Source organism: Spirosoma sp. SC4-14 (assembly GCF_037201965.1).
Classification (GTDB): Bacteria; Bacteroidota; Bacteroidia; order Cytophagales; family Spirosomataceae; genus Spirosoma.
In genome coordinates this window covers 4228845-4286515 of the sequence record NZ_CP147518.1, presented here as the reverse complement: position 1 = coordinate 4286515, position 57671 = coordinate 4228845, and the positions used below count along the sequence as shown (strand labels likewise).

Sequence of the window (57671 nt, the reverse complement as noted above, 5' to 3'; positions counted from 1 at the left end):
TCGACTCGTGGAACTTTAGCGCGTGGGGTAAACCCAAATAGGGTTTTTTGTTAAATATATATTAAAATATATTGTTGAATATTTTTTTGTTTAAAGGATTAAGCATAGATTTGAACGCCGTAAAAACTAGATGAGTACTAAAAAAACTTCGTTAAAGGATATAGCTCAAAAGGCAGGGGTTTCAACTGCTTTAGTGTCGTATGTTCTGAATGGAAAAGAAAAAGAGAGTCGGGTTGGTCAGGAAATCGCCATCAAAATCAGGCAGATTGCCGCCGAACTGAACTACCAGCCCAATCATCTGGCCAAGAGCCTTCGGAGTGGAAAAACGCATACCATCGGCTTAATCATTGCCGATATTTCGAACCCGTTTTTTGCCAATATCGCCCGGGTTGTTGAAGATGAAGCAAAACGAAACGGATATACAGTCATTATTGGGAGTTCGGACGAAAATGCCGACAAATCGCGCGATCTGCTCAATGTGTTGATCAACAGGCAGGTTGATGGATTTATTATCGTATCGGCCGAAAACTCGGAGTCGCAGATTCAGTATCTGAACGATAAAAACATACCCTTTGTATTGCTGGACCGGTATTTCCCGGAAATACAGACCGATTTTGTCTCGACCGACCATTATAAGGCATCCTATGAGGCTGGTTTGCATCTGGTAAAGAATGGCTACCAGCGGGTGGGAATGATTGCCTACGAATCGAAGATGTACCATATGCAGGAGCGGATACGTGGGTATCAGGATGCGCTGCGCGATGCACTGCCTGGTTTTCAGAAATCGTGGCTGAAGCGGGTTCGGATGAATAACATCGAAAAGGGGGTAAAAGCCGCTATTGACGAAATGCTGGCGGGGAGCCAACCCGTCGATTCGATCCTGTTTGCGACCTATAGCCTGGCCCTTGGCGGTCTGAAGTATGTGAATGAGCTGGGCGTAAAAGTGCCAACAGACCTGGCTATTGTGAGCTTTGGGCAGGCTGAGGTCTTCGAATTATACTATTGTCCGGTTACGTACCTGCGGCAACCTATTGTGTTGCTGGGGCAAACGGCAGTTGAATTATTGGTAAAGAAGCTGAAAAATAACCTGAACGAACCTGCGCAAATTCTGATGAAAGCTGAACTTGTTGAACGAGCGTCTTCGAAGGCAAAGACAACCGTTTCTATATAAATTTACTCAATAGCTTAATCGTTTAAGCTGACTATTCCTGATCTATTGTATGCAACGACGAAATTTCCTTAAATCTGCTTTAGTTGGTTCTGCCGCCGTATGGACCGGTTTGCCGTTACAGGTTGTTGAAGCTGCGCCCAAACTGAAAATCACCAAAATTCGCTACTACAGTGCACCCGGCTACAATAAGCCACTTTTTAACCAGGCTCGGGGCATTGTGGAAATCCAGACGGATGGGGGTATTGTCGGAATTGGCGAAGGAGGTTCGAAAGATATGATCGAGCAGTGTGCCCAGATGATCATTGGCGAAGACCCGTTCCGTATTGAACACCTCTGGCAAACTGTATATCGGGGTATGTTTTATCCACCCGGCCGCGAGAAATTACACGCACTGGGGGCTTTGGAAATGGCGCTCTGGGACATTAAAGGCAAAGCACTGGGTGTGCCGGTTTATGAGTTGCTGGGTGGTGCCACGCGGGATTATGTCGAGTGCTACGCAACGGGATTCCGGGCGTCGAAAGCCAAAACTGAAGAAGAACGCGCCCGCGATTGCATTGAAGCAGGGTTGCGGGCCTATCGCATCGGCCCCACTGGCGGCAATGGCGAAACGCCCTTCGATTTCTACGAAAATGCCAAAAAAACAATCGAGTTATGCAAACGAATGGATGCTGCTGTTGGCGGAGGTGGCAAATGGGCCATCGACCTCCATACCCGTTTCGATACCACCGAAGGCGTAAAAATTTGTAAAGCCATTGAGAACCTGGAGCCCTATTTTGTTGAAGACATCATTCGCTCCGAAAATCCTGATGTCTATAAAACGGTGCGTCAAATGACAACGGTACCCATTGCCGTGGGCGAGCAATTTGGCGATCGTTGGGATAGTAATATGCTAATCGAGCAGCATCTGATCGATTACACCCGGTTTACACTTCCCAACACAGGTGGTATTTCCGAATTCAAAAAACTGGCTTCCATGTGCGAAACGCACTATGTAGGCATGATTCCGCATTTTACCGGTCCACTGTCTACGGCCACACTGGTGCATGTGTTAGGGTCGAGCAGTCCAATGCGCTGTCTGATGGAACTGGCCGGTGGCGAACCCGAACGGCCGGCTTACTTCAATGAGGATTTTATAAACTTCAAAAACGGTAAACTATATCTGAATCCAGAACCGGGGCTAGGCGTAAAATTCGATCCGAAAAAAGCCACGTTTGTGATGGAAGTAACAGCCAAAACGCCCTTCCCGCATCCAGTGCTGCGTAGTCCCGACGGCGCTATTCATAACTGGTAAGTATCCCCATTCTCCTCAATACAACCTGAAAAAGAAACGAATGACTATGAAGTCGATTTTAACTATCGGTTAACATAGTTATTTAAAGAGCCTAGAAAAACAGTGGAGTAACCTGTCCTGGAACGTGCGAAACCGTAATGCTGCGCTTCGACTGACTGGGTATCGGGTCTCTCAAAGTGGATGATTTTACTCTTTTCCTTTAACCTTAATATCTCTACTACACATGAACAAAGCTCTCATTCTTTTTCTGCTGCTCTATGGCAGTAGTATTGGGTATGCCCAAACGAGTCGAATAACCGGCAAAGTGACCGGACCCGACAAGGAAGGACTTCCGGGCGTGAACGTACTCGTTGGCGGCACGTCGGTTGGAACGGTAACGGATGCGACGGGTAATTACGCAATTAATGCGCCTGCCAGTGGCTCGCTGGTATTTTCGTATATCAGTTATGTATCGCAGACAGTGGCAATCAATAATCGATCGGTGGTGAATGTGCAACTGGCCGAAGATGCTAAAGCAATCGACGAAGTGGTTGTAACGGCCCTGGGCATCAAGCGGGAAGCCAAAACGCTGGGCTATGCGACAGCCACCGTAAATGCCGACCAGATATCGGTGAACCGAACGCCAAATTTTGTGAGTGGTTTGCAGGGTAAAATGGCCGGGGTAAACATCACAACGATGGGCACCGGGCCCGGCGGAACGGCCAAAATCCGGATTCGGGGTCAGTCGTCGTTCAGTGGACAAAACAACCCGCTCATTGTGGTGAATGGCGTACCAATCGACAACTCCAACTATTCGCTGGGGGGCGATTATGGGTCGAGGTCTGCCAACAGTTCGGATGGTGGCGATGGCTTGAGCAGTATTAATCCCGATGATATTGAAACCATGACCGTGCTGAAAGGCGCTACGGCGGCCGCTCTCTATGGGTCGCGGGCTAAAGATGGGGTGGTGATGATTACGACCAAAAGCCGCGGAGCAGGCAAAGGGTTTGGGGTTACCTACAACACCAATTTTACGACCGACACACCCCTGGATTTTACCGATTTTCAGTACGAATACGGACAGGGCGAAGGTGGCAAACGACCCACTACAGCCAACCCGACATCGGGCGTTTGGAGCTTTGGTGAAAAATTTCAGCCGGGGATGACCCAGGTACTGTTCGATAACGAAACGTGGCCCTACGAACCCGTTTTCAATCGGGTGAAAAAATTCTACCGGGTCGGCACCAACTTCACCAACACCGTAACCGTATCGAACAATGGTGAAAATGGTGGTTTCAGCCTATCCTTCGGTAATACCGATAACCGGGGCATCATGGAGAACAATACCTTCAACCGGAAAGTGATCAACCTGGGGTTCTCGCAGAACATCAGCCGCCGACTGACCGCTACGGGAAATATAAACTACTCCAAAGAAAACAACATTAACCCGCCCCAGCTCAATACGCAGGATTTTTCGGTATCGACGGTGGTGTTCACCCTGGCTAACTCCATGCCCTTCGAAGCCCTCCGCGAAAACCAGACGCTGCCCAATGGCGATGAGTTTGTGTTCTCGCGGTTTCTGGTACGTAACAACCCATACTATTCCATGAGCCATCACTTCGAAAATATTCGTCGCGACCGGCTGTTTGGCAACATTGCACTTCGGTATCAGTTTACCGACTGGCTCTATTTACAGGGCCGGATTGCACAGGACTACTATGTTCGTAATCAGGATTATAACATCCCGAATGGGTATGCGCCTATTGCCAAAGCTCCCGTTGGCTATGTGAATGGGTCGTATACGCAGGATGTGCGGCAGAATACCGAGCGAAACATCGACTTTATTCTGGGCGGTAACCGAACCTTTGGGAAAATTGGCGTGGACATAACCCTGGGGGGCAACGCGCGCTATGCTCGTAATGACTATAACAGCGTTACGGTGCAGGATTTTGTGACACCTGGTTTGTATACAGTGGCCAACGGCCGGATCAAAAATCCGATTTATAGCCTGGCGGAGAAGAAAATTAACTCGCTGTTCGGCGCTGCCACGATTTCCTATCGCGATTATCTGTTTCTCAACATGACCGCCCGCAACGACTGGTTCTCCACATTGGCGCCCTCGAACCGGAGTATTCTATATCCATCCGTAACCGGAAGTTTTGTGTTTTCGCAGGCTTTTGAGCGCCTACCTTCCTGGCTGTCGTTCGGAAAATTCAGGGCTGCTTATGCGCAGGTAGGTTCCGATAACGTCGATCCGTATTCTAATGCGCTCTATTATTCGGTCGATAACAATTCGTTTCCTAACCCATCGGGGCAACTGGTGCCGGTGGGTGGAATTAATGCCTCGGTGGTTCCGAACAAAAATCTGCGGCCCCTCCGCATTCAGGAAGCCGAGTTTGGGGTAGAACTGAAATTGTTTGACAACAAGATCGGCTTCGACTTCACCTATTATCACAAAACCACCGACGACCAGATTCTGGCGGCCCAGATTTCGGATGCGTCGTCGTTTACGAGCAAACTCATCAACGTGGGCCGTAGTATGAATCAGGGACTCGAAATGTTACTGACCTTTTCGCCCGTTGTGAAGCCTGTTTTCCGCTGGGATGTTAGCGCTAACGTTTCATACAATACCTCCAAAGTGCTTCGACTCGGTTTGTCGCCCAACGATACCGTAATCACTGTTAGCAGTGGGGGCGGTCGCACTCTGAATCAGGTTGTTGGTAAACCCATTGGGCAATTATACACCTTCACCTACCTGCGCGATGCCCAGGGACGGCAGGTTTTCGATGCAAACAGCGGCATGCCGCTTCGGAACAACACGCTGGTGAATGTAGGGAATGCGCTGCCGAAATATTTTGGGGGCATCACCAACACGTTTACCTACCAGGGGTTGGCGCTGTCGTTCCTGATCGATTTCAAACTGGGTCATAAAATGATTGCGGGCCGGAATATTAACTATATGCGCCACGGGCTCTCAAAGCGGACACTACCGGGGCGGGATGTGGGCTATGTGATCGGCAATGGGGTGAACCCGAACGGCGAAATCAACCAGACAAAGGCCGCTGTTCAACCCTTCTACGAATCAATTAATCCGCTGGGTATCAACGAAGATTTTGTGTTCAATGCTGGATTCTGGAAACTACGTCAGGTTACCCTGGGCTACGATTTCAGCAAGCTATTACCAGCCAAACTATTCATAAAAGGACTAAAACTGAATGCCGTAGCCAACAATGTATTGGTGTTGAAAAAATGGACCGAAAACATGGACCCCGAAGAAGCCCTGGTTTCGTCGGACAACGCCGTTGGGCTGGATTTCTGGCCTGGGTTGCCACCTACCCGCAGCATGGGCTTTAACCTGAATGTTCGGTTTTAAGAGAAGTGTATGGTTTATGGTATACGAAACAAAAAACATCATGAAAGCGAAACTAAACTATATATTTTCTCTGCTGCTGATGGGTTATGTGCTTGTTGGCTGCGATCAGGGCTTTACGGAAGTCAATACCAATAAAGTCGATCCAACGTCGCTGGCTCCGTCGATGGTGCTCAACAAGGCGATCATCAGTACCAACTACCTCGACGGTTTTGGCACGCTGGGGATGCTGACCTACAATTTCGGGATCGTACAGCAGATTATTACGCCTTATGGTAGCTCGCTGTCGGGGGCCAATTACGATCAGATCAACAATAGCAATACGCCCCTGGTCTGGACCAATTTCTACCGGAACGTGCTCAAGCAACTCGTGGCGGTTCTGGGGCAAACCAAAGATGATCCGCAACAGGTCAATACCTACAATGCGGCTCGGATCTGGAAAGCGTATGTTTTTATGATTCTGACCGATACCTACGGCGATGTGCCTTATTTTCAGGCTGGACAGGGCTATACGGCTGAGATTATTACGCCCAAATATGATCCGCAGCAGGAGATTTACAAGGATATTCTGAAAGAACTGGAAGAGGCCGCTACGGCATTGACTACTGATCTGCCGCCGGTCACGACCGACATTCTGTATGGGGGCGATGTAGCGAAATGGAGAAAACTGGCCTATTCCTTCATGTTGCGGGCGGGTATGCGGCTCACGAAAGTTGATCCGGCGATGGCCGAGACCTACGTGAAAAAAGCCGTAGCAGGGGGTGTGCTTCAATCCAATGCCGACAATTCAATTCTCCGCCATACGTCGACCTATAACAACTTCATTGCCAACCATCTGGCAGCTCGTGAGAAGACCAACTTCTATCTGGCAGCACCTTTCGTGAATTATCTGAAAGAGAACAACGACCCGCGCTTACCCATTTTTGCCGTACGTTATGTAGGCGCTACCGGTGGCCAGGAACAGGTTTCGGCTCGGGCATCGTCAGACCCGAAAGTACAAATCGGTATGCCAATGGGCTACAACGACGTAACGATCACGTCGGTATTGGCCCAGAATGGTGTGGCCAGTTTGTGGGATTTCTCGCAGGTGAACCTGAATACGGTGCTGAAGCTGGATGCTCCCGAATTCCACGTTACCTACGCCCAGACCCTGTTTCTTCTGGCCGAAGCAGCTGTTCGCGGGTGGGTGTCCGGATCGGAGGCCGACTATTTCCAGAAAGGTATCCGGGCAAATCTGGAACAGATGGCTTCATACGGTTCTGTCATTCCGGAAGCAACCATCAAGGCCTATCTGGAGGCCCATCCGCTGGTCGACAGTAAGGCACTGGAGCAAATCAATACGCAATACTGGGTGGCCAGCTTTCTGGATGGAACCGAAGCCTTTGCCAATTTCCGGCGCAGCGGCTATCCGGCATTGGCAAAAAATCCGTATCCTGGCTCTGAAGTGAAGGGCGATTTCATTCGGCGATTGCCCTATCCCGATAGTGAAATTGTGGTCAACTCGGCTAGTCTGAACGAAGCGATAGGACGACAGGGCCCCAATACGCTCGATACAAGAATATGGTGGGATAAGAAATAGTATTTCTTCGACAGGATATACGGGGTAGCAGCATGCTTTATCTAACATAACAAGTCTGTTATTCTGTATATCTCGTCAGTTTCATAGTAAAACCCTTATTGCCTTATGAATAAAGTTGATTACAACCGCCGGGAAACCCTGAAAATGCTGGGCTTTGGCTCTTCGGCCAGCCTGCTCGGCTTGATGGGGTCTGCTTCAACCGCTCAGGCCCGCGAAGAAAAAACAACCCCTCGCTATGCTGTTGGGGCTGCTCCTGTCAAAATTAAAGCCGTTCGGGCCATTGCTACGGCTCCGCAGGGGTCGAATCTGATTGTTGTTAAGGTCGAAACCTCTGAACCCGGACTCTATGGACTGGGTTGTGCTACCTTCACGCAGCGGGCCGTTGCTGTGGTGGCTGCCATCAATTCTTACCTCAACGACTTTTGTGTAGGTAAAGACGTCGACAATATCGAAGACATCTGGCAGTCGGCCTATGTTAGTTCCTACTGGCGGAATGGACCCGTGTTGAACAATGCCCTTTCTGGACTTGATCAGGCACTTTGGGATATTAAAGGCAAACGGGCTGGCATGCCGGTCTATCAACTATTGGGGGGTAAAGTTCGCTTTGCCATTCCCTGCTACACCCATGCGGGGGGAAACACTCCAGAAGCAGCCGCCGAAAGTGTGCAGAAGTTTATGGATCAGGGCTTTAAATACATCCGCATTCAGCAAGGGGGGTATGGAGCCGTGGGGGCCACCGCCGATAAACCAGATTTTAAAGCTGCCGGATTTGGGGGGGAGACCGACAACTACATGAACGTATCCCTATACCTGAAGTCGGTGCCGAAAATGTTCGATGTGGTGCGTAAGGCATGTGGGGAAGAGATCGAACTGCTACACGACATTCATGAGCGGGTGCAGCCGATGGAAGCCATCAATATGATCAAGAAACTGGAAGATTATCGCCCGTTCTTCATCGAAGACCCTTTCTCGCCCGAAAACATGAAGTGGTTTGCGCAACTCCGCCAGACAACGAGCGTGCCCATCGCAATGGGCGAGTTGTTCAACAACATCAATGAATTTAAGGAGCCAATGGTGAACCAGTGGTTCGATTATATACGGATTCACGTCTCGCAGATTGGTGGGATAACGCCCGCCATGAAAGTAGCCCGGCTAGGGGAGTGGTTCAACGTCCGCACGGCCTGGCACGGACCGGGCGATGTGTCGCCGGTAGGTCATGCGGCTCACGCACATATCGACCTGGCTGTCTGGAATTTTGGGATTCAGGAGGCCGTCGCTTTTTCAGAAAAGACGCAGGCCGTGTTTAGCGGATGCCCAACCATGAACAAAGGGTATATGTCGGTAAACGAGGTGCCGGGTTTGGGCGTAGACATCAACGAAAAAGAAGCCGCCAAGTATCCCATCAGTACCAAGTCGAACTGGCAGGTCCGCAAAATGGACGGAACCATCATCAGGCCGTAGGAGGGTTTACGGTTGCGCTGCACTAGAAGGGTGTATACTGATAAGCAGCGCAACCGTAAACCATAAACTAGTTTTGCTTAATCGATTAAAGGGATTTTCCTAAACCGTATAACAATGAAATCATCAGGTAAAAAAACGGGAATATCGCGCCGGTCGGCCATCCAGTCGGTGTTGGGTGTTGCCGGAATGAGTTCTATGATTTTGCCACAGGCATCGTATGGAGCCGATCCTGGCCGCTTTGCCGACTACAGCAAGGTCAAGATTACTAAGCTTGAAACCTTTCTGGTGAAACCACGCTGGATTTTCCTGAAAATCCATACCGATACCGGCATCTACGGCCTGGGGGAGCCATTGCTCGAAGGCCGGGCTTTGACGATTCAGACGGCTATCAAGGAAATTGAACCCTATCTGATTGGGAAAGACCCGCGCCAGGTTGTCCATCACTGGCAGGCCATTTACCGCCATGCTTTTTACCGCGGTGGACCCATTCTGACGAGTGCACTGAGTGGCATTGATCATGCGCTTTGGGACATCAAAGGCAAGCTGCTCAATGTGCCCGTGTATGAACTGCTGGGCGGACCCACGCGCGACCGGGTTCGGATCTACGGTCGGGCGAGCAATGCCGAAGACATGAAAAAACGGAAAGCCGAAGGCTATACGGTGATTAAAACCGGAGTTGCTCATAAGACCCCCGCCAACATTGTCGAAAACCCGCAATTCATCAAGTATGCTGTCGACAACTTTGCTTCGTTGCGCGAAGCGGGTGGCCCCGATATGGACATTGCCATCGACTTTCATGGCAACATTTCGCCACAGACTGCCAAGGTGCTCATAAAGCAGTTGGAGCCCTTTCAGCCCATGTTTGTTGAGGAGCCCTGTCAGGCGCAAAACGTCGATGTTATGGCCGACATTGCGCGGGGAACTCATTTGCCCATTGCGGCTGGCGAGCGGATTTTTACGAAGTGGGGCTTCCGCGAATTGCTCGAAAAACGCGCCGTTAGCATTGTTCAGCCCGATCTGTGCCATGCCGGTGGCATTACCGAAGGCCGTATCATTGCCGGAATGGCCGAAGCCTATTATGTACCCGTTGCTCCGCACAACCCCATGGGCCCTATTTCGCTGGCCGTAGGGCTGAATCTGGCCGCCAGTGTGCCCAATTTTCTGGTTCAGGAGCAGGTTACGCTGGGCGATGGCTACCTCAAAAATCCCTTCAAACTTCAGAAAGACGGTACGGTCCTGATTCCGAAAGGCCCTGGTCTGGGGGTAGAGCTCGACGAAGCGCTCATGAAAGACAAAATTGGCCACGACTGGAAGAATCCTGAATCCTATAATGCACTCGATGGCTCCGTAGTCGACTGGTAATCAGCTTGCAAAATAGTGGCCTTTAGGTCAGAACGATAAAATCTTTTCCATAAACCCTATTCGAACCTTTAAACACAGTTAACCAAATTTTTGATTGCTCAATGAAATCCTTACCATGAAAAAAAGTCTAAAAGTTTTCCTGCTTCTGCTGTTTCTGAGCCAGGGTTTTGCCTTTGCTCAGAATGCCAGAATAACTGGTAAAGTAACCGGTCCAGACAATCAGGGATTGCCTGGTGTAAACGTTCAGGTGAGTGGTACCACCCTCGGTACATCGACGGATGTAAATGGCACATTTTCGCTGAATGCGCCCGGTAATGCCTCGCTGGTGTTTTCCAATATCGGATATGTTAGCCAGACGATTCCCATTAATGGCCAGTCTGTCGTTAATGTGCAGTTGGCAGAAGATCAGAAAACGTTGAATGAAGTGGTCGTTGTGGGGTATGGTACACAGCGAAAGACCGACGTGACGGGCTCACTGACGTCTATTTCTACAAAAGAATTTGCCCAGCAGCCGGTCAACCGACTCGACCAGGTGTTGCAGGGCCGAGCTGCGGGGGTGCAGGTTTCGCAGACAAACGGAGCGCCGGGGGGCGATGCCCGGATTCGGATTCGGGGTGCTAACTCTGTATTGGGAAATAATAACCCGCTGTACATTGTCGATGGCTACGTTGGTGCCGATTTTAACTACGTAAACCCGAATGATATCGAAACGATCCAGGTCTTGAAAGACGCTGCGTCGACGTCGATTTACGGTAGTCGCGGTGCAAACGGGGTCGTTATCATTACAACCAAGAAAGGAGCGAGAGGACTTAAAGTGACCTATGAAGGCCAGGGAAGCGTGTCGGAACTCATTAAGCGATACGATGTTTTGCCCGCTGGCGAATTTGCCGAAATTGTGAATGCACGGGCTACGGCGACGGGAACAACGCCACCTTTTACGGCTGATCAGGTTGCGCAATTCAAACAAAACGGTGGTACCGACTGGCAGAGTCTGGTTTTTCGGACCGGTAGCGGTCAGCAGCATCAGGTAACGGTTTCGGGCGGTGGCGATAAAACAACATTCCTGATTTCGGGCAACTACCTCAACCAGAACGGTATCGTAAACAACAGTGGTTTCAGACGCTATATTCTGCGCACCAACATCAACACGCGGGTCAATGACAAATTATCGTTTCGGCTGAACCTGTGGGGAACCCAGAATAAAAACCATAACACCGTCGACGGGGGCGCTATTGTTCAGGCACTGGCCTGGGCACCCACAACACCTGCCTATGGGGCCGACGGTCAGCCGACCTTTACAGACCCGATTGGTTCCGTATATCGCAATCCGTTAGATTATCTCTACGATCAGTCCATCGACGTAACTCGCGCCAATCTGAACGTAAATGGTGGGTTGAACTATAAACTTCCCGTTAAGGGATTGACGCTCGACCTGACTTATGCGATCAACTACGGCGATATTCAGAATCTGAATTTTACGGGCAAGCGGCTCTCGAACAATGTGCCGAATGCCAGCCGTTCATCCTACGAACAGGTTACGTTGCAAAACACCAACAACCTGAATTATGATGTAAAAATTGGCGATCACTCGATCAATGCGGTTGCGGTGCTGGAAACGCAGCAGTATACCGAGCGGAACTTTACGGCGAGTGCATCGGGTCTTCGTTTCCCACAACTGGGTTACGATAACATCGGCGGTAATGCGGCTGCTTCGGTCGCTTCGGCCTATCAGAAATGGACACTGCTTTCGTTGCTGGGTCGGGTAAACTACGGCTATAAAGACAAATATCTGGTATCGGCTGCGGTTCGGCGGGATGGTTCGTCAAAATTCAGCAAAGCGAACCGATACAGTGTTTTCCCGTCGGTAGCGCTCGGCTGGCGGTTGTCGGAGGAAGAATTTATCAAAAAGCTCAACGTGTTCAGCAATCTGAAACTGCGGGGTAGCTGGGGTATGACAGGTAGCCAGGCTATCAACCCCTACGCAACCTTGTCGACCTATGGCACTACCTTCGAGGCTTTCAACAACACTGCCGCCACGGCCGGGGTTATTCTGGGCAATCCCGGTAATTCGAACCTGAAATGGGAAACAACCCGTCAGGTCGATGTGGGGCTGGAAATGGAGTTCCTGAATGGGCGCATTCATGTGGAAGCGGATTATTTCAAGAAAAATACCACCGATCTGTTGCTGAATGTGGCTATACCAGCTTACGCAGGGGGGGGCACACAAACCAGAAACGTGGGCGAAGTCGAAAACACAGGCTTTGAGTTTTCGCTCGGTGGCGTACCCATCGACAAAGGTGGCTTCCGCTGGGAGTCGAATCTGAATGTGTCGACCCTGAAAAATCAGGTGATTAGCCTGGGTGGTTTGCCACGGCTGGGCACCGGTACGGGTGTTGGCGGAGGGATGTCGACAACGTACGAGTATATGCTGATGCCTGGTCAGTCGCTGGGTTCGTATTGGGGGCTGAAATACCTCGGTACCTTCAAACCAAACGAAGCCGATCTGGCAGCTCAGTTCGGGCGGGTTCCCGGCGATCCGCACTATCAGGACCTGAACGGCGACAACTCCATTACCACCGACGACTTCCAGATTATTGGCCGGGCGTTTCCGCGTGTAACGGGCGGCTGGAACAACACCATGTCGTATAAAGGCTTTACGCTGAATGTGTTCTTCAATGCCGTGTTTGGTGTCGATAAACTCAACTACACGCGGGCGGCTGCCATGTCGGGGGCGGGCGATGCACGTCAGTTCATTCTGTCGGAAATCCGCAACTACTACCGGCCCGGCAACGAAACCTCCGATGTGCCAGCGTTTACGAAAACCTATCAGCCGTTTACACAGTCGAGCCGGTTCCTGGAGAATGGCAGCTTCGTTCGCCTGAAAAACGTTAGCCTGTCATACAATATTCCTTCGAGTCTGCTTAAGAACAAAGCCAACATTCGGGTGTTTGCCAGTGCAACCAACCTGCTGACCTTTACGAAATATAGCGGTCCTGACCCCGAATCGTCGCGGGTTGGCTCATCGACCGACACGGCTATTGGGATTGATTATGGTTCGTATCCTAACTCGAAAACCTACACACTTGGCCTGAATCTGGGATTCTGACGGTTTATAGTTGCTACGACTATTGGCACACAACCTGCTTTGGTAGCGCAACGATAGACTATAGACGATAAACCAGAAGAAAACTTTCGACAAAATATGAAACTTTCATGCAGGCATAAATTCCCCAAGGCATGAATACTCGGTTTCTAAACGTCCCCTTTGGGGGTTGGGGGCTCTTTTTATTCACATGAAAAAATTACTCATACTAGGACTTGTAGCTATGCTGGGGGCAAGCTGCAAAAGTTATCTGGACGAAGACACTACCGGGTTACTCTACGGCCCAAATGTATTGTCGACCCAGGATGGTTTAGAATCGGCACTGACGGGTGCCTATCGCGGTCTGGGAGCGCAGTGGACTTACGGGTTTCTCCATCCGTCGGCCAATGCGGCCGTGCTGGGTGGCGATGACGTGACGACGCACCCGGCCAGTAACAAAGCCGACTGGCGCGAGTTCGATCAGTTTAACGTATCGACAACAAACCAGCGGTCGGGAGCGGTGTACAATGGCTGCTACAAAGCTATTCAGGGCGCGAACAACGTGATCAATAATTACCAGAAAACCACGGGAACCAAAGCTACCATCGACATTATTGCTGGTGAAGCCTATTTCATTCGCGGTTTTTCATATTACTGGTTAACTCGTTTCTACGGCAGTATTCCGGTGGTGATGTCGGGCGAATATTCCGATACCTTGCTGACAATCAAGAAGTCGACGCCCGAACAGGTGTATAACCTGATTGTGTCGGATCTGAAGAAAGCCGAAACCATGTTGCCCGATACCCGTCGCGATCCGGGTCGGCCCAATGCGGGTTCTGCCAAAGCATTTCTGGCCGATGTGTACCTGACGATGGCGGGCTGGCCGCTGAAACAGACCGACAAATACGATCTGGCAGCAGCCAAAGCAAAAGAAGTGATCGACAACAGCGGTAAGTATGGTTTTTCGCTGATGCCTACGTTTGCGGCAGTCTTCGCCAACGACCCGGCGGTGGCTATCATTCCCGAATCGGTCTACCAGATCAGTGGGTTTACGGGCGGTAGCGGAACCGCCAATGCGACGTATGGCAACACGGCCATGCCGGGTGAAGAAGGTGGCTGGGACGATATGTTTGCCGAGCTTTATTTCTTCCGCGATTTTCCTGAAGGACCACGGAAGGATGTGACATTTCGAACAGAATTTGGCTTAGGAACCACAAAAATCCCCTGGCAGAACAGCCTGACCAAACATCCGTACTACCAGAAATGGTACATCAAAGGCAATATCGTAACGTCCAGTATTTCGTTGCCATCGGTTATGATGCGCTATGCACACGTGCTGACCATCTATGCCGAAGCCAAGGCCCGTGGTACGGGTGGACCCGATCAGGCAGCTTATGATGCGCTCAACCAGATTCGGTTACGCGGACGAGCCAGTGGTACCAAATCAATCTCACCAACTGATGGGCTGACGGCTACGCAGTTTGCCGACGAAGTAGTGCAGGAGCGCGCATGGGAATTTGCCTGCGAACGGACCCGCTGGTTCGATCTGGTACGGCTCGAACGGGTAGAAGCGGCCAATGCCAACAAGAGCCCCGACGATCTGCAACCCATCAAAGCGATTACGAAGGCGAACTACTGGTTCCCATTGCCTTATTCGGATACGTCGATTAACCCGAACCTGAATTAGTAACACAGACCACGCTGTTGCTTTCCCTTGTTGTGCCAGCCCTGGTTGGCTGGCACAACTAAACAAACACATACGATTGTGAAACAGCTAATCATCGCTACGCTGGCAACGCTCGGATTGGGTGCTACCACCATGCCTCTGGCCGAATGGCCGCAGGCCGAACTCTCAAATGGGCTCGTTCAGACTACCTTGTATCTGCCCGATGAGCAAACGGGCTACTATCAGGGAACCCGCTTCGACTGGGCAGGGGCCTTCAAAAACCTGACCTACAAGGGGCATAATTTTATTGAGCAATGGTTCGAAAACTACGACCCGAAGCTCCACGATGCCATCAATGGGCCTGCCGAAGAGTTTGTGCCGCTTAATTATGCCGAGGCTAAAGCGGGCGAGACCTTCGTGAAAATTGGCGTAGGATCGCTTCGGAAACCCGATGATAAACCCTATGCATTTGCCCGGAATTATGAAGTGGCTGATTATGGCAAACGAAAAATTAAAAAGCATAAAGACCGGATCGAGTTCATACATGAGCTGACCAACCCAAATGGCTACGGCTATGTGTATCGGAAAACGGTGCGGCTCACGAAAGGAAAGCCGGAACTTGTGCTGGAACACCGTCTGAAAAATACCGGCAAACGCCCGATTCAAACCAGCACGTACGACCATAATTTTTTCATCATCGACAATCAGCCAACTGGCCCAACGGTGAATGTGCAGTTTCCGTTCGACGTGAAAGCGGAGGGCAGAGGCTTTGGAAGCCTGATTCAGCCAGAAGGTAGTCGGTTGGTTTATGCCCGCAACCTGGAAAAAAAAGAGCAGGTCTTCAGCGCCGGATTGCAGGGGCTAACCGCATCGGCCAATGATTACGACATCCGAATTGAAAATATGAAAACGGGCGCGGGTATACACATCAAAGGCGATAAACCGCTGGAGAAACTGGTATACTGGGCCTGTGCTACAACCTCCTGCCCAGAGCCCTACATCCGTCTGGAAGCCGCCCCTGGCCAGGAAATCCGCTGGACAATTACGTATGAGTTTTATGAGAAATGAAGGTGGTATACCGTATACCATAAATCGTATACCGTAATCCCAATACCAACCATGAACCTACTCCTGAAATCCTTCCTTGGCCTTTTGGTGCTGGGGAGCTATGTGCCGCTCAACTGGCAGGAGCCGGTGGAGCAGCTCCGAAAAACGGGCGACGACTGGCCTGCCTATGGCGGTAATAATGCCGGAAATCGGTATTCGCCACTGACGCAGATCAACCTGAACACGGTAAAAAACCTGCAACTGGCCTGGTCGTACGATACCGGCGACAACCATGATCCATCTCAACGCGGTATGGATATTCAATGTCAGCCCATTGTTGTGGATGGTATTTTGTATGGCACATCGCCCCGGCTGAAACTCTTCGCCGTCGATGCGGCAACGGGTAAACAGCGGTGGCAGTTCAATCCGTTTGCCGATCCCGATAAGCGCCCCCGGTTCCATCCTTTGCGGGGTGTTGTCTATTGGGAAGATAGCGACCGTAGCCACGGAACCGACAAGCGAATCCTGTACACCGTTGGCTCGACATTGTACGCGATCAATGCCGAAACCGGCAAACCCGTTGACAGTTTCGGAAAGAATGGCGAAGTCGATTTGCACGAAGGGCTTGGCGATGTCGAAACGCTGGGCTACGATGTGATGAAGTATTCCATTCGGGTCACGACACCGGGTGTCATCTACAAAGACCTACTCATAACGGGTTCGGCGCTAAACGAAGGGGGGGATGCTCCTCCGGGTTATATCCGGGCGTTTAACGTGCGTACGGGTAAACTGGCCTGGGTTTTCCACACGATTCCATTGCCCGGCGAATATGGCTACGAAACCTGGTCGAAAGATTCGTATCGGAAACTGGGGGGCGCCAACTGCTGGGCGGGTATGGTGCTGGATGAAAAACGGGGCGTCGTATATGCCGGTACAGGATCGCCATCGGTCGATTTTTACGGCGGTGCCCGCAATGGACAGAATCTGTTTGCCAACTGTGTTATTGCACTGAATGCCGAAACCGGCAAACGAATCTGGCATTTCCAGACGGTTCATCACGATCTGTGGGACCGCGATCTGCCTTGTCCCCCCAACCTGATTACCGTTAAGCATAACGGAAAGATGGTCGATGCCGTAGCGCAGGCTACTAAAGATGGCTATGTTTTTGTTTTTGATCGCGATACCGGCAAACCGCTTTTCCCGGTCAAAGAAGTACCGGTGCCCACGTCTCCGGCACTACCCGGCGAAAAACCCTGGCCCACGCAACCAGTACCCACGAAACCCGCGCCCTTTGTTCGGCAGGAACTGACCGAGGCTGAAATCACCACCCGCACACCCGAAGCGCACGCCTATGTGCTGGATCGGTACAAAAACAGCCGACATGGTAGTAAATACATGCCACCCAGCGAAGAAGGCACGCTGTTTTATGGCTTCGGTGGTGGAGCCGAATGGGGAGGTAATGCGGCCGATCCCGACGGGATTTTATACCAGAATGCCAATACGATGCTCTGGTGGCTCAAGATGCGCGACATCCGCAAGCCGCAGAATGGCATGGCCATGACGCGGGGAGGGACGCTATTTAACACAAACTGCGCCGTATGCCATGGCAACAGTGGTAAAAGCAGCACTGTCGCCAATACCGCTCAGGCCTATCCCGATCTGAGCGATGTGGGTAAACGAATGAATCGGGAGCAAATTAGTTCGATCATGACAACGGGGCGCGGGCGGATGCCATCCTTCGCCCACTTGTCGAAAGACGACCGGGACGCCATCATTAATTTCCTGCTGAAAGTCGACAGTAAACCGGCCGGTCAGCCCGACCAGCATAGCTCCGTGGTGACGGGCTCCGTAACCGAAGGTGCTGATTTTCCGTATCTTCCGCCCTACATGAACAATGGTAATACGCAGTTTCGTGATCAGGATAATTATCCGGCCATTAAACCACCCTGGGGCACACTCAACGCCATCAATCTGAATACGGGCGAATATCTCTGGCAGGTACCATTGGGCGAATACCCTGAGCTTAGCAAAAAAGGCATCCCGCCAACGGGCACCGAAAACCACGGAGGCCCCATTGTTACGGCGGGCGGGCTGGTTTTCATTGCTGCCACGTATGATGAAAAACTTCGGGCTTTCGATAAAAAAACGGGTAAAATCGTATGGGAATATAAACTGCCTGCGGGTGGTTTTGCTACCCCGATTACCTATATGGTCAATGGGAGGCAGTATGTGGTTATTGCCGCAGGAGGCACCCGCTATGGACTAAAACCCGGCGGCTCCTATGTCGCTTTTGCACTGCCGTAAACAGTTTGAAACTATACCTTTTATGAGAAACTATGTAATAGGATGTGATTGGGGAACAAGCTCGTTCAGGCTCCGCCTGATTCATGTGCCTGATCTCCGGCTGGTCGGTGAAATTACATCGCAGGAAGGAGTGGCCAGCACGTTCACAGCCTGGAAAGCGAAGGGCGAAAACCCGGATATGTCCCGCGAGCACTTTTTTCGACAGCAACTGACCCGGCAGGTCGATGTTCTGGCCCAGAATACCGGCGTTGACCTGCGTTCGGTTTCTATTGTTATTTCGGGTATGGCATCCTCTTCAATTGGTATGGATGAGGTTCCGTATGCCACACTGCCCTTTCCGGTCGATGGGAGCCGGGCCAGTATCCGGCGGCTGGAAATGCAGACCGATTTTCCGAACGATATTTTTTTGATTTCGGGCGTGCGAACAAGCCATGATGTGATGCGTGGCGAAGAAACGCAGTTGATCGGGCTGCTGGCATTGCTGGATACGGAGCATCATGGCGTCGAAAATGCAATTCTGATTTTCCCCGGCACGCACTCCAAACACATTTATATCCGCCATCAACAGGTTATCGATTTTCAGACATTCATGACCGGCGAAGTCTTCAACCTGATGTCGCAGTATAGCATTCTGAAAGATTCGCTCGAATCGATTGGCTTCACTTCGTTTTCAGATAGCGAACTAGAAGGGTTCAGGCTTGGGGTTCGGGAGTCGGATTCGGCATCAACCCTTAACAGTCTGTTTCGGGTCCGAACCAACCAACTGTTTGGCCTGCTCACGAAAACACAGAATTTTTTGTACCTGAGTGGCTTGCTAATCGGATCGGAGCTGAAATCGCTCTTTGGGCAAAAAGACTGGCCACTGATTCTATGCAGTGGTACCAACCTCTATGAATTGTATAAACTAGCGGTCGAAGAACTAGGCCTAACGGGCAGGACAACCACCATTTCTGCCGAACTTGTCGATAAGGCTACTATTGCCGGACAGGTGAAAATTGTTCAAAACCAACTATTATCCTTATCTAAATGAATACAACCGAACGTGCATTTTCGTGGGAGTTATTTAATAAAGCACCATTGGTCGGTATTATTCGTGGCCTGTTGGCCGATGAAGTTAGTCAGATTTTGCCTCTCTATCGGGACGCTGGTCTGACAACCATTGAAATCACAATGAACACCGCTGGCGCCGAAGCCATCATTGCCGATGCGTTGACGGCACATAGTAACGGCTTAAATATTGGTGCCGGAACGGTTTGTACGAAAGATGAGCTGGAAAAGGCGCTGGATGCCGGAGCCCAGTTTATTGTTACCCCCATCATCAACAAGAAAGTGATTAAAGCCTGCGTTAAGCGGGGCATTCCTATTTTTCCGGGCGCTTATACGCCTACCGAAGCCTATATGGCGTGGTCGCTCGGAGCGTCGATGGTGAAGATTTTTCCGGCTACTTCGCTGGGACCTTCCTATATCAAGGAACTGAAAGCTCCTCTGAATCAATTGAAAGTGATGCCTACGGGCGGAATCAGTCTGGACAATATGAGCGCCTATCTGAAGGCCGGTGCCGATGGCCTTGGCGTTGGAAGTCAGTTGCTCGATAAAACGCTGATTGCCCAGAAAAAATGGCCGGAGCTGAAAGCACACTTTGCCAATTTCCTGGCGGCTTATCAGTCGGTCATTGGTCGCTAAACCCCCGATCCATCGAAGGTTTTAAACTTTTTGAACGATAGCCGCTGAAATAGCCCTCAGCGGACAAGTACATTTATAAAAATAGATGTACTCAGCTTTTGCCCTGAACCACTCTTAACGAACCTGCATAATGCTAAGCGGAAAAATCAAAAATTATCGATGGTTGATTGTCGTTCTGTTATTCACGGCCACAACAATCAACTACCTCGATCGGCAAATTATAGGGTTGCTGAAACCCATACTGGAGAAAGAATTTAGCTGGACGGAAACCGATTTTGCGCATATTGTTATGGCCTTTACGGCGGCTTATGCCGTTGGATTACTCCTCTTTGGCTGGATTATTGATCGAATCGGGACCAAAGCCGGATACTCGGTAACAATCATAATCTGGAGTATTGCCGGCATGCTTCATGCTGTGGCCCGTAGTGTGTTTGGCTTTAGCCTGGCCAGGATTGGGTTGGGCATTGGCGAAGCAGGTAATTATCCTGCTGCCGTAAAAACAGTGGCCGAATGGTTTCCGAAGAAAGAACGCGGGCTGGCAACCGGACTCTTCAATGCCGGAACCAGCATTGGGGTTGTAGTTGCCGTTTTGGTTGTTCCATGGATATTGACTACCTACGGCTGGCACGAAGTCTTCTGGATAACGGGAGCGCTAGGGTTTGTGTGGCTACTTGTATGGCTACTGTTTTATGAGGTGCCAGCGAAGCAGTCGCGACTGACGACCGACGAATACACCTACATTACGTCGGGTCAGGAAACCGCGGCCGAGGCTGCCAACGACAAGGCCCCCATCAAATGGTTTACGTTATTTACCTACCCCCAGACCTGGGCCATGATTGTGGGCAAAGGACTAATCGACCCGATCTACTGGTTTTTTCTGTTCTGGCTTCCTTCTTATTTCTCATCGACGTTTAATCTGGACCTGAAAAAACCAAGTCTGGAACTGATGCTCATTTATACTGCCACTACCTTAGGGAGCATTGGGGGAGGCTATCTGTCGTCGCGGCTCATCAAAAGTGGCTGGCCCACGCTGAAAGCTCGGAAAACTGTGCTCTTTGCGTTTGCCGTAATCGAAGTGTCGATTATGCTGGCACAGTACATTACAGATGTATGGGTAGCTGTTGGCTTGTTAAGCCTGGCGGTTGCCATACATCAGGCCTGGGCTACCAACGTCTTTACACTGGCATCGGACCTGTTCCCGAAAAAAGCCGTGAGCTCGGTAGTCGGCATTGCGGGCACGGCCGGAGCGTTGGGCGGCATCCTGTTTCCAATGCTGGTGGGAAGCCTGCTCGACGACTATAAGGCTGCGGGAAATCTGTCGGGTGGCTACAACGTCATTTTCACCATTTGCGCCTTTACCTACCTCATTGCCTGGACTATTATCCACCTGCTGACCCGAAAGGTTAAAAGTGAATTAGTGATTGAATGATTGAATTGTTGAAGATTAAGCCTCTTTTTCTTCTTCAACAGTTCAATCATTCAATCCTTTCAGCCAGGCGAGGTTAAACCGGTAGTGCTGACTGCTGCTGACGAGGTGAATCAGGTTGTCGGGTGTTTGCGTGATGGCCAGATAGCCTTTGGGTTCGGCATGAGTTGAATCCATTTCGAACGCTCCGGTCCAGGCACCACCGTTCAGATACCGATACTGGCCATCGGTTAGCAGTTTCTTGACTGGCCAGGTTTTGCCATCGTCGAACGATAGAGCTGCATACATGCCATAGCCGGTGAATCGTTTCCCCGATGCATCCGTAAATTCCATACCTTTTTTGCGAAGGTTAACTTCGTCGGGATGGTGTGTAAACGAAATCAGGAGCAAAGGGCCTTCGTTGAGCCGATACAGAACCAGCCGCTGGCCGCTCCACACGGGCGGAAATTCAGATGCCTGATAGGTCCAGGTTTTTCCCATATCGTGCGAAATACTCATGGGCATACGAGGGGTTCCGTCGGGGCTAGGCAGATCGTCCTTACGGCCAAGCGCCAGCAGGCTGCCATCATTCAATTGCACGATTCCAGCATGGATTCCGGCAATCAGACCGCCCATAGCACCGTTTTTGTAGTCTGGTTTTTGCGGATCGGTGTAGGGATTAACCCAGGTTTTACCTTTGTCTTTACTAATATGAATGGCCGTTCCGCCCGTTGGCCCCGGATCGGCGTCACCTGCCTGAATGAGCCAGCCTTCACGGGTTTGCAACAGCCCTGCAATAACCTGATTGCGTTTAGTATGCTCGGGATCGGCAAAGTGCGGGGCTGTCCAGGTGGCACCATTGTCGTGGCTTTCGCGAACGGTCATGGCCAGGTTCTGCCAGTCGCCGTCGGTTTCTACCCCGTTCAGATGATAGATGGTTCCTTGGCCATCGTGCAGGAGCGACGTGCCGGTCATGTTGCGGTCGGGCACGTTGAAAAACTCTGACGGTTGGTCCCAGGTCTGCTGACCGGCCCGCAATCGACTCGCCAGAATGGTCATTTCGCGGCCCGACTCCTGATTGGTGGAGAACCAGGCGGCCAGCAGATCGCCATTGGCACACCAGGTAATGGCCGGGCAATGGTTGTGGGTAAAAAACGGAACGCCTGATGAGCATTCGGGTTTGTTTACATACCGGATCGGTTCCAGAAAAACAGGCTTCGTAGCCGAAACAGGTTTCCAGGTAAATGGTTTCTGCAAAACCTGCTGCATCACTGCCGTTGGGGCTTCGGCGGGTAGGGGGGCTGTAGGGAGAGGCTCGGCCTGAACAACCCGAAACCCGACCAGCCAGCTTTTGTCGGACGGAATCATTGCCATTCGGTTGGCCGAGCGAAGGTAGCGGACGGGCGTTCCATGACTACCGCCCCGCGTTACCCGATACAGACCACTCGCGCGCCCTACAGGATCGGTTTGGTTACCTGCCTTGTAGGTTCCATACCAGTCGGAGCACCATTCTTCAACATTGCCGTGCATATCGTGCAGGCCAAATTCGTTGGCGGGTGTCTGGCCTGTCTGTAGCGAAACGACCACTGGATTACGATCGGTTTGCTGGCTTTTCTGGTATTCGGCAGGGAGTTTGCCTCCGGTTGCGTAGTCGGACAGGTTGCGGGCTCGACAGGCATATTCCCATTCGGCTTCGGTGGGCAAACGGTATGTCTTACCTTCTTTTCTGGAAAGCCAGTTACAGAACGCAACTGCATTATCGTAGTTGACGAACACAACAGCTTCGTCGTCGGCTTTCGAGAAACCCATCTTTCCCCGAAGTGCTTTGTGCGATGGGTCGAAGGCTTCGTATTGGGCGTTGGTTACTTCTGTTGCGCCCATCAGAAAGGGTTTGCTGATGGTTACGCGGTGAATAGGCTGTTCGTCGGCATCTTCGCCATCGCGTTCGGAACCCATATAGAAGGACCCTGACGGAAGGGTTATGAGTCGAATACCAACCGAATTGATGGTCTGGGCGAATGAAACGGATGAGGTTAAGGTAAAGAAGAGGATGAATCGTTTGATCACGGCTGATTGAGCGTTCAGATGAATTAAGCTGCGAATTTCTACAAATCAGTTAAAAAACGCGATCTGGCCGGTGAATTACTGTTCTAAAGAAAATAACCTTGTGAAGGTTATGCCAATTGCCAGAGCATGACGTCTTTGCTCATGCCTTTCAGATGGGTGGCTCCAACCCGGCGTGGACTGATATTGATTGTTGATAGTTCGTCCATCACCTCCTGACTAACCAGAATCTGTGAATTGTATTCTTTATTGAGTTGTTCTATGCGCGATGCCTGGATAACTACAGTGCCGGTAATGTTATATTGCTGGCGGGTTTCGGTACCGATATTGCCCACCACAGCATCGCCCGTCTGAATGCCAATGCCAACCGTTGTTGGTTCAATTGTGCCGTTCTGACTGGCACTTGCCACCGCGTCCAGAATGGCCAGACCGGCTTCTACGGCTCGTTCGGCGGGGTTGTCGAGTGGGAGCGGAGCACCAAAGGTAGCCATGCAGCCGTCGCCCAGAAACTGATTGACAATGCCGCCATAGTTCCGAATAACCGTTGCAACCGTATCGAAAAAGGCACTTTGGTAAGCAATCACTTCATCGGGGGTGTGTGTATCGGCAAATTGGGTGAAATTACGGATGTCGAGAAACAGAATAGCGACCTTGCGGTGACTGGCTTCAAGTGCGCCTTTCTGCGCCAGAATGGCTTCTACCACCTCGGGCGATACCTGTTGGCCGAACAGCGTGCGGATTTGCTCGTTCATTTCGGTTCGCTCGATAGACAGTTCGATACTTAGTCGAATTTGCCGGGCAACGTAGCCCGCACCCGCGCCGGTCAGCAACATAATCAGTGCTTTAAGGGCATACGGGAACGTTTGGGTCATGTAGAAGCTAAACTCGTTAGCCGATGTCGTAACGGGTTCCAGCAGGTATAAACTCAGGCCATAGAATTCGAGCCCGGCCAGTGCGCCTGTCCAGAGTGCTACAACTACACTCAGCCGAAGTGTCGACAGGGTGATGAACACAAAATAGAGATAGGCGATGGGCGACAGCAGCATCAGAATGGGGTGGTCGAACGACCGGCTGACCATGTAAAGGGCTGCGGTAAGCACCGTGATTTCTACCGTTGCGTTTCCAAATTTTGCGAAGTAAGAGAGCGCTGAACCCGGAAACCGGCGGCTAATGAGCCCCAGGGTTCGCCAGACCAGAAGTTCATACACCAACATACCGCCCATGTAGACCGCAACCTGAATGGAAATATGTTTGTATTCACCGGCTTCGCCAATGGGCAGTCCTGAAAACGGAACGGTGATACCATACAGCAAAAAGCCAGAGGCAAACAGAAGGGCTAGTACGGCCGCTCGTTGTCGCTCGCGCCGAAAACTTTCTTGCTCAAATTCCTGCTGAAAGTAGGTGAGGACTGGCCGTTGATAATGATGCTTAAACATAAGCTGTATATTTTTTTCATGGGATGATGAACTGTATGAGATCGTTCAGGGAAAGAATAAGAGAACTTCATAGCCCGAAAAACAGGGTTATGTTGCCTACCTCCTGCGATGGCACACCTTTGAAGGTAGGTGATATGAACTTTTCGCTAACCGACAGGCCAAGCCTATTGCGTGTCAGTACGGCACCTACTTCCAACTGAGCCACCGACCGGTTAAGCAACTTGTTATTGAGCACATAATAGGCACGACTACGGGTGAAAAAGCCTCCCTGTAGGGTCGAATCGTCCAATAATAAGCGGAGAGTAGGGCGCATAAAGGCATAGAGCTGACGTTTCCGGTAACTTGGTGACCGATTGCCAGCCGGCCGTTCGAAGTTAGTGAAATAATTGCCCAGAAGTCCTGCTCTAACCATTAGCCCGGCGTTAATATTGTTACTTAGGGTGCCAACATTAGCACTCATCATCCCCAGAGCCTGCAACCCGGCCGACGGTTGAAACAACTGTTTTTCGTACTGAATCAGGTAGTTTACCAATAAGTCGGTTGGTAACTGATAGCGCCAGCCCTGAGGTTCATCGAAGCCAAGTTGACGGTGAACCCAAATCTGAAGCTCTTCGCCTAAAGCGGCTCGGCCGAGTACGCCCAATCCCAGTTCGGTAATTAACCGTTGTTTTCGGACTGAATCGGCAGACGTCAGGCCGTGCGTGGCATACAGAACTGCCGTGTAGGGGCGATCATTTCTAATAACGCTTTTCTGTTTTATGTTAGTTGGCGTATACATCAAATGCGTCAGGCCAACGCTATACATATTGTTGGCACTGGCGGCTATGGGTATCAGCAAGGCGCTAAGGAGCCGGGGTTTTGTGTTTTTGGTGTAAAGGATGTCGATTTTGGTGCCATTGGTATATTCCCGATCGCTGATCTTTCCCTGGGTATTAAGACCATCGTTGTCTTCGCTGATACGAATGAGTTGCAATCTGTTGCGTTGCGCCTGCGCTGGTAAACAGAGAAGAAGTGCCAGCCATAAGCACGCTAAGCGATTCATGAAACGAACAATTGGGGGCAAGCCAAATACTTTTACCACGGCTGGTTCTAAGCAGTTAAACGCGCCTACAAAGTAGTAGGTTTGTGAAAATCAGCCAATAGTTTTCCGAAAAAATGCTAGTATGCCTGTCGCTGCAAGTTCAGAAAACATCAGCGACAGGCATAATCGATAACTATGTTGGAGCGCTTGATCAATCGAATTTTACTTCTGCCAGCAAATAATTTTTGAGCTGACCCACCGTTTGCAGAGAAAACCAGTCCTCGTCGGGAATTCGAATACCAAAAGTAGTTTCTACCCGTATTAGTAGGTCCGTGACGTCCAGCGAATCGAGGCCAAGATCACGGATAAAGTTTGCCTGATCGGTTAAGGCTGTGAGGCTGATACCCATACCATTGAGTATCTCCTGTAAACGATTGTTAATCTCTGCTAGTGTCATGATGTGTTGAGCGATTAATTGGTTTACAATTTATGATTGCTCCGCCTGTCAGCATACATCCTTCTCGTGCGGAGCAACCATAAACGATAAACCGTAACCATAAACTATCTACACTGCCGCTTCGGCCAGTGTTTCAACGGCTTTTTCTTTACGGAAACGATTTTTGAACCATTCCTGAATGCGGTCGACAAGGTAATACATCATAGGAACCAGATAGATGGTAAGTACCATCGAACTGCTCAGCCCCCCAATCAGTACCCAGGCCAGCGAGTTTTTCCATTCGGCACCTGCACCGCTGGCCGTAGCAATGGGAATCATACCAATGACCATTGCAATGGTCGTCATCAGAATCGGACGGAGCCGTTCTTCGCCAGCGTGCAGAATGGCCTGCCGGAATGGAACTCCCTGGGCTTTCTGCTGATTGGCAAAGTCAACGATCAGAATGGCGTTTTTCACCACCAGACCAATCAGCATCAGCATACCCAACATAGCGAAAATGCCAATGTTCGATGAGCTAAGGGCCAGGGCCAGTAAAGCTCCAATCACAGCAACAGGTACTGAGAATAGCACCACAAACGGATATACGAAGCTGTCGTAGAGCAGGACCATGATGAAATACACGAGCATCAACCCGGCGAGCATGGCAATACCCAGTGAACCAAACCCTTCGCTCTGATTTTTGGCATCGCCCCCCCAGCTAACCGTAACACCGGCCGGAAGTGGGTTTTTGGCCAGATCGGCCTGAATCACGCTTGTCAGTGTGCCCGAACCCGTTCCGAGTGTGTTGGCCGTTACGGTTACTGACGACCGGCGGTTTTTGCGTTCCAGCAGCGATGGACCATTGCTTAGCGTAACGTTGGCAAACTCGGCCAGTCGAACCGATCGGTTGGCTGCTGGGCTGAAAAAGTTAATATTTTTTACGTCGTCGGGGTTTTTCCGATCAAATGCGTCGAGCATTACCCGAATGTCGTAATCTTCGCCACCATCCCGAAATTTCGAATCGTCGTTACCGGCAAAGGCATTTTGCAGCGTACCGCCCACCGTCTGGATGTTAAGGCCCAGCTTGGCCATTTTTTCGCGATCAATGTCGACCCGAACTTCTGGATTGCCCGACTCGACCGAAACGTTCACGTCGTTGGCACCCGGTGTTTTCCGAATCCGGTTGGCCAGTTCTTCGGCGGCTGCCAGATTCTGGGTTACGTCGTCGCCACTGAGGAAAATCTCGATCGGTGCCGAACCCGAATTAACCATACCTACCACCGAGGAACTGAATTCTACGGCCGGAAAATTATGTTCGAGTTCCTGCCGTACATCGATCATGTACTGCTCGGTAAGTTTATGGCCCGGACGTTCGCTGGCGTCGGCCAGTTGAACCGTTAATTCTGTACGGTTGGTTTCGCCCTGACCAGTGCTGTTCATGCCTGTGCTGGCACCACCAACGTTGGCGAAAATGCTCTCGACTTCCGGCTTTTTGCGCAGGTAGTTTTCGATGCTGCGAGCCGTCAGGTTGTTTTGCTGCAGCGATGCACTCTTATCCAGCTTCATCGTAAGCAGGAATTTACCCTGATCGCCCTGTGCCACAAACTCCGAACCAATAATGCCCAGACTCATTACCCAGCCCGTGAAAACGAAAATGGCGAGCAGAATACCGGTGAAAGCCAGTTTGTGCCCCAGCACCCAGGCCAGACTCCGGTGATAGCCATTTGTCAGTGCCGTCAGTCCTTTCTCGAACCAGAGCAGGAACGCCTGGAAAGGGTTCTTTGGGTTCAGATGTTCCAGTTTGGCCAGCATAGATGTTAGCCAGGGTGTCAGGGTAAAGCTAACCAGCAAACTAACCATGGTAGCGAAGGCAACGGTGAGCGAAAACTGGCGCAGCAAATCGGCAATAACGGAACTAACAAAAGTGATGGGTACGAAAACAACCACAATCACAAGGGTGATGGCTACGGCCGCAAAACCGATTTCGCTAACACCGTCGAGCGTGGCGCGCCAGCGGTTTTTGCCCATTTCGAGGTGTCGCTGAATGTTTTCGAGAACCACAATGGAGTCGTCGACCAGAATCCCGATTACCAGCGAAAGGGCCAGTAGTGTCATCAGATTCAGCGAGTAGCCCATCACGAACATGAACAGGAAGGCCGAGATCAGCGAGGCCGGTACAGACACCATGACGATGAATGCATTTCGGAAGCTATGCAGGAACAGAAGCATAACCACCGCTACCAGGCCTACGGCCAGAATCAGGTCGTGCGTTACGGCTTCTACCGATGCCAGCGTAAATACACTGCTGTCGTAAGCAATGGCGAATTTAACGTTGTCTTTGGCATTATCTTTCTCAATCTGGGCCAGCTTTTCCTGAACCGAGTGGCTAATGTCAACGGCGTTGGCGTCTGACTGTTTTTTAATGAAGAGGCCAATTCCATCCCGGCCATTGTAGCGGCTGATGCTGGTTGGTTCCGTCAACCCATCGGTTACGGTGGCTACATCACCCACTCGAATGGGGCTACCATCTTTGGGTGTTGCAATGACCAGTTTCCGAATATCGTCCAGCGACGAAAATTTACCCGCCAGCCGCAGGGTCATGTTTTCGCGGGTGTTTTTCACTTTTCCCGTAGGAAAATCGAGGTTGGCCTGATTGATTGCCTGCGATACCTGAAGTAAGGATAGACCATAATAATTTAGCTTGTCGTCGTTGACATTAACGCGGATTTCGCGCTTGTCGCCACCAACCATCATAATTTCGGCTACGCCTTTTATCTGCTGAAGCTGTGGTAGATACCGGTCTTCTACTTCCTGATAAAACACTTCGGTAGGAAGGTTCGAGGTGGCCAGCAACTGCATGATGGGCTGATCGCTGGGCGAAATTTTTGTCAGAGATGGTTGTTCGGCGTCGTCGGGCAGATCGCTGACCATTTTGTCGATTTCGCGTTGTGCGTCTTCCAGCGCAGCATCAATGTTGGTGCCGGGTTTAAATTGCACCACCACGACCGACGCATTTTCGAAGGAATTGGCTTTCACATCGTCGAGGTTATCGAGCCCCGAAACCGCATCCTCAATTTTCTTGCTGACTTCCGTTTCCACTTCTGATGGGGCAGCCCCCGGATAGGCCGTTGTGATGGTTACCATAGGCACCGAAAACTCGGGCAACAGTTCGTAGCTCAGAAAGCGGTATGAAAATAGGCCACCAATTGTCAGTATCGCAAACAGTACGATAATGAGTGAGGGGCGTTTTATGATCGTTTCAACGAATTTCATATTTGTAAATGATTGAAATGTTGAGTTGTTGAATGATTGAATTAGGCTCCGCCGTTGCGACGGTTCGCCGTTGCGACGGTCCGCCGTGCGGTTGAGTAGCGAGTTGGTATTTACTCGCACGGTATATCCTCAAAAGGCGGAGCCTAATTCAATCATTCAATTTATTGTGCCACTACAGCCGTGCCGTTTTGTAGATTGATCTGACCACTTGTAACGACCCGGTCGCCTGCTTTGAGGCCGTCCGTTATTTCATAATAATCGTTGGTCGTTGCACCGATTTTAACCGACTTTAGAATCGATTTGCCGTCTTCGATTACATAAACCTGAGGCTGCTTTTCGGAGCCGATGATCGCCTGCCGAGGAACGGTTAGGGTTTGCCCTTTCACCTGACTGGTGTTGGCAATGGTGCCGTACATACCAGCCCGCAGCAGATTTTTCCCCGAATTATTGACGGTGATTTCAACCGGATAATTGTGAGCGGCATCGCCCTGAGCACCAATCAGCGTAACACGACCTGTAAACTGAGCATCAGGATAAACTTCGGTCGAAATGGCCAGCGACTGACCAACGCGGAAATGATTTATGGCTTTTTCGGGTACATCGACTACCAGCTTCACCGACGAAATATCGGTAACCTTGGCAATGGGCGATCCGATGGATACGACCGAGCCTTTTTCAACCATTTTTTCGGTAACGATACCCGAAAAGGGTGCCGTAATGGTCGTGTTGTCAAGTTGCTTCTGAAGTTGTTTGATCTGGGCCTGCGTAGCGCGAATATTTAATTGCGTACGTTCCAGATTAACAGCCGGTGTGGCATCGCCCTTTACCAGATTTTCGTAGCGCTTAAGGTCATTTTGGTAGCCTTCCAGCGTAACCTGAAGACCTTCAATCTGGTAACGGAGTTGCTCATCGTCCAGTTTGGCAATCAGCTTTCCGGCTCCCACTAACTGGCCTTCCACAATTGGAAGCTGAACGATCTGGCCACCCGCCTGGGGACGGATTTCGATTTCACGATTGGCGGCAAAAGAACCCAGAAATTCAGATTCCTGCGATAGATTCCGAAGTTCGGCAACGGCAGTCCGAACGCCCACTTTCTGATCGGGATTGGGTTTGTAGACCTTCGCTTCGACTTCTTTTTTGTTGTTAATGAGTGTCCAGGCGGTTAGTCCCAGCGTAGACACAATGGCAAGTAATACAACGATTCGTTTCATGACATTATTCGGGTTGATTCTTGTGTATGGGGTCAGTTTTCGGTTTACTGTTTTCAGTTTATGGTTTACCGTTGCGCTGCCCTGGAAGGATGCGGGCTAATAAGCGGAGCCACCGTAAACCGTAAACCGACTACCTTACCGGCTAATCAGACTGCCAGTGGCTTTTTTCCAGTCGAGTTCGGCCGTGCGAAGATTGACCAGCGTGGTTAGGTATGTATTTTGTGCATCGCGGAGGGAGTTTTCGGCCTGTACTACTTCGGTCAAATCAACCGTACCTTCCTTAAACTGTAGCTGCGTTTGCGTATAGACTTTTTCGGCCAGAGCAACCTGCCCCCGGTTGGTTGTCAGGTTCTGTTGTTCGACCAGAAATTTGTTGCGGGCATTGGCAATATCCATTGAAATCGACTCGCGAACCTGCCGCGTTTGTACATCCAGCTTTTGATCGTCGATGCGTTTCTGACCGAGTTTGGCTTTGCGGGCCAGCCCGTCGAATACGTTCCAGTTCAATTGAAGCCCTACCCAGTAACCTGGCAGATTTTTGATGTAGGAGTTATCGCCCCCAATGGCATATACCGAACTGTTGGCCACACCATAGGCCGAAACCGATGGCACAAAACCGGCTTTAATGTTTCGTTGTTCAAGGCCATTGATCAACTTTTGCTGATCGAGCAGTTGTAAATCGGTCCGGTTGATGGTGTATTCGTTGCCAGGCGCTACCGGAATACTTTCTTCAATGGCGGTCTGAACCTGCAACGAATCGGTTTGGGGAGTGCCGGTGAGGTATTTGAGCGAATTAAGCAACTGATTATAGGTTGCCTGAAGTGATTCAATCTGGGTTTGCGAGGCTGTTTTACTCAGTTGGAGCCGGTCGACGTCGATACCCTGCGCCAGTTGGTTTTGCCGACGAAGATCTGTTATCCGAATCAGACGTTCGGTAGCAGCCAGGTTGCTACGCAGAAAAGCGATCTGTTGAGCGGTTGTCTGGAGGTTGTAGTACGTAGCCGACACGTTGTAGGCAACATCTTCTTTCGTCTTCTGGGTTTGCAGCGCCGACAGGTCGCGGCTGGCTTTGGCCGCTTTGGTGGCAATCAGAAGTGATTGACTATAAATGGGTTGGGTTGCCTGGACCGATGTTGAGAGGTTGTAGGGAAGGCCAAACGCTACGGCTGAGTAGGTGCCTTCGGGCCCGCCAAAAACCGATGCCGGAATAACCTGCCCCGGAATTTTAAGGTACCGTTTGTAGTCGCCCGTTAGGTTGACCTGTGGTCTGGCCCCTGCTTTCACTTCGGCAATCTGGGCTTCTGTTTTTAATTCATCCAGTTTAGACGATTGCACACTATAGTTGTTAGTTAGTGCTTTATCTATTAATTGTTCAAGCGTTAAGTTCTGCGCTCTCGCTAGAGAAGAGACCAGTAACAAACTGGCCGATAGGTACCATTGAACGGTTTTCATGGTCGGTAAGAAACGTTTATTTTAAATGCTTGGACTAAGCAAAAATTTTAAATATTTGTTTAAAATAGTGATAAAAAAATAGGCGATTACGCCTTCTCGAATTCAAAAATATAGGTGGTGACCATGTCGGTAACCAGGGCTTTGTGTTCGTTGGCAAACTTTTCGAAGTCATCCTCATCCATTTGCCACATTTTCATGTGCATGGCCTTGCCAATAAACAGAAACTGTATGTTGCAAAAGATCATCGGCATTAGATGAATGGCTTTGATTGGCCGAACGTTGCCCCGCTTAATTTCCTGCTGAAGCTGCTCTTCGAACAGCGAGTGGTGAATCTGTTTCATTACACCAAGACTGCTTGCCATCCGATCGGGGTCGCGGTGAATTTCATTCATAATGAAAATCGCCAGACTCGGGTTTTTCTTCAGCAACTGAAAATCGTGTTCGATCAGTTCGGTAATTTTTTCCCGGAGGCTGATCGGTTTGTTCATAATATCGACCATTCCGTTGAAGAACAACTGAAGCATTTCTTCAAAAATGCTCATAAACAGTTTTTCTTTACTACGGAAATAGTAGTTGGTCAGTGCAATGTTAATACCCGCGGCATCGGCAATATCCCGCGAGGTAGCTCCATCGAACCCCTTTTCCAGAAAGACCCGCTTGGCGGCTTCCCGTATCTTCTCTTCGGTCGATTTAAAAGGGGTACAGTTCATGCTTTTTTTCATCTGACATTCAAAAGTATTTGTTGCTTTCTTAACACACAAATTTCTTGAATGGTTTTTTTAAACAAATATTTAAAATTCTTGATTTCGTACTGTTTTGTGGTAAATTAGTTTTAAACTGGCTATTGGCTGTTAGCTCTGAGCCAGTTCAATAGTCAATAGCTAACAGCCAATAGCCAGTCAATTTAAAACCCCAGTTTCAATCGGGAGTAAACGGCGTATACTAATTGCTGGCCTATATCGAACTGAATTTTATGGACATTAGCGGTATAATAGGCGGGTAACGAAACGACGTGTTTGATCTGTACATCGTCGGTGCTGGTTGGGATGCGGTTGCAGGACCATACTGCCGGATCATCCCATTGACCTGCTTTGATGGTATACATGCCATTGCAGGGGCTATAGGTCTGAAAGTAGGTCGAATTTGAAAAGGCAGAACTTTCGTTGGCCGAACACAGCGTTCTGATTTGCCATTCATACGAAGTTGTTGGGGTTAAGCCCGTAATGGTGAAATAACCATAGCCGTTGGTGCTGGAGAGGTTGCCGAGATACGTCCAGTCGGTAGTGCCCACAACTCGATAACGCCCTTCGTACATAGTCCCCACACTGGCATAATAAAAATACCAGTTGATTTTGGCCGAAGTTGTGGTTTGTTCCGTTGTGGTTAGCGAGGATGGACTGCTGCAGGAGTTCGTGTAGAAATAGCTTACGTATGAATAGTCGGTATAGGTACCGTCGTTGCAATGACTGCGAACTTTCCATTCATAGCCTGTACTTCCTGTAAGGCCTGTTATGGCAACCGTGTTGGATGTTAGGTTGGTCAACGTTGTCCAGGAATTTGTTCCCGATTGCTGATATTGTACATCATACGTTACATCGGGTCCAAAATTATTCCAGGTCAATGTTGCTGCGGTAACCAGCGTATTGGTGTAAAGCGAATAAGGAATTACACACTGGGTTGTAAACTGCAGACTTTGCGTGTAATCTGATTGTTGATTGGGCGAACAGACGGTTCTAATCTGCCATTCGTAGGTTGTGTTGTTGGTCAATCCCGTAAGTCGATACGATCCGTTCGACGTGGTTGCCGTTACACTGCTGACTGTTGTCCAGTTGGCCGAGCCGACCGGTCGATACCGAATGTCGAATAATGTGCCGGGGTCGCTGGTCAGATACCAGTTAAGTTGCACCGACGCCGACGACAAATCGCTGATCGATACTAAGTTCGTGTCGGGTGTTTTGCAGCCAGTTGTAAATGTGTTTATACTGGAATAGTCGGATTGTTCGGAGACGGAACAAATGGTTCTAACCCGCCACTCGTAGGTTGTGTTTGTAGCAAGACCAGTTAGTGATGTGTAAGTAGATGGATTGCTCACTGTTGACCAGGTCTGTGACCCGGTAGGTCTGAATTGTATTTCATAAGTTGCCCCTGGTTCAACATAGTTCGCAGACCAACTGATGAAAGCACTTGTTGCTGTCGGATTCCCATATAAACCGTATGGGATAACGCAACTCGTTGTAAACGTGGCGAGTGTAGTAAAGTCGGAACTTTCGCTGGGGCCGCAAACACTCCTTACCTGCCATTCATATTGAGTGTTATTCGTTAGACCTGTCAGGCTCGAAGTAGTTGCCGTAAGGCTGCTGATAGTTGTCCAGTTGATGGTATTGACAGGGCGGTAGCGAACTTCGTAGGTTCTGTCAGAATCATAGTAGGAGGTGTACCAGTAAACCCGGGCTGTTGATATACCTATGTAAGAACTTGTAGGTGTTGTTGGTATATCGCACGACTTAGTCGTGAATGACTGCGGGCTGGTATAGTCGGTGGTGGCAGTAGTTGAACAAACACCCTGAACCTGCCACTCATACACAGTGGAAGAGGTAAGTCCGGTAAGTGAATAATACGACGACGTTAAACCCGTAATGGTATTCCAGGCTGAATTTCCCTGCTGCCGCCACTGTATGGTAAAGGTCTGATTTACATACGATGACCAATACAGTTGAGCTGTACTACGATAGGGGTAGCTGGACGGAAAGGATGGGGTTGGGCAGGTAGTAGAAAATATAAGGGGCCCTGAATACGTATCGCTCGACGATACTTTTACCTGCCATTCATAGGCGGTGCTTGGCTGGAGGTTATATAGGTAATAACTGTTGCCGAATATATTGGACAACGTGTTCCAGGTTGTAGTGCCGGCGGCTCTCCACTGAACATCGTAGGTAATGTCACTATCCAGAATATTCCAGTTTAGTTGGGCCGATGAGCCGGTTATGTTCGTGGTGGTAAGACCGGTTACGGTAGGAGGTGTGGTGGTAATAGAAACGGGTATGCTGAGGCTACCGGTGGTTGTGTTCGAAGGGCGGATTCGATAATAATACGTGACATTGGCACTTGCCTTTGTATCCGTAAATGTAGTTACGTTGGGCGCAACACCGCCAATTGGCGTAAAACCCGCGTTGGAAACCAGCGAACGCTCGATAAAATAGCCCATTTCGTTGCTGGAGTTGTCCTGCCAGTTTAGAGTGACGCTTAGGCCGTTATAACTGGCTGTCAGGTTACTGGGCGCAGTCATTGCGGTTGCTGGAGCATTAAGCGTATAGGTCGTATGTGACTGGCGCAGGGCCAGACCAGCCTGTATGCGATCGAATTGGCCCGGCGTGAAATCGTGCGTACACGGAAAGTAGTACGACATAATGTTGGTGATGGATGGCGTATAGACATCACCGTTTGCATCGCGTGCCGAACTGCTCGGGTCATATTGCGGACAGCCATTCACGTAGGTGAGGTAGGCTCCAGTCATATTATAGGGATCGGCGGGCGTATCGCAAACCAGATCGCCATCGGTCAGGCAATTGGCTCCGGCTCCCCGGGTTACGAGTTCGGTAGTCGTTCCCGAGCCGAGTACACCGCTCCCGCCATTTTGCCCGAACGTATGGATCAGGTTAAAGGTGTGTCCTAACTCATGAGGGATCAGCCGATTCCCTAAGTCTTCAATGTATTCGCCGGAGCCAGTCAGAATAAACGATCGGGTTGAATAAATACCATCGGCCGGATAATAGGCATAGCCACCAAGTCCCAAGTCAGAAAATTGATGGACATAATACTGATTTAAAGCATTATTGGCGTCATAGGCATCGACCGACTGGCCATTGTACTGGTTATACATGCCATCATCATCGATATAATTCGGGGTCGTTCCGGCAAAGTAGAACTGAATACCATAGCCATTGAGCAGATAATAGCTGTTGGTCAGGGCGATTACCTGATTAAGATCGGCTAACGAGAAACCACCAGTTCCATTACTCTGTCGAAAGATATGCGGACGGATAGGAACATACGTAATCGTGTTAAATGTAGCGCCCGTTGCCCGTTTGCGTTGCAGGGCTGCATTTGCCTGCTGCGTGAGCGATAGGGCCTGGGCACGGGTCAGGTCGGGAGTGCCGCAGAGCGGAAGGTTTGGAGGCAGGGTAGACTGGGCTGCTGCATAATGATGCAGAAAAATATATAAAATACCCCAAAACAGAAACTTGTAGTATAATTTTGTCATATTTTATATATTAAATTGAATAATCCCAATTGAAAGTCAAAAATCTGCTATAAACGTTACATTACCAAAAGGAAAGCTTTTTCTTTTGGTAATCGAAATGAACGAATGATCGGGGTGCAAATTAGCGGATATATGCAGTAGAATGCATACAGTTTTACCTAACGCATTACAAAAAGGCAATAGTGCCACCTGAGAGGATTGATCAGAAGAAGGAGATTAGGGGTAGTCAGCGCTGGTTTTTTTCTTCCAGGGCCAGCCGAATCAGGTCGACGGTATTTTTAACCCCTGCTTTGCGCAGGATGCTGGCCCGCTGGTTAGCAACCGTATTGGCACTGATTCCGAATTGTTCAGCTATTTCGGGGCTGCTCATGCCATCGATCAGGCAGGTTAAAATCTGGGCCTCCCGCGAAGTGATTTTATTCCAGACCGAGGAGGCTGTGCGGGGTATGTATGCCGTCTCCTGGTGTTGGGAGTTATCAATTGTAGGAATTACAAGCTGACGGATAATGACCGAGGATGCATTGGGCGGATAGTACAGCTCGCCAGCCGTAACGGTATGAATGGCTTTCAGGATTTCTTCCTGGCTACTATCTTTCAGAAGATAACCCGCTGCCCCATTTTGAACGGCTTTCAGGATATAATCGGGATTGTTGTGCATACTGAACAGCAGTGTTCGAACCTTCGGAAACTGTTGCGAAACAACTTTCAGCGCATCAATACCCGACATGCGGGGCATCGTAATATCCAGAAGCAGAACATCAGGCTTATTGGCCGCCACCTGATCAATGGCTTCATCGCCATCGGCGGCTTCGCCCACAATCTGAATATCTGTTTCATCTTCCAGCAGCATACGAATCCCCTTTCGTACAACAGAATGATCATCGGCAATCAGTATGCGAATCGACATGGTGGTTCAGTTTATAGTTGCCAGCTTATAGTTTTCAGTTTACGGTAGTTCCGCTTATTAGCACGAATCCTTCCAGGCATACCGTAAACTATAAACCGCAAACCATGATAGTTACCAAAACTTTTGTTCCTTTTTTAGGCTTCGACGTAATGGTTAGCGAGCCATTGAGCAATCGGGCGCGGGTACGCATATTTTCTATGCCACTCGTTCCCGAAAGTAATTGGTCGGTTTTTGTCCCTTTTTTGGTCGAAAATCCTTTACCGTCATCTTCTATCGTGAGCGCAAGATTATCCTGACTCTGTAGTAAGGAGATGCGGATAGTTTGCGCTTGCGCGTACTTTATTGCATTGTTAAGTGCCTCCTGCGCAATGCGATACAGGCCGATTTCGGTGGAGGGGCTTAGTCGAACAGATTCCCGGTTGCCATCAAAAATAATCGTAAGCCCCGATGAACGGGCGGTTTGTTCGGCTAGTAATTGCAAGGTAGCGCCTAAACCAAAATCTCCCAATACCGCTGGCATCAGATTGTACGATATTTGGCGGGTGGTTTGAATTATATCATAAATCAGGCTACATAATTCGTCGAAGCGAATTCGTTGTTTTTCGTCCGGGAAGTTGATCGATTTCATTTTTTCGGCATGAAGCTTCAAGCCAGTAAGCATCTGTCCAATGCCATCGTGAAGTTCGCGGGCAAAGCGTCGGCGTTCTTCTTCCTGCCCCTCCAGCAAGGCAGCCGACCTAACGGTGTCTTCAGCAATCTGTAATTGAAATTTTTCTGCGGTCGTTCGGAGTAATTCCTGCTGGGTATCAACCAGTTTCTGATTGGCGGCTGCCAGATTCTGGTTCGTAGTTTCCAGTTCATGATTGGCTATTTCGAGGTGTAGGTTGGCTTCCTGCAACGCATTTTCGGAATGAGCCAGCCGCCTGACAATGTTTTGAATATAGCCAACAACGGGTCGGAAAATGAAGAAAGCTTCAAGCAAAAGAGTCAGCAGCGTTGCACCAGTGAGAAACCACTCGATGCGTTCGAGCGTCTTAACACGCTCAAAACTTTCGGTATCGAACTGAAAAACAATGTCGTTCATCTGCTGAACAAAGGGGAGCTCATCGCGCAGGATGGTATTGAGGATGGCTTGTTTTTCGGACGGGCTTAGATCAGGACGCTGAATCTGAATAAAACTGTGGCGCAGAGACAGAAAAATAGGCTCGATTTGGGCAAACATACTATCCAGTCGGTTGCTCTTCCGAACGGTATAGGTTTTCTCCATGTTCAGGAGCCCATTTCGCAACTGATTATGGGTCTGACTCCAGGTATGCAGTAGCGAATCGAACGATACGGTATCTGCCGCCGACAAGCCCGTTGTTCGCAACAAAGCCAGCTTGGTAAGTCGTTGACTTAACATCCGCTGGCGACCCGTTACGTTTACAACGCGACCGTCGTCGTAGTGATTGCTGAGTGTTTTGCGGATAAACAGAAGCCCGCTGACCGATAAGAAGGCCAGAGCCGTAAGGGCCATTACGTAGAATCGGGTTAACCGACGGGCTACCTGCTGATCGAGTTGCTTCATAGAGCTTTATGGTTTACGGTTTATGGTTTACGGTAGCTCCACTCATTAGCACGAATCCTTCCATAGCAGCGCAACCGTAAGCCGAAAACCATAAACCAACTGAATTGCTCAAATCCCAATATACACCTTCCCATTGGCAATTTTAACAGGATAGGTAGTAATCTGATACGATTCGTCGTTGAGACACTGGCCAGTCTGAAGCGAAAAGGTTTTCTTATGAAACGGGCAGGCTACCTTAGGCTCGTCGCCCTGGCTGCCAATCATGCCCCGCGACAATACCATTTGCTGGCGGTGTGGACATTCGTTGTCGGTCGCATACCATTTGCTCCGGCGGGTATAGTTGAAAATGGCAATTTGTTTGCCATTGACAATGGCGCAGGCGCCACCATCTTCTGGAATGGCATCAATTGAGCAGGCCAAATGCCAGGTAATTTCGTGTTTGGGTGCAATAAATACTTCCATGAGTTGACTGCTTTTTTCGAATAAGAAGAGATGTTGATGCAGGTAGTTGCTCATTAACGCCATTCCTTAGCGCGTTTCTGATGGCGTAATGGCTCAAATTGTATGGTAGGATCGTTCTGGCCAGGGGCATTTACGAAGTGCGAGAAACGTTTACGCAGTTCTGGGTTTTCAACTACCGCTGTCCATTCGCATTTGAAGGTATCGACCAGCAATTGCATCTCGTTTTCCAGCTCCTGACCAATACCCAGCACATCGTCGATAACAACGGCTTTTAGGTAACTCATGCCCCCGTCCAGTTTGTTGAGCCAGGTGGCCGTGCGGGTGAGCGGATCGGCCGTTTTGATATAGAACATCAGGAACCGGTCGATATAGCGAATGCAGGTTTCTTTGTCGATGTCGGAAGCCAGTAACTGAGCGTGTTGGGGTTTGGAGCCCCCATTGCCACCCACATACAGATTCCAGCCCTTTTCGGTAGCAATGATGCCAAAGTCTTTGCTCTGTGCTTCGGCACATTCGCGGATACAGCCCGAAACGCCCGACTTGATTTTATGCGGAGACCGAACGCCTTTGTAGCGTTCTTCTACCTCAATGGCAAACGATACCGAATCCTGAACACCGTAGCGACACCAGGTACTGCCAACGCAGCTTTTCACGGTCCGTAAGGATTTTCCGTAGGCATGACCACTTTCGAAGCCAGCGGCAATCAGCTCTTCCCAAATCAGCGGTAAATCACCAACATGAGCCCCAAACAGATCGATCCGCTGACCACCCGTAATTTTCGTGTACAGACCATATTTTTTGGCCACCTGCCCAATAACAATTAGTTTGTCGGGCGTGATTTCTCCGCCCGGAATTCGGGGCACAACCGAGTAGGTTCCACCTTTCTGAATATTAGCCAGATAGCGGTCGTTCGAATCCTGAATGGTGGACCGACCCTGTTCCAGAATGTTTTCGTTCCAGAGACTGGCCAGAATAGAAGCGATGGCCGGTTTGCAGACTTCACAACCATCGCCATGCCCAAACTGGTCGAGCACCATACCGAAGGTTTTTAGTCCATTGATCTTAACCAGATCCAGCAATTCCTGACGAGTATATTCGAAGTGTTCGCAGAGGATATTGCGGACATAGTGCCCTTGCTGTTTCAGTACACCCTGGATCAGGTCTTTCACCAGTGGCGTACATCCACCGCAACCTGTGCAGGCTTTGGTCGCTTTTTTCAGTGCATCGACCGTCGTATGACCATTTTCGCCGATTTCGTGGCAGAGTGTAGCTTTTGTGATCGCTTCGCAGGAGCAGATCAGTGCATCGTCGGGTAGGCTCATAACACCCGCGCCAGCCTCTTCGCCCCCCCCCGAGCCAAGAATGAGGTCTTCCGGATTGGGCGGCAATATGGTTTTGTTCTTGCAGGTTTGCAGCAGCATATTATATTGTTCGGCATCACCTACCAGAATGCCGCCCAGCAGTTCTTTGCCATCCGGCGAAATGTTGATTCGCTTATAAATACCTTTTACCTTGTTTTCGTAAACAATGGTACGGCATTGAGGCTCAGCCGCAAATGGATCGCCAAAGCTGCCAACATCGGTGCCGATCAGTTTTAGCTTGGTCGACATATCGAACGGCTTAAACTCTTTTTCATCGCCAATCAGTCGGGAGGCAACTACATCCGCCATTTCGTACCCTGGTGCCACCAGACCATAAATCATATGGTGAGCAACAGCGCATTCGCCAATAGCAAAAATGGATGGGTCGGAAGTTTGCAGGAAATTATTGACAAGGATGCCTCCGCGTGGATGAGTATCCAAACCAGCCGCTTTGGCTAGTTCATCACGCGGACGGATACCGGCCGAAATAATCAGCATGTCGACAGCGAGATGCGAACCATCGGCAAACTGCATTCCAGTTATAGTGTCGTCGCCCGTAATTTGCTGAGTACTTTTCGATAAATGGATCGAGAGCCCCAGCGATTCTAGCTGACTCTGGAGAATTCCGGAACCGGCCTCGTCAATTTGCCGGGGCATGAGCCGTGGCGCAAACTCAACGACATGGGCTTCGGCGAGTCCCAGGTCGAGCAGTGCTTTGGCTGCTTCGAGGCCCAGCAAACCACCACCCAGCACGGCTCCCCGCGAGGCCTTGCGCGCGTATGATTGAATGAGATCAAGGTCTTCGATGGTGCGATAAACAAATACACCATCTTTTTCAACTCCGGCAACGGGTGGTACAAAGGCACCAGAACCGGTGGCCACTATTAAATAGTCATAAGGCACTACAAGGCCATGATGGGAGCGTACCTCTTTTCTGTCGCGGTCAATAGCAACGACCGGATCGGTCAGATAAAGCTGGATACCATTGGCCGCATACCAGTCGGGAGGGGCAAGGGTCAGGTCGTCAGCGGTTTTGCCATCGAAATAGGCGCTCAGGTGAACGCGATCGTAGGCCACTCGTGGTTCTTCGCCAAAAACTGTCAGGGCGAACTGATGTTCATTTTTTTTTCTGGCTATAAGTTTCTCGCAGAACTTAAAGCCAACCATGCCATTGCCAATAACAACGACACGTACAGTTGTGCTTGTGTTCATAGTTAATTGTAACTATAATAATATGAAAACCCTGTTTTGTTATTGTATTTATCTAATAAATTGACCTTCTATCCCCATATAAGGTCAAGTCAAAAGTAGAACCTATTTTTAGTAAATCCTATTGAAATATTCTGTAAGTAGTTAAAACTTAAACTTATTTTTTGGTTAAAAGCTTGTTTTTAAGAATTTGATACCTACTTTTGGGCTATAAATTGTGAATAGTGGAAAATCATTATAAATAGTATAATACTACTATTTGACACTTAAACTGAAAGGCAGATGCAGCCAAAGCTTACACTTGTGGGGGCGGGTCCCGGCGATGCTGAATTAATTACCATAAAAGGTATGCGAGCCTTGCGCCAGGCCGATGTGGTGCTGTATGACGATCTGGCCAATGATGCGTTATTGGAGTTCGCTCCAGAGCAATCGGTTAAATTGTATGTTGGCAAACGAGCCGGAAAACTGTCGTATACGCAGGCTGAGATCAACGCGCTGATTGTACGCATGGCACTGGAAAACGGGCATGTTGTACGGCTTAAGGGAGGAGATTCCTACGTTTTTGGGCGTGGCTTTGACGAGTTTGAGTATGCCCGGCAGTACGGCATTCCGTGCGAAGTGATACCGGGGGTATCGAGCAGCATTGCCGTACCTGCATCGCAGGGAATTCCCGTAACGAGCCGGGGGGTAAGCGAAAGTTTTTGGGTAATTACCGGCACAACCCGTAATGGTACTCTTTCCGATGATCTGCGGCTGGCAGTTCAGTCGAAAGCGACGGTTGTTGTGTTAATGGGCATGAGTAAATTACAGGAGATATGCACACTCTATTGCGAGGCCGGACGCGGTCATTTGCCGATGGCAGTTGTGCAAAACGGTACACGTACCGATGAGCAGTGCGTGGTGGGCCAGGTCTGGAATATTCCCGAATTAGCAGCAGAGCAGGGCGTGGGGGCGCCCGCTGTGCTGATCATCGGGGACGTCGTGGCGCTTCATCAGTCGTATCTGTCCGTTTGTCTTCAGACGGCCGGATGGTGTAGTTAGTTTACAGTTTATGGTGCTTCACCTATCTGCAACTGTCCTGGAAAAGCAGCGCACCGAAAACTGTAAACAAAAAAAGCCGATCCGGTGTGGGGGCACCTTTGGATCGGCCAAACAGGGTTGTCTATGTATAACACAAACGCATCAAAGAAAATGAAAAAAAATTCGTAAAGCAAACCGGCTTTCTTCGCTTCTGGGGTGCGGGTTAATAAAAACACCGCTTTGCCGGGCCCCGGCCTTCGCTTCTTTCGTTGCTAACTGACTGATGTCGATCACCTCCCGGTGGTTAGGTCTACTGCGCGTCTATACGATTCATTTTCTTGATTTAATCCGTTTCATGATGAAACCTTTCCTTACGCGATTTTCGCTTTTGGTTGCATTACTATTGGGCTTTTTTGGGCAACTCCATGCGCAGATCTCGCTGGTTGGTCAGCTCCGCACCCGTACCGAACTTCGGCATGGCGTTGGCAATTTGCCCCTAAAAGATAAGCCAATGGCTGCTTTTACCTCGCAACGTGCCCGGCTGACATTTGGTTACAAATGGGACCGGATCACGTTTAACCTGGCTGTTCAGGATGTTCGCGTATGGGGGCAGGATGCTTCCACGATTTCGAGCACCGATGGCAATCGGCTGATGGTTCATGAAGCCTGGGCCGATATTGCACTGATTAACCGGGCCGATACAACCATAAAATTCAGGCCAATCGACTTTCTGTCGCTGAAAATTGGTCGGCAGGAAATGGTTTATGACGATTCGCGGCTGATCGGCAATCTGGACTGGCTTCAGCAGGCTCGCCGGTTCGATGCCGCACTGCTAAAAGCCCAGCACAAAGGGTGGGCTGTAGATGTAGGGGTTGGCTTTAACCAGAATACCGATGCCTTTGGCGTAACCGGTACCTATTATACACCTGCTAATGTGCCAGCCTCGGCGCTATCGACCCGGAATGTTAGCCTGACGATTCCGGCCGGGTTTCTTCCCACCAATGGAAAAGGGGGCGCTCCAGTGGTGGCCAATGCAGTAAGTACCAATGGGCAAAATCAGCAATTCAAGTCGTTTCAGATGCTGTATGTCACCCGTACGTTTGGCCGTTTAGCATCCCGGCAAACTAAGCTCTCGGCCTTGTTTTTCAAAGACGACTTTCAGAAATACCGGACCGACTCGATTGGTACCATCACGACGGGCTACGTATATGGCCGCCGTTATGATGTGTCGGGCGTAAATTCGCGAATAACGTATGGCGCTATGCTGACGGGAAAAGCCGGAAAGGTAGCATGGCAGGCTTTTGCCTATGGTCAGGGCGGTAACGACCGCGACGGGCTCCAAATCAAAAAGGCCTATCACTTTGGTGCTAACCTTATGCTTCAGAAAGGGCCTTTGAGCTTTGGGCCGGGCTATGAGGTACTGTCGGGAACCAACGCTGCCACTGCGCAGACTGGACAAACGAGTCGTTTCGATCCGCTCTATGGTACACCGCACAAATTCTGGGGGCTTATGGATTACTTCTATGCCGGAACTGGCTCCCCGACGGGTGGATTGAAGGATGCTTTTCTGAAAGTCAAGTATGCTGGAAAACGGCTTTCTGCTTCCTTCGATACGCACTATCTGGCATTGGCTGCTACTACATACAACAAGATGCCCGATGCGCCAGCCGGATCGGTGTTAAGCCCAAAACTTGGTATGGAATACGACCTGACGGCAACTTACAGTCTGAACCAGTTTACGACACTCGAAGCCGGTTATGCCATTATGAATGGGACCAATACGCTCGAATATGCCAAACAGGGAACCATGAACCAGAACGATAAGGTGGGGACCTGGGGCTATCTGATGATCAATATCCGCCCGGATTTCTTCGCTAAGAAGGCTGGCAAATAAGACCCTGTATTCCAGAAAATTCGCCGGAGGTCTATCCCTACTCTGGCGATTTAAATCAACCCAATTACCTCATTTCACGCTAAAACAAAAATTGAACCATGAACGCAGTCGCCAACAAGCCATTAGATAAACTGACTATTTTCAGCCTCAAAGGTGTTCAGATGCGAACGTTTCACATCACCTGGCTAACCTTTTTTGTCTGCTTCTTTGGATGGTTCGGCCTGGCCCCGCTCATGCCCGCCGTTCGGGCCGATCTGGGGCTAACTAAACCGCAGGTAGGTAATATCATCATAGCTGCTGTTTCGGCCACAATCTTTGCCCGACTGCTGGTTGGTAAGCTGTGTGATACCTGGGGGCCGCGCAAAACCTACACCGCATTGCTGGTGTTGGGTTCGCTACCCGTAATGCTCGTAGGACTGGCTCACGATTACACCACGTTCCTGTTGTTTCGGTTGGCTATCGGTACCATTGGAGCATCGTTTGTGATCACTCAATATCATACCTCCATGATGTTTGCGCCTAACGTGAAGGGAACGGCCAATGCCCTCACGGGGGGCTGGGGTAATCTGGGCGGAGGGATTACTCAGTTAGCTATGCCGGTTATTATGGCAACGATTGTGGGTTTTGGCTATACGAAACCCGAAGCCTGGCGGCTGGCTATGATTGTGCCCGGTGTTATGATGCTGGTCATGGCGGTTTTGTACTACCGATATACGACCGACACACCCAACGGTAACTTCGACGAAATAGAGCGTTCAGCTCACCCAAAAGATAAGGTGAGTTTTTGGGAAGCCTGCGCCGACATTCGGGTATGGGCGCTGGCACTGGCCTACGGGTGCTGCTTCGGTATGGAAATCACCTTTGATGGTGTAGCTGCGCTGTACTTTTTCGACAACTTTAAAATGGATGAAACCGAAGCCGGGTTCTGGGCCATGCTGTTCGGGTTTATGAACATTTTTGCCCGTGCGCTTGGTGGTATAGTAGCCGATAAAGTAGGTAATAACTATGGTATGCGGGGTAAAGGTGTGCTACTGGCGGGTCTGTTGCTGCTGGAAGGTGTTGGGATTATCCTGTTCGCTCAAGCGGGTAATCTGCCGCTGGCTATTATGTCGATGCTGACATTTGCGCTGTTCCTGAAAATGTCGAATGGAGGTACCTATGCTATCGTGCCTTTTGTCAATCCGAAAGCGGTTGGTCTTATTTCCGGGATTGTTGGCGCAGGTGGTAATGTCGGCGGAATGCTGATGGGTTTCCTCTTCAAATCGCAGTCGATCAGCTACGGACAGGCATTTTTCTATATCGGCGTTACCGTTGCCGTTGTCGGACTGATTTTATTCCTGGTCAACTTCGGTAAAGCTACCGTATCCGAACCCGCCGAAGCCGAATTACAAACTGCTTAATTTTTTAGTAAAGAGTTTTTTAGTGAAGAGTGTAGACTGAAAAGTGAAGAATAATTTAACTGGTGCGGAGCTATTCTTCACTTTTCAGTCTACACTCTTCACTAAAAAAACACAAACCTTATGACTCATCAAACGACCTGTTGCTATTGTGGTGTTGGCTGTGGTATCGTCGTCAAACGGGAGCTGAATGGGCTATTGACCGTCGAGGGCGATAAGCAGCATCCGTCAAATCGGGGAATGCTATGCTCGAAGGGGATGAATCTGCACTACACGGTTATCGACCAGTCGGATCGGTTGCTCTATCCGCAGATGCGGCTCAACCGGTCGATGCCCAGGCAGCGGGTGAGTTGGGATACAGCTCTGGAGCGAACGGCGGCTGTTTTTAAAACGTTAATTCAGAAATACGGTCCTGATTCCGTTGCGTTTTATGTGTCGGGGCAGTGTTTGACGGAGGAATATTATCTGGTTAATAAGCTGATCAAAGGATTTATTGGCTCCAACAATATCGATACCAACTCGCGGTTGTGCATGAGTTCGGCAGTAGTAGGGTATAAACTGTCGCTGGGCGAAGATTCGGTGCCGGTTTGTTATGACGATATTGAGGAGGCCGACGTCTTTTATGTGCAGGGAGCCAACCCGGCCTGGTGTCATCCAATTCTGTGGCGTCGCATCGAAGCGCATAAAGCGGCTAATCCGTACGTAAAAATCATCTGTGTCGATCCGCGTCGAACCGATACGGCGCGGTCGGCTGATCTGCATCTGCCCATTCGCCCCGGCACCGATATTGTGTTGAATAATGCCATTGGTCGGTTATTGATCGAAAATGACTTGATCGACAACGAATTTATCACCAATCATGCCGACGGGTTTAGTGCTTATCGGGAGCAGGTGTTGCAACGGTCGCTATCTGAAGCCGCCGAATGCTGTGGCATCAGCACTAATGCTATCGTTCAGGCGGCAAACTGGATTGGCCAGTCAAAAGGGTTTCTGTCACTCTGGACAATGGGCCTGAATCAATCGGTGATTGGTGTCAATAAAAACCTGTCGCTGATCAATCTGCACCTGATTACGGGGCGGATCGGTAAACCCGGCAATGGGCCCTTTTCGCTCACGGGCCAGCCCAATGCAATGGGTGGACGTGAGGTGGGGGGACTGGCCAATAGTTTGCCTGCCCATCGCGACGTGACGAATGCAGTTCACCGGGCTGAGGTCGAAGCGTTCTGGCAGGGGCCGGTGAAAATTGCTGATAAGCCCGGCCTGACGGCAACGGAACTGGTTGACGCCTTAGCCAGCGACAAACTAAAAGCCATCTGGATTATCAATACCAATCCAATGGTGAGTATGCCCGATGCCAATGCGGCTGAAAAAGCATTGAAAAAGGCCCGGTTTGTGGTAGTTCAGGATGTGTCGAACCGAGCCGATACGGTGCCTTTTGCCGATGTGGTGTTGCCCGCAGCGGCCTGGCTCGAAAAAGAAGGAACCATGACCAATGCCGAACGCCGGATTGCCTATCTGCCTAAGGTGCTCGACGCACCCGGCGAAGCCCTGCCCGATGCTGAAATTATCTGGCGTTTTGCCCGGAAAATGGGCTTTGGTGATTCGTTCAACTATACCCGCTCGGCTGAGGTTTATCAGGAGTATACGCAGCTTACGGCCGGTACAAACGTCGATGTAACGGGTGTTAGCTACGAGCTGCTGAAGCAGAAACGAACCATTCAATGGCCTTTTCCGGCGAACCAGGAGCCGCAAACAGCAACTGGTAACAATACGCCCACCGGCACAAAGCGGTTGTTTACCGACCATCAGTTTTATACCGCCAATCGGCGGGCACAGATTCATGCCGTGCCCGATGGTAATGCATCAGAACCTACCGACGAGGATTTTCCGCTGGTGCTGACCACGGGCCGTATTCGCGACCAGTGGCATACGATGACCAAAACCGGTCGGGTAGGGAAGCTGAACCAGCATAGCCCACAACCCTTGCTGCACATCCATCCGGCCGATGCTCAGGAGCGGGGCATTCGCGATGGACAACTGGTGATTGTGCGCGGTCGTCGGGGCGAAGTGCGAGTGAAGGCACAGGTAACGGATGATGTTCGACCCGGGTTATGTTTTCTGCCGATGCACTGGGGAAAAATGCTGCAAAGCAATCTTAATCGAGCCAACAATTTGACTAATTCGCTGGTCGATCCGCGGTCGAAAGAACCCGATTTTAAGTTTGCGGCCGTTGACGTGGAAGTGTACCGTAAACCGGTGGAGAAAATCATTGTCATTGGTGCCGGATCGGCTGGTTTGGGCTTCATCAATGCGTATCGGGCATTGAATAGCACCGACGAAATTCACGTTTTCTCCAGCGAAATATACCCCTTCTATAATCGAGTATTGTTGCCCGACTACATCAGTGGTGAACAGTCGTGGGAACAACTGGTGAAACTGCGGGAAGACCAGTTTGGTGAGGCCAATATCATAGTTCATAAAGGCGTCAGCATCGAACACATTGACCGGAAAGCCAACGTTGTGATCGACAGCAATGGCATCGAGCACAGTTACGACAAACTCTTGCTGGGAACCGGCAGCCGGGCCTTTATGCCGAAAGGAGTACCGCGGTTGCCCGGTATTTTTAATATGCGGTCGCGGCTCGATGCCGATGCGCTGATGCCGTTTCTGAAACCGTCCGACGAGCAAGCCGAACCCCAGGCTGTGATTGTGGGTGGAGGGTTGCTGGGGCTGGAACTGGCTGCTTCGCTTCGGCAAATCGGGGTGCGGGTTACGGTCATTCAGCGGGGAGGGCGGTTTATGGAACGGCAGCTCGATCCACTCGCCAGCGAACTACTTTACCTCGAACTGTTGGATCGGGGTATCGATATGTATTTCAATGAAGAAGTACAGACGTTTATCGGAACCGAACAACTGGAAGGCGTACAGTTAAATTCGGGCCTCAAGCTCCCGTGTCAGGTTGTTGTAATGGCCATTGGTACAGTACCCAATACTGGGCTGGCCCAGGAGTCTGGCCTGACCTGCAATCGGGGAGTAGTGGTGAACGATTATCTGCAAACCTCCGATCCCGCTATTTTTGCCGCTGGCGAACTCGCGCAATGGAATGGGCAAATGTGGGGTATTACACTAGCCGCCGAACAGCAGGCCGAAACGGCCGCCCGCTTTATTGCTGGCGATATTTCGCAACCGTACCGGGGTAGCTTGTCCATAAACATTCTGAAAATGGAAGGACTGCATCTGTGTAGTCTTGGCTTGGCCGAAATACCGACTGGTGGCGTGGGATATGAAGAGATTATTTTTGTCGACAAAGCCAAACGCTACTATAAAAAATGCATTGTTCAGGGCGATAAACTGGTGGGGGCTATTCTGGTTGGCGATAAAAACGAGTTTCAGGAGTTTCGGGAACTGATTGCCAACGGCATCGAATTGTCGGATAAGCGTCTTCAACTCCTTCGGGCCAACAAAAAAGTAGACCCGGTGGCGGGTAAACTGGTTTGTTCCTGTAATTCAGTAGGGCAGGGGAACCTGGAGAAAGCCATTGCGGCCGGTTGTACCGATTTCCAGAAACTATGCCAGCAAACCGGTGCCGGAACGGGCTGTGGTTCCTGCCGCCCGGAAGTACGTAGCATTTTGGATGCAAAGTCGTTGGTAATGATGAATGATGAATGATAAATTATTTTTTGTAAATCATTCATCATTCATCATTCATCATTCATCATTCATCATTCATCATTCATCATTCATCATTCATCATTCATCATTCATCATTCATCATTAAAATTTCGTGCGTGATTATTATACCCTAAAAATCAACGTGCCTGCCGGTATTGTTGCGCCGGGGGCATTGCAGCAGGTGCTGTCGCTGGCTTACGATGCGGGTGTACGGACGGTGCGGTTTGGCGCACGTCAGCAGTTGCTCATGACGGTTCATTATGAAGATATGCGGTTTCTGGAAAAAGACCTGAAAGCACACCAGATTGCTTACGAGGTCAATACCGACCAGTTTCCGAATATTATCAGTTCGTATTGTGGTGAAGATGTGTTTCGGACGGGTGCCTGGCTGCGCGAGAGTGAATACCACACTGTGCTCGACCAGTTCGATTATCAGCCCCGGCTAAAGGTGAACCTGTCCGACTCGAATCAGAGTTTTACCCCCTTTTTTACCGGAAATCTCAACTTTATTGCTTCCCCCGAACCGCATTTCTGGTATTTATATATTCGTCCGAAACAAAGCAACACGCTTTTTCGATGGCCAGAGCTGATTTATACCAACGATGTTGGGCGGCTGGCTAAAGCCGTTGAAGAGGTAATGGCCGATGTGCAGCAGGAAGATGAGCTTTATCGGGCCGTCGCTACCAACCGGAGGTTTATTACCCAACCCGCCAGGCAGGAGGTCGAGTTGCCAGAATTTTCGTTGCCGTACTACGAAGGATTCAATCGCTATGGTCAGCGGTCGTGGCTGGGATTATACCGTCGCGACGAGCAATTTTCGATTGCGTTTCTGCTCGATGTGTGCGCGCTTTGCCTTAAGACCCGCATTGGTGAATTGTGTGTAACGCCATGGAAGTCGCTCATTATCAAAGGAATCGGAGAGAAAGATCGTGTGGCCTGGTCGTATGTATTAGGAAAGCACAGTATTAATGTTCGGCATGCCGCCAATGAACTGGCCTGGCAAACGGAAGATCATACCGACGAAGGAACCCGACTGAAAAACTACATCATCCGCAATTTTGAGAAAAACGATACCCGCACGTTTGGCCTTTGCTTTGGTATTCAGACACGACCAAAATCGGAAGTCTTTGGATCGGTGCTGATTCGGCAGCGGCCGTTGCTTCAGATCGGACAACTGGCACTACTGAGTGTGTATGATGTGTACTATACGGAAAATTTTAACCCCAATAGCCGGACTTATCATCTGTTCGAAAAGGGGTTGTTTAAACTTCATGTACCGAATCAGATCAACCGTTTATGCCGCCAGTTCAGTACCCGACGTTTGCAGGAAGGTGCCGACGTTGTACGTCTGGAGCCAGAGAAGACCGAGGTGACTACCGAGCTACCGGTGCGGGTGCTTCAGTGTCCGCACTGCTTTACCGTATATGATGAGCAGTATGGCGATTCGCTAAACGATATACCGGCCGGAACGCCATTTCAGAAATTACCGTCCGACTACACCTGCCCAACCTGCGATACGCCTAAAGCCGAAATGCGGGAAATGGAAATGGAGCACAGGGTGCAATCATAACAACCTGTGCTCCATTTAATTATAATCCTGCAACTTTAACCACCCACACCGGCTGGTCGCTGAGTTGCTGGCGGACTTTTTCGGGGATTGTAACCGTTAAGCCGCCTGCTGTTTGCATTGCTTTAAGCGATTGTGTCGAGCCCAGAATGGTCACTTTGGCTTTTGGCGCGAGTTTTAGCGTAGGAATAGTCAGGCTGGCGGGAAGTTGTTGTTCCGAATCGCCGGGCAGGTAAGATGCATAGGTAGCTTTGCCATTGGTACTATATGCCCATTGACCCTGCCGGTAGGGAGCCAGCGGTTTGGTGTCGTAAATCGATTCGCCATTTACGGCCATCCATTTGCCAATTTCCTGCAAACGCCCGTAGGCTTCTTCGTGCCACTCGCCATCGGGTCCGGGAGCAATGTTGAGAAGCAGGTTCCCGTTTTTAGCAACAATATCGACCAGCGTCTGTACCAGTTTGCGGGCCGGTTTGAAATTTTCCTTTGGTATATACGACCAGCTATCGCCCATGGTCAGGCAGGTTTCCCACGGAATGGGCATATAATGATCCGGGATTTGCTGCTCAGGCGTTACGTAGTTTTCAAACTCGCCCGATACCGTACGGTCGACAACCAGCAGGCCGGGCTGATGCTGACGGGCCATGCCGGCAATGCGCGCCATGTTGATGTCCTGGCTGTAGGGAATAGTACGCTGCCAGCTAACCGTCGAATCGATTGTGCTGGCCGGACGCACCCAGCCACCATCGAGCCACAGAATATCGACAGTGCCATAGCCGGTCATCAACTCTTCGATCTGGTTATAGGTGAAGTCCGAGAATTTCTTCCAGTTTTCGGGGTATTTTTTCGGGTCGTAGCTAACGTTCCGGTCTTTGGGTGGGAAGTAGGGCCACCAGTAATACTCGGTATGCCAGTCGGGTTTCGAAAAATAAGTACCGACCATAAAGCCCTGTTGCCGAAAGGCTTGCAGGATCTCTTTAGTCACGTTGCTGCGTGGGTTTTTCGAGAAGGGTGTTTTGGTGTCAGTAATCTTGTAGTCAGTCTGTTTGGTATCGAACATGCAAAAGCCATCGTGGTGCTTTGTCGTGAAGATCATGTACTTCATACCTGCCTGTTTGGCGGCACTGGCCCATCGCTCGGGGTTGAATTTGACAGGATTAAAGGTTGTTTGCAGGTTTTCGTACGCCTTTTTGTATTCGTACCAGTTGGCCGAATAGGGGCCTTTGCGTTCGCACCAGCCTTCGTCTTCGGGGCAGAGCGACCAGGATTCGACAATGCCCCATTCACTATAGGTTCCCCAGTGCATCAGCAGTCCGAATTTGATATGTTGCCAGCTCTGAAGTTTTTGCCTGACCTGTTCGTCTTTGGGCCAGACATACTTGTTGTGGTTTTGTTCGGAGTGTTGCTGGGCCAAAACCGGTACACTAAGCAGCATACCGAGGGCCAGACGAAGAAATACAGATTTCATCGAATAAATTGAGCGATTAGTTGAGCATTGCTGCTTAAATAAAAAGCAATGCCGGGAATGGTATTTCCCGGCAAGTTGCGCAATTTTTCCCTCCTCTCCGAATCCTCACGCTATTGCATCACTAACGTATAAGTTTGTCCTGCCTGAGTCATAAAATCATACACCTGCGTCGTCGTCGACTGCGCTGCTGCCACCGGTTCTCCCTGGAAAAGCGGATTTGGATTGGTACCGCTGGCTGTTTTTAGGGCAAAATTTCCGGAGGCTTTCAGGGTATTGGGCACTCGAAGGCGGCAGTTGCCACCAACCGTCGACCGAATCACCACTTTGCTTACCTTGCCATCCTGCCAGTTGAGTTCAACAAGTTCGAACCCACCACGCGCCCGCAATCCTTTCACCTGGCCGGTTTTCCACTGATCGGGGAGGGCGGCCAGCAGCCAGATGTCGGTCAGGTGGCTCTGGAGCAGCATCTCACTCATGCCGGCAATGCCACCAAAGTTGCCATCGATCTGGAACGGAGGGTGCGCACAAAACATGTTTGGGTAGGTGCCGCCGGCATTGCTATAGTTGGTGCCTTCCATGCCCGTTAGTTTCAGCAATTCGCGCAGGAGTTTATAAGCATGGTTACCGTCGTTGAGTCGTGCCCAGAAGTTGATTTTCCAGGCTTTGCTCCAGCCGGTTCCCTCATCACCCCGAAGTTCGAGGGTTTTGCGGGCTGCGGCAGCCAGTTCGGGTGTTGTCAGCGGAGCAATCTGCCGACCCGGATGCAGCGCAAACAAATGCGAAACGTGTCTGTGCAGGGGTTCTACTTCATCGAAATCCTTATACCATTCCTGTAAATTTCCTTTTTTGCCGATGTGAAATGGGTAGAGTTTTGCTTTCTGCTCAGTAATCAATTTTCGAAACTCAGCGTCGGTGTCGAGAGCCGCAGACGCTTCGATAACGTTAGTAAACAGGTCGCGGATAATACCCATATCCATTGTCGTTGCTATCGATACTTCCCCTTTTTTGCCATTGGGTAGCACAAACACATTTTCGGGAGTAGTTGAAGGAGCCGTTACCAGATGCCCGTCGCCATCGGGAATCAGCCATTCGGAGCAGAACTGTGCTGCCCCTTTCATGAGCGGATAGGCCGTTTCGCGCAGGAACGTTTTGTCGCCCGTATAGCGGTAATGCTCGTAGAGATGCTGACTTAGCCAGGCTCCCCCCATCGCCCAGTTCGCCCAAAGTGGGCTTCCTTTTCCAAAATCACCGACCGGGTTTGATTCGGCCCAGATGTCGGTATTGTGGTGGGCTGTCCAGCCGCCCAGTCCGTAGAAATTTTTAGCGGTACCTTTTCCCGTACTGGCCACATCCTTAATTAGCTCGAACAGCGGCCGGTGAAATTCTGACAGATTCCCAACCTCGGCAGGCCAGTAGTTCATTTCAGTATTGATGTTGATGGTATAGTTGCTGCTCCAGGGTGGACGAACGTGGTTGTTCCAGATGCCCTGCAAATTGGCGGCTGTAGCTGTTGGGCGGGAGCAGGAAATAAGCAGATACCGGCCAAACTGGTAATATAAACGTTCCAGGTCGGTGTCATTGCCTCCGGTCGAATACGCCTGCAGGCGCTCGTCGGTAGCCAGCGACGGGTTTGCTGAAGGCGCTTTGCCATCGTTTAGACGGAGCGATACGCGGTTGAAATAACGATGATAATCGGATTGGTGAGCCTGTTTTAAGGCCGCGAAAGATTTTCGGGCGGCTGCGTTCAGATACCCATTCACGAGTTTTATCTCGTCTTTACCCTCTTTGTCGGGGCATTTGTCGAAGCCGTTGAAGCTGGTAGCGGCCGAGAGTAGCAGTACCACATGGGTTGCCTTGCTCACGTGTAGCCCCGCCGTGTCGGTCGTTACGGTACCATCGCTCGGTAGTGCCCGAATGCGCAACGCAAACCGCATACCGTTGCACTGGCTGCGATCGTCGTAGATGACCGGTTGCGGATTGTAATTGACATAGTTTGGATCGGTATGGGCCGGGGCTTTTCCGTTGAAACCAATTTCGCGACTACCGAACGCGTGTTTTGTATAGTGAAGCGGACTCGTAGCCGACGCATCGAAGGTAAGCCGACCGGGCTTGTCGGCACTTAGCCGGACAACAATAACCTGGTCGGGGGCCGACACAAAAACCTCACGCGTGTAGGTAACGCCATCGACCGTAAAGCGGGTTGTTGCCGTAGCATCCGAAATGTTCAGATCGCGGGAGTAGTGGGTGGGTTGCCCATTGAACGGTTGCCGAATGACCAGGTCGCCCAGCGGTTCGTAGGATTCGGTATAGCGCCCCTGCATCTTTTTCGTGAGCGACGTAGCCAGTTCATAATCGCCGTCGAATAGTGCTTTCCGGATTTTCGGGAGGTAGGTTGGCGCGTCGGGGTTCGGATTGGGTTTGACTGGTCCGCCCGACCAGAGCGTACTTTCGTTAAGCTGGAGAAGCTCTTCATTGGTTTTTCCGAAAATCATAACGCCCAAACGGCCATTGCCAACAGGCAGGGCTTCGTTCCAGTTGCGGGCCGGTTGTTTATACCAGAGTTTGAGCGGTTGGGCCATCAGTGAAAGCGGCCCACAAAGGGAGTAAAAAAGCAAAAAGGAGAAAAAACGCATTGGTTTAGCAGAAAAGAGCGAACGTATCGCCGATGCGGAATTAAACAGTGTTCTGTGAAATTTCAATATTATGTTTTTACTAACGTGTCGGTTTGGTTAAGCATCAGTTGGACTGGTTTCTGTGCACAAAAAACTACGTTTCAGTAAAAAGCTCATAAAGGTATAGTACACTACTTCGCAGAAATACTCGTTTTTCAAAATAATACGTGTTATGATTTGGTGAAAAATAGCGCAATTTGCTTTATAAAGTATTGATAATCAGTACATATTAAGATAATACACTACTCATACTTTTGCGGGAAATTACTTGAGCAATACTAACCTGCAAAAGCGTATGAAGCTTTTTTTACCGTCTTCAACGTCACTAACCCGTCCAATGCGACTGCTGGTGGTGACGTTTTTGTTTACTGCGGTGCCAATTCTGGCAGCTTTGGCACAAACCGTGTCGGGGCGGGTCACCTCGGCCGACGATAATCAGCCGCTCCCAGGGGTTTCTATTATCGTAAAAGGCACTACGGCTGGTACAACTACCCGTGCCGATGGTACTTACTCGCTGAATGTGCCTGCCAACGGAACGCTGACATTTTCGTTTATCGGTTATCAGTCGCAGGAGATTGCTGTAGGAAACCGCACTACTCTTGATGTGATTATGACCGTTGGCGAATCGACGCTGAACGAGGTGGTTGTAACCGCCCTCGGGATTAAAAAGGATATTCGCCAAACGGGCGTTGCCATCCAGTCGGTCGATGGATCACAACTGCTGAAAGCCCGCGAACCGAACCCGATCAACTCCCTGACGGGTAAAGTGGCCGGATTGACAATTGGGGCTTCGTCGGAACTATTGGGCCGCCCGAACATTTCATTACGGGGTAATTCGGACGTATTGTTTGTGGTCGATGGGGTGCCTATTACGTCGGATACCTGGAACATCAGCGCCGACGATATTGAAACCTATACGGTCCTGAAAGGGGCTTCGGCTTCGGCGCTTTATGGGTTTCGGGGGAAAAACGGAGCCATTCTGATCACGACCAAACGGGGAACGAAGGATAAACGAGGCTTCTCGGTTGAAGTGAACACCAGCCAGATGTTCGACAATGGCTTTCTGGCCATTCCTAAAGTGCAGGACGAATATGGCCCCGGCGACCACGGTGTCTATGCGTTTGGCGACGGGAAAGGAAATGGGTTGAACGATGGCGATTACGACATCTGGGGACCGGCCCTGAATGGTCAGTTGATTCCGCAATACGACAGTCCGGTGTTGCCGGGGCAGACATTCACGACCACATTCCCGAATGGCAAAACATTTACCAGCGACCGTCAGCCAACGCCGTTTGTGCCACGCGGGAAGGATAACCTGCGTCGGTTTATTCAGACGGGTATTCTGTCGAACAACAACGTGTCGGTAGGGGCTACGGGCGAGAAATACGATATGCGTTTTTCGATGTCGTACAACTACCAGCGCGGTCTGGTGCCAAACACAAAACTGAACGTTGCGAATTTTAACATCACGGGCGGCTATAACTTCTCACCAAAACTACGATTCGAATCGAGCCTGAACTACAACCGGCAGTTTACGCCAAACTTTCCCGACGTAAACTACGGTCCTAATTCGCTGATCTATAATATTATTGCCTGGGGTGGTGCCGACTGGAATATCGACGACATGAAGCAGATCTGGCAGCCTGGTAAAGAAGGTATCCAGCAGATTTATGCCGAATACCAGCGCTACAACAACCCCTGGTTCATGGCAAAATACTGGCTTCGTGGTCACTATAACAATAACATCTACGGCTATACGTCGCTGAAATATCAACTGGCAGATGGCATACAGTTAACTGGCAAAACCCAGTTGACGACCTATAACTTGCTTCGCACCGAGAAATTCCCGTATTCGGCCACAACCTACGGCCGCGAAGAAACACGGGGCGACTACCGCGAAGATCGCCGGGCGTTGTTCGAT

Annotated in this window: 34 protein-coding genes (1 of these 34 only partly in view); 19 read left to right on the top strand and 15 right to left on the bottom strand. The window is 50.2% G+C overall.

The window, feature by feature from the left end:
• Positions 1-130 precede the first annotated feature (130 nt).
• The 13 genes from WBJ53_RS17545 to WBJ53_RS17485 all read left to right on the top strand — a co-directional run bounded on the left by WBJ53_RS17545 (position 131) and on the right by WBJ53_RS17485 (position 21424).
• A complete protein-coding gene (locus WBJ53_RS17545; RefSeq protein ID WP_338868440.1) occupies positions 131-1171 on the top strand; it encodes a LacI family DNA-binding transcriptional regulator in 1041 nt (346 codons plus the stop codon).
• A gap of 49 nt (positions 1172-1220) precedes the next feature.
• Positions 1221-2462: a mandelate racemase/muconate lactonizing enzyme family protein gene (locus WBJ53_RS17540; protein ID WP_338868438.1), complete on the top strand. Its 1242-nt coding sequence runs from the start codon at positions 1221-1223 to the stop codon at positions 2460-2462.
• A gap of 223 nt (positions 2463-2685) precedes the next feature.
• Positions 2686-5814: a SusC/RagA family TonB-linked outer membrane protein gene (locus WBJ53_RS17535; RefSeq protein ID WP_338868436.1), complete on the top strand. Its 3129-nt coding sequence runs from the start codon at positions 2686-2688 to the stop codon at positions 5812-5814.
• Between the two features lie 40 nt (positions 5815-5854).
• Positions 5855-7390, top strand: coding sequence for a SusD/RagB family nutrient-binding outer membrane lipoprotein (locus WBJ53_RS17530; protein WP_338868434.1), 1536 nt, complete (start codon positions 5855-5857; stop codon positions 7388-7390).
• Positions 7391-7495: 105 nt separating this feature from the next.
• Entirely contained in the window at positions 7496-8851 is a 1356-nt protein-coding gene (locus tag WBJ53_RS17525; protein ID WP_338868432.1) for an enolase C-terminal domain-like protein, read from the top strand.
• Between the two features lie 114 nt (positions 8852-8965).
• Positions 8966-10213: a galactonate dehydratase gene (gene dgoD / locus WBJ53_RS17520; protein ID WP_338868430.1), complete on the top strand. Its 1248-nt coding sequence runs from the start codon at positions 8966-8968 to the stop codon at positions 10211-10213.
• 115 nt (positions 10214-10328) lie between these two features.
• Positions 10329-13319 carry a TonB-dependent receptor gene (locus tag WBJ53_RS17515; RefSeq protein ID WP_338868429.1) on the top strand — a complete coding sequence of 997 codons (2991 nt, stop codon included), beginning with the start codon at positions 10329-10331 and terminating at the stop codon, positions 13317-13319.
• A gap of 187 nt (positions 13320-13506) precedes the next feature.
• On the top strand, positions 13507-14982 hold the full coding sequence (locus WBJ53_RS17510; protein ID WP_338868427.1) for a RagB/SusD family nutrient uptake outer membrane protein: 1476 nt from the start codon (positions 13507-13509) through the stop codon (positions 14980-14982).
• A 78-nt stretch (positions 14983-15060) separates the two neighbouring features.
• The gene (locus WBJ53_RS17505) at positions 15061-16029 is read left to right on the top strand and encodes a hypothetical protein (RefSeq protein ID WP_338868425.1); all 969 of its coding nucleotides are present in this window, start codon (positions 15061-15063) and stop codon (positions 16027-16029) included.
• 51 nt (positions 16030-16080) lie between these two features.
• On the top strand, positions 16081-18312 hold the full coding sequence (locus tag WBJ53_RS17500; RefSeq protein ID WP_338868423.1) for a PQQ-binding-like beta-propeller repeat protein: 2232 nt from the start codon (positions 16081-16083) through the stop codon (positions 18310-18312).
• Positions 18313-18334: 22 nt separating this feature from the next.
• Entirely contained in the window at positions 18335-19342 is a 1008-nt protein-coding gene (locus tag WBJ53_RS17495; RefSeq protein ID WP_338868421.1) for a 2-dehydro-3-deoxygalactonokinase, read from the top strand.
• Positions 19339-19995, top strand: coding sequence for a bifunctional 4-hydroxy-2-oxoglutarate aldolase/2-dehydro-3-deoxy-phosphogluconate aldolase (locus WBJ53_RS17490; RefSeq protein ID WP_338868419.1), 657 nt, complete (start codon positions 19339-19341; stop codon positions 19993-19995). The genes WBJ53_RS17495 and WBJ53_RS17490 overlap by 4 nt, the downstream gene beginning before the upstream one ends.
• A gap of 130 nt (positions 19996-20125) precedes the next feature.
• Positions 20126-21424, top strand: coding sequence for an MFS transporter (locus tag WBJ53_RS17485; RefSeq protein ID WP_338868417.1), 1299 nt, complete (start codon positions 20126-20128; stop codon positions 21422-21424).
• Between the two features lie 42 nt (positions 21425-21466).
• On the opposite strand, the gene WBJ53_RS17480 is transcribed toward WBJ53_RS17485, so the two are convergent.
• From WBJ53_RS17480 to nirB, 13 genes are all read right to left on the bottom strand, one after another.
• Positions 21467-23467, bottom strand: coding sequence for an SUMF1/EgtB/PvdO family nonheme iron enzyme (locus tag WBJ53_RS17480; protein WP_338868416.1), 2001 nt, complete (start codon positions 23465-23467; stop codon positions 21467-21469).
• A gap of 107 nt (positions 23468-23574) precedes the next feature.
• Positions 23575-24900, bottom strand: a complete 1326-nt coding sequence (locus WBJ53_RS17475) for an adenylate/guanylate cyclase domain-containing protein (protein WP_338868414.1) — start codon at positions 24898-24900, stop codon at positions 23575-23577.
• Positions 24901-24967: 67 nt separating this feature from the next.
• Complete coding sequence (locus WBJ53_RS17470; RefSeq protein WP_338868412.1) at positions 24968-25942, bottom strand: lipid A deacylase LpxR family protein; 975 nt, start codon at positions 25940-25942, stop codon at positions 24968-24970.
• Between the two features lie 190 nt (positions 25943-26132).
• The gene (locus WBJ53_RS17465) at positions 26133-26378 is read right to left on the bottom strand and encodes an acyl carrier protein (protein ID WP_338868410.1); all 246 of its coding nucleotides are present in this window, start codon (positions 26376-26378) and stop codon (positions 26133-26135) included.
• Between the two features lie 108 nt (positions 26379-26486).
• A complete protein-coding gene (locus tag WBJ53_RS17460) occupies positions 26487-29630 on the bottom strand; it encodes an efflux RND transporter permease subunit (RefSeq protein ID WP_338868408.1) in 3144 nt (1047 codons plus the stop codon).
• A gap of 161 nt (positions 29631-29791) precedes the next feature.
• Positions 29792-30841, bottom strand: coding sequence for an efflux RND transporter periplasmic adaptor subunit (locus WBJ53_RS17455; protein ID WP_338868406.1), 1050 nt, complete (start codon positions 30839-30841; stop codon positions 29792-29794).
• Between the two features lie 135 nt (positions 30842-30976).
• Positions 30977-32293 carry a TolC family protein gene (locus WBJ53_RS17450; protein WP_338868404.1) on the bottom strand — a complete coding sequence of 439 codons (1317 nt, stop codon included), beginning with the start codon at positions 32291-32293 and terminating at the stop codon, positions 30977-30979.
• An 86-nt stretch (positions 32294-32379) separates the two neighbouring features.
• Positions 32380-33003, bottom strand: a complete 624-nt coding sequence (locus WBJ53_RS17445) for a TetR/AcrR family transcriptional regulator (protein ID WP_338868402.1) — start codon at positions 33001-33003, stop codon at positions 32380-32382.
• A 194-nt stretch (positions 33004-33197) separates the two neighbouring features.
• Positions 33198-36554 (bottom strand): fibronectin type III domain-containing protein, encoded by a 3357-nt coding sequence (locus WBJ53_RS17440; RefSeq protein ID WP_338868400.1) that lies wholly within the window; start codon positions 36552-36554, stop codon positions 33198-33200.
• 226 nt (positions 36555-36780) lie between these two features.
• On the bottom strand, positions 36781-37461 hold the full coding sequence (locus tag WBJ53_RS17435; protein ID WP_338868398.1) for a response regulator transcription factor: 681 nt from the start codon (positions 37459-37461) through the stop codon (positions 36781-36783).
• Positions 37462-37549: 88 nt separating this feature from the next.
• Positions 37550-39028 (bottom strand): ATP-binding protein, encoded by a 1479-nt coding sequence (locus WBJ53_RS17430; RefSeq protein ID WP_338868396.1) that lies wholly within the window; start codon positions 39026-39028, stop codon positions 37550-37552.
• Between the two features lie 108 nt (positions 39029-39136).
• Positions 39137-39490, bottom strand: a complete 354-nt coding sequence (gene nirD / locus WBJ53_RS17425; protein ID WP_338868394.1) for a nitrite reductase small subunit NirD — start codon at positions 39488-39490, stop codon at positions 39137-39139.
• Positions 39491-39543: 53 nt separating this feature from the next.
• Entirely contained in the window at positions 39544-42063 is a 2520-nt protein-coding gene (nirB, locus tag WBJ53_RS17420) for a nitrite reductase large subunit NirB (RefSeq protein ID WP_338868392.1), read from the bottom strand.
• Positions 42064-42342: 279 nt separating this feature from the next.
• Between nirB and cobA the strand changes: the two genes are divergently transcribed.
• The 5 genes from cobA to WBJ53_RS17395 all read left to right on the top strand — a co-directional run bounded on the left by cobA (position 42343) and on the right by WBJ53_RS17395 (position 51613).
• Positions 42343-43101: a uroporphyrinogen-III C-methyltransferase gene (gene cobA, locus WBJ53_RS17415; protein ID WP_338868390.1), complete on the top strand. Its 759-nt coding sequence runs from the start codon at positions 42343-42345 to the stop codon at positions 43099-43101.
• A gap of 337 nt (positions 43102-43438) precedes the next feature.
• On the top strand, positions 43439-44974 hold the full coding sequence (locus WBJ53_RS17410; RefSeq protein ID WP_338877203.1) for an alginate export family protein: 1536 nt from the start codon (positions 43439-43441) through the stop codon (positions 44972-44974).
• Positions 44975-45072: 98 nt separating this feature from the next.
• Complete coding sequence (locus WBJ53_RS17405; protein WP_338868388.1) at positions 45073-46374, top strand: NarK family nitrate/nitrite MFS transporter; 1302 nt, start codon at positions 45073-45075, stop codon at positions 46372-46374.
• Positions 46375-46494: 120 nt separating this feature from the next.
• Positions 46495-50040 (top strand): molybdopterin-dependent oxidoreductase, encoded by a 3546-nt coding sequence (locus WBJ53_RS17400; RefSeq protein WP_338868386.1) that lies wholly within the window; start codon positions 46495-46497, stop codon positions 50038-50040.
• A 115-nt stretch (positions 50041-50155) separates the two neighbouring features.
• Entirely contained in the window at positions 50156-51613 is a 1458-nt protein-coding gene (locus tag WBJ53_RS17395; RefSeq protein ID WP_338868384.1) for a rubredoxin domain-containing protein, read from the top strand.
• 19 nt (positions 51614-51632) lie between these two features.
• Here the strand turns inward: WBJ53_RS17395 and WBJ53_RS17390 are convergent, their stop codons facing one another.
• Positions 51633-53078 carry an alpha-L-fucosidase gene (locus WBJ53_RS17390; RefSeq protein ID WP_338868382.1) on the bottom strand — a complete coding sequence of 482 codons (1446 nt, stop codon included), beginning with the start codon at positions 53076-53078 and terminating at the stop codon, positions 51633-51635.
• A 110-nt stretch (positions 53079-53188) separates the two neighbouring features.
• On the bottom strand, positions 53189-55711 hold the full coding sequence (locus WBJ53_RS17385) for a glycoside hydrolase family 95 protein (RefSeq protein ID WP_338868380.1): 2523 nt from the start codon (positions 55709-55711) through the stop codon (positions 53189-53191).
• Positions 55712-56087: 376 nt separating this feature from the next.
• On the opposite strand from WBJ53_RS17385, the gene WBJ53_RS17380 reads away from it, so the two are divergent.
• Positions 56088-57671, top strand: the 5' portion of a protein-coding gene (locus WBJ53_RS17380; RefSeq protein WP_338877202.1) for a SusC/RagA family TonB-linked outer membrane protein. The gene runs 1680 nt beyond the window's last position; 1584 of the gene's 3264 nt are visible here — the first part of the coding sequence; its start codon is at positions 56088-56090; its stop codon lies beyond the right edge, outside the window.

Coding starts and splice junctions, on each gene's coding strand:
- WBJ53_RS17545 (WP_338868440.1), top strand. CDS start 131: ATGAGTACTAAAAAAACTTCGTTAAAGGATATAGCTCAAAAGGCAGGG.
- WBJ53_RS17540 (WP_338868438.1), top strand. CDS start 1,221: ATGCAACGACGAAATTTCCTTAAATCTGCTTTAGTTGGTTCTGCCGCC.
- WBJ53_RS17535 (WP_338868436.1), top strand. CDS start 2,686: ATGAACAAAGCTCTCATTCTTTTTCTGCTGCTCTATGGCAGTAGTATT.
- WBJ53_RS17530 (WP_338868434.1), top strand. CDS start 5,855: ATGAAAGCGAAACTAAACTATATATTTTCTCTGCTGCTGATGGGTTAT.
- WBJ53_RS17525 (WP_338868432.1), top strand. CDS start 7,496: ATGAATAAAGTTGATTACAACCGCCGGGAAACCCTGAAAATGCTGGGC.
- dgoD (WP_338868430.1), top strand. CDS start 8,966: ATGAAATCATCAGGTAAAAAAACGGGAATATCGCGCCGGTCGGCCATC.
- WBJ53_RS17515 (WP_338868429.1), top strand. CDS start 10,329: ATGAAAAAAAGTCTAAAAGTTTTCCTGCTTCTGCTGTTTCTGAGCCAG.
- WBJ53_RS17510 (WP_338868427.1), top strand. CDS start 13,507: ATGAAAAAATTACTCATACTAGGACTTGTAGCTATGCTGGGGGCAAGC.
- WBJ53_RS17500 (WP_338868423.1), top strand. CDS start 16,081: ATGAACCTACTCCTGAAATCCTTCCTTGGCCTTTTGGTGCTGGGGAGC.
- WBJ53_RS17495 (WP_338868421.1), top strand. CDS start 18,335: ATGAGAAACTATGTAATAGGATGTGATTGGGGAACAAGCTCGTTCAGG.
- WBJ53_RS17490 (WP_338868419.1), top strand. CDS start 19,339: ATGAATACAACCGAACGTGCATTTTCGTGGGAGTTATTTAATAAAGCA.
- WBJ53_RS17485 (WP_338868417.1), top strand. CDS start 20,126: ATGCTAAGCGGAAAAATCAAAAATTATCGATGGTTGATTGTCGTTCTG.
- WBJ53_RS17475 (WP_338868414.1), bottom strand. CDS start 24,900: ATGTTTAAGCATCATTATCAACGGCCAGTCCTCACCTACTTTCAGCAG.
- WBJ53_RS17470 (WP_338868412.1), bottom strand. CDS start 25,942: ATGAATCGCTTAGCGTGCTTATGGCTGGCACTTCTTCTCTGTTTACCA.
- WBJ53_RS17465 (WP_338868410.1), bottom strand. CDS start 26,378: ATGACACTAGCAGAGATTAACAATCGTTTACAGGAGATACTCAATGGT.
- WBJ53_RS17460 (WP_338868408.1), bottom strand. CDS start 29,630: ATGAAATTCGTTGAAACGATCATAAAACGCCCCTCACTCATTATCGTA.
- WBJ53_RS17455 (WP_338868406.1), bottom strand. CDS start 30,841: ATGAAACGAATCGTTGTATTACTTGCCATTGTGTCTACGCTGGGACTA.
- WBJ53_RS17450 (WP_338868404.1), bottom strand. CDS start 32,293: ATGAAAACCGTTCAATGGTACCTATCGGCCAGTTTGTTACTGGTCTCT.
- WBJ53_RS17445 (WP_338868402.1), bottom strand. CDS start 33,003: ATGAACTGTACCCCTTTTAAATCGACCGAAGAGAAGATACGGGAAGCC.
- WBJ53_RS17440 (WP_338868400.1), bottom strand. CDS start 36,554: ATGACAAAATTATACTACAAGTTTCTGTTTTGGGGTATTTTATATATT.
- WBJ53_RS17435 (WP_338868398.1), bottom strand. CDS start 37,461: ATGTCGATTCGCATACTGATTGCCGATGATCATTCTGTTGTACGAAAG.
- WBJ53_RS17430 (WP_338868396.1), bottom strand. CDS start 39,028: ATGAAGCAACTCGATCAGCAGGTAGCCCGTCGGTTAACCCGATTCTAC.
- nirD (WP_338868394.1), bottom strand. CDS start 39,490: ATGGAAGTATTTATTGCACCCAAACACGAAATTACCTGGCATTTGGCC.
- nirB (WP_338868392.1), bottom strand. CDS start 42,063: ATGAACACAAGCACAACTGTACGTGTCGTTGTTATTGGCAATGGCATG.
- cobA (WP_338868390.1), top strand. CDS start 42,343: ATGCAGCCAAAGCTTACACTTGTGGGGGCGGGTCCCGGCGATGCTGAA.
- WBJ53_RS17410 (WP_338877203.1), top strand. CDS start 43,439: ATGAAACCTTTCCTTACGCGATTTTCGCTTTTGGTTGCATTACTATTG.
- WBJ53_RS17405 (WP_338868388.1), top strand. CDS start 45,073: ATGAACGCAGTCGCCAACAAGCCATTAGATAAACTGACTATTTTCAGC.
- WBJ53_RS17400 (WP_338868386.1), top strand. CDS start 46,495: ATGACTCATCAAACGACCTGTTGCTATTGTGGTGTTGGCTGTGGTATC.
- WBJ53_RS17390 (WP_338868382.1), bottom strand. CDS start 53,078: ATGAAATCTGTATTTCTTCGTCTGGCCCTCGGTATGCTGCTTAGTGTA.
- WBJ53_RS17385 (WP_338868380.1), bottom strand. CDS start 55,711: ATGCGTTTTTTCTCCTTTTTGCTTTTTTACTCCCTTTGTGGGCCGCTT.